Genomic DNA, 57,550 nt, shown 5'->3' with positions numbered 1-57,550 from the left:
TTACTTTCTGCTTGACTGTCTCTAGGTCTAGATGAGGACAGGCTTGCGTTACTTGACTCCTGTACATTTATCTTTGCCAAAGTTCTCTCTATTTAATACTCTACTACCTCTGACCACAACTTAGTATGAACCGAGAAAATGATTGATTTAGTCTACTTGAGTAGACTTTATTGATTAGCCTGGGGTTTTAACCCTAGGCGGGAATGAAAACCCAATCATAAAACATAGCTTTTGATTAAATACTCACTTCCCCTCAACGATCGCTTCTGCTTGATGAACAAGCGATCGCAATTTATCAACCATTTGAGCATCAACACTTTGCCACAAACCCCGTTGATGCGCCTCTAACAACCTTTCTGCCATATCTCGCAACGCCCAAGGGTTTTTATCTTGCACAAAATCTTGCACGGCGGGATCGAACAAATAAGCATCCGCCACACCTTGATACATATAGTCTTCAACGCAACGAGTTGTAGCATCGTAAGCAAATAGATAATCTACCGTCGCCGCCATTTCAAACGCTCCTTTGTAGCCGTGACGCATTACGCCGCTAATCCACTTAGGATTGACGACACGAGAACGATACACTCTAGCTATTTCTTCCTTTAACTGACGGACGCGAGGATTGGCTGCAATGGAATTATCGCCAAAATAAGTTTGGGGATTTTTGCCTGTTAGAACCCGCACCGCCGCCGTTAAACCGCCTTGAAACTGGTAATAATCATCAGAATCTAACAAATCGTGTTCGCGGTTATCTTGATTGTGCAATACAACTTGCATACTCTTAAGTCTTTGTTCAAAAGCTTCCGGCGCAGATCGACCTTCTTTTTTGCCGGAGTAGGCGTAACAACTCCAATTGATATATGCACGCGCTAAATCGCTGTCATCGTTCCAATTTTGCGCCTCAATCAAACCTTGCAAACCCGCCCCATAAGCCCCAGGTTTAGAACCAAAAACTCGGTACTGGGAGTTTATTTGCGCTTGCTCTAAACTCAAACCCGATGCTAACCATGTTTGCACTTCGCTTTTTACTTTCGCGGCTATTGGGTTTTGATCTTCCGCTTCTTCTAACGCCGCTACTGCAACTACCGCCGCATCAAATAAATCGATTAAATTGGGAAAAGCATCGCGGAAAAAGCCCGAAATCCTCAGAGTTACATCCATGCGGGGACGACCTAACATTGATAAAGGCAAAATTTCAAAGTCTACCACTCGCCGCGAAACTCCGTCCCATACAGGCTGTACTCCAAGTAAAGCCAAAGCTTCGGCAATATCATCGCCTCCTGTCCGCATAGTCGAAGTTCCCCATACAGATAAACCCAAAGTTTGGGGATACTCGCCGTTCTCTTGGGTATAGCGTTCAATTAATACCTCTGCCGCCTTTTTGCCAATATTCCAGGCTGTTTCCGTGGGAATACCGCGAATATCTACCGAATAAAAATTACGCCCCGTTGGTAAAACTTCTGGACGACCCCGCGTAGGCGCACCCGAAGCACCGCTAGGAATGTAGCCGCCATCAAGTCCGTGCAATAAGTTGATAATTTCTCGGTCTGTTTGTTGCAATGCTGGGATTAGGCGGAGTTTTATCCAGTCCATAAACGGTACATTTTCTACATTTGCGATCGCCCTTGGCGCTACCCCCTGGGTAATCGCACTTTCAACCAAAAAAGCTGCATATTCTTCGATAACTTCCACCGCATCCCCCACCGTCCGACAAGCATAGTTTTTATCAGTGAGGATTTGCTGACTAATAGCTGATAAGGGAAGTCCCAAGTCTGTAGTTAAAGGGGCAAAATCTAGCCCCCAATCTTCTGCAATTGCAGAAGTTAGCCCAATTCGTCCATTACTAGGCTGACGAGAAATTGCAACTATCAAGTCTATCAACTGTCTACCTTGGGGACATTGCCCAAAAATATGCAAACCATCCCGAATTTGGGCTTCTTTTAGTTCGCACAAATAGCTATCTAGATAAGTCAAAATTGAAGATATTTCTGTAGAAGTATCTACAGCTAAATTTTCTTGGGTAACTAATTGCATAATGCGATCGCGTAAAATTGGCACTCGCACCGGATCTAAACCTTGAGCTTCGTAATACTCATCAACCAAGCCCTCCAATTGCTGCAAACCCCCATAAAGTTCGGCGCGAGTCATGGGCGGCGTGAGATGGTCTAAAATTACCGCCTGAGCGCGACGTTTAGCCTGCGATCCCTCCCCCGGATCGTTGACAATAAACGGGTAAAAATGCGGCATTGCCCCAAAAGCAACTTCTGGATAACATTCGTTTGATAAAGCTACACTTTTACCAGGCAACCATTCCAAATTGCCATGTTTACCCACATGAACGATCGCATTAGCACCAAATACTTCTCGCACCCAATAGTAAAAAGCTAAATAATCGTGGGTAGGTTCCAAGTCTGGCGCATGATAATTCAAACTAGGATCGAGATCGTAGCCTCTAGATGGTTGAATGCCTACAAATACATTACCTAACTGCACCCCAGCAATTGCAAACTTATCTTTCAAGCCACCCCAGCGATCGCAAATTCCTTTTTTTACTACTTCCGGTAAACTTGCAAAATACTCCTCATACTCTGCGCCTCCTAGAGATTGCCTAACTTTTCTCAATTCCCGTCCTTCAGGATCGTTAGTTACTCCAGACACCAATAATTGCATCAATTCGTCGCTACTGGCGGGTAAATCTTCCACCCCATAACCAAACCCTTGCAAAGCCTTTAGAATCTCTATGCAACTAGCGGGAGTATCCAAACCGACTCCATTTGCCAACCTACCATCGCGGTTAGGATAATTTGCCAAAATTAGGGCAATTTTTCGCTCTTGAGGTGGTGTGTTACGCAGACTTACCCATTTTGATGCCAAATCTGCCACAAAATCAATGCGATCGCGTCTAGGTTGATAAACAACCACGTCTGTCTCCAAGTCTGGATTTTGCGCCTCCACTCCCTTAAAAGAAATTGCTCTACTAATAATTCTCCCGTCTACTTCTGGTAAAGCTACATTCATTGCCAAATCGCGCGGTGAAAGTCCATGCAATTGCGCTTCCCAACTTTCTGCCGTACCGCTACTAAAAATTGCTTGCAATACTGGGATATCCAGCTTTTCCCACAAATCTAGTTGCGGCGTTTCCGTCTCCAACCGCGCCAAAGAAAAGCTAGTTGTATTGAGAAGTAAATCAACGCCTTGTAAATATTCCAATAACTCCGCTTGCGCTTCCAAGTCGCGCAAAGAAAATACAAATATTGGGATTGCTTGCAAATTTCTAGCCGTTAAAGCCTGACAGAGTGCTTCAATCGGGAGAGTATTTCCAGCTAAATAATGAGCGCGGTAGAATAAAATGCCAACTCTCGGCGCGTTAGAGACAGAATTATAAGGATACAAACCCACACGGGGAACGTTTTGGGGCGGTGGTGGATTGAAAAACGTAGAATTTTTTAAAGTGCGATCGCAAACAAACTCCAAAGCGTGAATAATATTTTCAACGCCACCCTCAGTAAAATAGCGCCACAACTTATTGACAGTAAACAAAGCAACGGTAGAATGATTAATTAATTCTGGATCTAGGCGATCGTCTCCAGGAATAACAATTAGTGCTGCACCTGTTTTCTGTACAGTTTCCTGCACTACTTCCAAGCCGTAACTCCAATAAGAGCGTCCCCCCAATAGCCGCAAAATAATTACTTGAGCTTTTTCTAAAACTTCCTCAGCGTAAGTATCAATAGTTAGCTGTTGCTGCAATTGCAAGAGATTGGCAACCCGCAAGGCTGGAAAACCGACAGGTAACTTACTTACGGCGGCGGCAATTGTTTGAATATCTGTATCCGCCGCCGTCAGCAATACTATAGGAGCGGGAGTTTGTTCTAAAAAGATTACTCCCTCAGCTTGAGGGTTCCATCCTCCCGGTGTGGCGCTAATCCGATGCACGATGTTTTTTGTAATGAGGAGCTACAAAATAGTAGCAATTTCTTTGAGATAGACGCGAGAAAATGGCTCGCTTTCTCCAAGATCGTATTGTTCGATCAATCCTTGACGTTTAATTGAGATACTGTTATGCTCCTTTGTTACCAAAATAGAGTCTCCGCTAATGTCTCGCGCCAACATCCTTTCAGTGTCGGTAGGATTATCCAAAATTACTACATTGCTACCCGTGTAAAACATCCCCTCTCTTTCGAGAATATTTCCCTGGTATTCGGCAATTAATAAGTCAAGTTTAGGATTGCGTAACAAGTTCTGTACGTTGCTGTTGTAATCTTTATTTAGGTTTTTTTCCGAGCGATTGACAAATACTCCCTCCTTGCAAACCGCGCCAATTGTCCAATCTGGGTGTTGTAAAAGAATATAGTCAATAATTGCTTCTAATTCTTCTTTGCCAATAAGATTGAAAGTAATTAGGGGAATTTTGGCATCGCTATTATCAGCAAAAAAAGTTTCCAAAATTCGAGCCGGAACATCCACACTTTCCCCGGTAGCAGGGTTGAGGTGCATAAAAATACCCGGCGCTGAATTTATCTCCAAAATGCCAAAACCGCCAGCTTTCCATGATTTCGATAAGTCAAGTGCGATCGCATCTATTCCCAAACAAGTTAACCTAAAATGCTGGGCGATATCTTGCGCCAACACAATATTATCAGGGTGAACCGATGAGGTTGCATCAATACTTACCCCACCCGCCGATAAGTTGGCGACTTTACGCAGATATACAAGCCTTCCTTTCTCAATAACGCTATCTAAAGTCAATCCTTGTTCTTCTAAAAACAACTCCATCGCCTCATCGCGCTGAATTTTACTCAAAGCTGAAGTTGGCGTATCTCTACGGGCTTTGGTGCGATTTTCCCGCTCAATTAATTCGTCAATAGTTAGTTTTCCATCACCTTCAACCCAAGCAGGGCGGCGCTCAGTAGCGGCGACAAATCTACCATTGACACACAGCAAGCGAAAATCTGCCCCCGAAACACTTTTTTCGACAATTACTCGCGTCGGTTGATCTTCAGGAATCGCCTTCACAGCCCGTGAAAAAGCCGCTTTCAATTCGTCCACGTCTTGCACATCCGCCGTCACCCCAATGCCTTTATGACCGACTACAGGCTTTACTGCTACCGGATAGCCAATACTTCTAGCTATAGAGATTGCTTCCTCGCGAGTCAAGACAATATTCCCTGTAGGTACGGGGAAGCCCAGAGTATGTAAAAAAGCCTTGCAATCATCTTTACGAGTAGTAAAATCTGAATCTATATGACTATCGCTATCAAAAGTAGTCGCTATACCGCGAACTTGCTTTTTGCCATAGCCGTATTGCATTAGTCCTTCATCCCACAGGTAAAAAGTAGGAATATCTTTAACGGCGGCGGTGCGTAACAAAGCATAAACTGTCGGACCACCGTAAACAGAGCGCCTAAACATATCCTGAATTACTTTAATCTGCTCGTCAAACACAATAGATTGGTTTTGCGTCATCGCCTCAAACCAGTCCCAAACAAAGTAAACTACTGCTCTACTCGTCCGAGCGTGTAGCGATTGAACTCCAATGATTGCTTCATCTTCTCCAGGTTTGCAACTCCACTTATCTAAATGCAAGCCCATATCTAACTGTCCAACTTCTGCAACCGTGCGGGCAAATAAATGTGCGTAGGAGTTGTAACCACCTTCAACATTGAGCATTTGAGGATAAAGTTCGCCAATTATTTGTAAATACTCCTCAATTTCTAATGGTTCTTTGAACCCCGTCAGCGCGAAATTAAATACCAATGCTCCTGTCTCTAAGTAAGGGTTTGCTCCTTGGTAATGCTTAATATTAAAAATATCGAATGCGTCAGATTTTCTCGCATTGACGCGAACCGTCTCCGTGCTACGAGCTTGAACCATAAAAAATCTCCTTTTAGCTAAACGCCCTCTTTTGAAGATATAACTTTTGAAAGGTGTAGGTCATCACACTTTTGTTTAACAATACAAACAACACTTTAGAAAATCCATTTATGAGACAGCCAAATATATCTCCCCAAGAAGCTGAACTCAGAGATGAAATTAAAGAACTGGCTGAGAAAGCTTTTCACCTCAAGTTAATTGCTGGTTATGGAGCTGGACCAGATAACGATGAATACCAAATTGTATATGAAGGAAAACCAAGACATTTACCTTTAGAAAGGCTAGAGATTTTCTCAACGATTTGATTGCGCGGAGTCTTGCCGTCGAATAGTCTTTAATTACTGCACAATTTAAAATTCTTTTTAGTAAACTTGGGTACTATCCATCTTTTTTTTAATGGCAAAAACCTTAGTCTTTATTTTTGTAATTAAATACCTCGAAGGATTAAAAGTTTCTGTATAAATATCTACCAAATAGTAGTTTTATCTATCAATTTCCTCATGCTTTATTGAAATTACTAATAAACGCTTGTAAGGAACATCATTGTGAGTGAAAGCAGTGGGCAGCTACTAATTATTGGTGGTGCAGAAGACAAAGAAGGAGATTGCAAAATTCTCCGGGAATTTGTGCGTCGCGCTGGGGGTGTAAATGCGCGCATTGTAGTGATGACTGTAGCCACAGAAATGCCTAGAGAAGTAGGAGAAAACTACATTAAAGTATTCGAGCGCTTAGGAGCGGAAGATATTCGCATAGTAGATACTGTCCAGCGTGAAGATGCCAGTTCTTCTACTTACTTAGAAGCAGTGAATAAAGCGACGGGCGTATTTTTTACTGGCGGCGATCAATCTCGAATTACCAGCATACTTAAAGACACCGAAATCGATGCAGCGATTCACAAACGCTACCAAGAAGGAATAGTAGTTGCAGGTACAAGTGCGGGTGCAGCGATGATGCCTGACGTGATGATTGTTGAAGGAGATTCCGAGACAAATCCGCGCGTTAATATGGTAGAAATGGCTCCTGGTATGGGTTTTCTGCCCGGAATAGTAATAGATCAGCATTTCCTCCAGCGTGGGCGTTTGAGGCGCTTACTTTCGGCTCTAGTACAGCAACCCGCAGTCTTAGGGCTTGGGATTGATGAAAATACTTCTGTATTAGTGCAGAACAATAAGTTGCAAGTAGTCGGCGAAGGCGCTGTAACTGTTGTAGATGTAGCGGACGTAATGCACACAAATATCGATGAAATCCTCAAAGATGAGGCTTTAGCAATTTGTGGCGCTAAGTTGCATATTCTCCCTGATGGTTACAAGTTTGACTTAACTTCGCGTAAGCCTGTTGTTGAGGATCTTGTAGAAAGAGAAATAGCAGCAACAAGCGCTTAAGCTGCTGGGCGATAAATATATTTAACAAACGTTAGGGCTTAAAATGCTATTTTTAAGCCCTAACTACTTTTTATGCCCGTTGATTTTACTAAAGTTATTGAGCCTCTGCGTCATGGCTTAATTGTCTCTTGTCAAGCGCCTGCAAATTCCCCACTATACGAACCTAGCGTTATAGCCGCGATCGCCCAAGCCTCGATCAACCAAGGTGCAGTTGCAATCAGAATCGATACCCCCGCCCACATTCAATCAGTCAAACAACGCTGCAATGCGCCGATAATTGGGCTGTGGAAGCAAATAATATCCGGGTATGAAGTGTACATTACACCGCAATTTCATCACGCCGAAGTAATCGCTCAAGCGGGAGCAGATATCATTGCTATAGATGCCACAACTAGAGAGCGTCCCGGAGGGGAAACTATTACTAGCTTAATTACTCAGATTCACAAACTAGGTAAACCCGTAATGGCAGATGTAGATACTATAGAAAATGCGATCGCCGCTATAAACGCAGGTGCAGATATAGTAGGAACTACTTTGTACGGTTACACAAGTCAAACCCAAGGTTTAACACCTCCAGGCTTTGAATTACTAAGTCAAATAGTCAAGCTAAATATTCCCGCAATTTGTGAAGGTGGCGTTTCTTCCCCGCAAATGGCGCGTCAAGCTTTAGACTTAGGAGCTTACGCTGTGGTAGTGGGTACAGCAATTACCGGAATAGATTTGCAAGTTAAAGCCTATCAAAACGCGATCGCACATTAACTAGCTACCCGCTTAAACACAATCATATTCTTACCTATTACCGGGCTTCTCGCTAACAAAGTTCCTTGGGAGTCGGTAATTTCTAGGTGCGTGAAATCTAATTGTTGTGACTCATCGCGCAGCTTTCGGGCTAATTTATCTTGCTCCGATTGTCCGAGACTATACCAATCGTCTTTAACTTGAACAACTAAATTGCCACCCGCAAAATTAGCTCTAATTGATTGAATTAAACCATCAGAAATGCGATCGCCCTCTTTAGTTATTTGCTCCTGAATCGATGCAATCAAGCTTTGTTCTGGTGTCAGTTCTACCTTGGGTACAGGAGTCGGTTCGACTTCTTCGGGTGGCGGGGAAACTTCTATTTCGGGTGTGGGGATAACTTCTATAGGTTTACTTTCTTCTATTGGCGGTGTTAATTCTGGTTCAGGAGTTGTAGCTGGTTCTGGTTCAGGAGTAGTTACAACTGGTACAGGTTCATTCGGGATAGTAGCTACTTGCGGCGGTGAATTTGAAAATGAAGTAGTTATCCATACTACAACTACTAATAATCCAGCAATAATACCCGTTAAACCTAGATCGGATAACTTCGCTGACAGATTTCTTGGTAGCAAAAAGCGAATTGGTGCTAGTATCCTACTCCAAAATCGCTGAACTTGAACAAAAGTATTTGATGAATCTGGGGGGGATTCGGATTCAATTGCGGCGATCGCATTTTCCGATACCCGAATTATTCCCTGTAAAATTTTGACACTTTGCGCCTGCAAAATCGACGGACTTTGTTTTTTTGGCGGCGGTGAATTTGACCTGTTCTGTGACATTAAATTTTCCCATAACACAGCAAATAGGCTAAATTTTTACGAGTGCGGCGAAAGTTCTGGATACATAATACTGTTTTCCAGGCTTTAGCCCTAATTTATCATTCACTTGCAACGCCAGGTAATATATGCCCCTCAAACGCCGTCATTTCCTAGGTTTAAGTAGCTTTAGCGCCCTTGGTTTAGCTTTTTTGCTCGACAAACTCAAGAAATCGAACGCTTCTAGTAGTGTAAATGTAGAAGCAGCTAATTCTGTTAAGTATGCGTCCACCTCAGAAATTCCTTTGCGTTTTGTTTCTGTCGCCGACACGGGAACGGGGGATAAAGGGCAATATGCAGTAGCTGAAGCAATGACGCGCTATTACCAGCAAAAGCCTTACAAATTAGTAATTTTAGCTGGAGATAATATTTACAACAATGGTGAAATTGAAAAAATCAATGCTGTATTTGAGCGTCCTTATCAAAAATTACTTAAGCAAGGCGTAAAATTTCAAGCGTGTTTGGGAAATCACGACATCCGCACGGCTAACGGCGAACCTCAAGTACGCTATCCCAACTTCAATATGGCAGGGCGTTACTATACTTTTGGGCAAGATGCAGTTCAATTTTTTGCCTTAGACACCAACCATAACGCCGATTGGAAAACTCAACTATCCTGGCTAGACAAAGAACTTAGCCAAAGTATTGCACCTTGGAAAATAGTATTTGGACATCACCAAATTTATTCATCTGGTCATTATGGTTTAAATCAGCCTTTCGTCAAAACCCTAACGCCAATTTTTCAAAAGTACGGAGTCCAACTTTACATCAACGGACACGACCATCATTACGAACGTACCCGCACTATTAACGGTATTACCTACCTAACTTGTGGCGCAGGGGCGGGGACTCGCCCGATAGTTACTTCCGAGTGGACAGCACACGCCCAAAGCAAACTTAGTTTTGCCGCCTTTGATTTGTATAGCGATCGCTTAGAAATTAGCGGTATTAATACCAAGTCTGTCATTTTTGACAAAGGTATTATCCCTGTGAAAAATATTTAAGCAACTATTATGAGCGCTAGACAGTTCGATAATCTCTGCAAATACCTTTGCGAAAAGTATCCTAACAGTTTTGCTACTTGGTTACTAGGTAAACCTATTACGGTGGGAGAAATTATTAAAAGCGAACTAAGTATCGAACCAATCCGTGCCGATTCCGTAACTTTTCTTCGTACCCAAGAAAGAATTTTGCATATTGAATTTCAAGTTGAAGTTGATACCAACCCACCGCTACCCTTACGAATGCTAGATTATTGGGTAAGATTGCACCGTCGTTATCGCCTACCTATTACCCAAGTTGTAATTTTGCTCAAAAAACCTGCAAAAGCAACAGTTATCGAAACAGGGGTTAATTTAGAAAATACTAGCCACAGCTATCAAGTTGTGCGAATGTGGGAGCAAAATCCAGCATTATTTTTGGAAGACACTGCACTCCTTCCCTTAGCTACCTTAGCAGCTACCCAAGCGCCAGAGACATTATTAACCCAAATTTCTCAGCAAATTAGTAACATAGAATCATTAGAGGAGCGACAAGACGTAGCTATATGCACTCAGTTACTAGCAGGCTTGAAGTTTAAGAAACAATTGATTCGTCAATTCTTCAGAGAGGAAATTATGCAAGAATCAGTAATTTATCAAGAAATTCTCCAAAAAGGTTTACAACAAGGCGTACAGCAAGGTCTACAGCAAGGGGAATTAGCTGTAGTTGTGCGCCAACTTACACGCCGAATTGGGACGGTTCCCAAAGAAATGCGATCTCAAATTGAAGTTTTACCGCTCCCCCAGTTAGAAAATTTGGCTGAAGCTTTATTAGATTTTACCAACCTCAGTGACTTAGTAGCTTGGTTAGAAGCTAATACAGAAAGCTAAATGCGATCGCTTAAAAATTTAGCTGTATTGACATTAACAGTTGTGCTTTTGACGGGGTGCGATTAACTTGAAAGTAGTTTAGATAAAAAGTCCTAATGATTCTTGAAGCGGTAATGCTTAGTATCAAGCCTAGTCTAGAAAATGATTTTGAATCTGCTTTTCAACAAGCTTCAAGCATTGTCGCGTCTATGGACGGATACTTATCTCATGAACTTCATAGATGCTTAGAAGTACAAGGAAAATATCTACTGCTTATTAGATGGAGAACTTTAGAAGCTCATACTATTGGCTTTAGAAATTCTAATGAGTATCAACAATGGAAAAACTTACTACATCATTTTTATGAGCCATTCCCAACAGTTGAGCATTTCGATAAAATTGTTTCATCTTAATGACGATGAAACAATGCTTAAGTTATTTCGTAAAAGCGTTTTAGTATGATGTAATTAATATTTCGGTAATCTTACCTCGTTTTTCTGCCTTAGAATTAATAGCTCTTGATGCCAATATCTCGTAAATATTAAAATCATTATAAAGTTCCCGAATAAAGGCACAATCAGAGTTAGACAACATAACTTTTACTCCCCGATTGGCTAGTTTAGCAAACGTATTTCTCAGCTTAATTTGCTCTGTTTCCTTAAAAATATAGCGGCTGTAAGTTGTAAAGTTGCTAGTAGCACTTAGAGGATAATAAGGTGGATCGAAATATACAAAGTCTTGCTCATTTTTAGCGCTAACATCATCATACTGTTTTATCGAAACTGTTACAGATTGCAGAGCTACAGAAGCAGAATGAAGTAAATTCGCATTGCAAATTGTAGGATTTTTGTACTTACCCATTGGCACATTAAATTGACCTTTAGAGTTTTCTCTATATAGCCCGTTAAAGCAAGTTTTATTTAAATAAATAAATCGTGCGGCTCTTTCTATCTCTGAACCTTCCGACTGCGAACGCATTTGATAGTAATAATCTTTACTATGCTGCAACTGATGATTAATTAGTAACTTAATTAACGGCTCAACGTTGTTTTTTATACAACAGTAGGTGCTAATCAATTCAGGATTAATATCGGAAATAAACTTATTGGCATCAGGTCTAACACCGCAAAAGTAAAAAAATACCGCACCCCCACCCAAAAAAGGCTCATAGTAATTGGTAAAACTTTGAGGAAAATAGGGAATATATTGTTCAATTAGCTTACTTTTACCACCAGCCCATTTTAAAAAAGGACGACAAGGCGGGGAACTTACTTGCAGCATTTAAACCTACTAACAACCTTGATTATTGTTACTGAGCGAAGCAGAAGTATTGCTTAACCTCTCATTATCTTTATAGCTGGTGCGGTTCGTTGCCAAAACTAACAACACTAATGACCTGGAATTGCTATAGTAAAATATTGAAAAAACCCATATAGAAAGATATGTTTGACGGATTTTGGGACAACGTGTCGCGTTACCCGCGCTACCTAGTGACGATTATATTGGGAGTGGCTATCAACGCCTTTGCACCCCTAGCGCCTTTATTTAAACGCCCCGTAAGTGCGATCGCTCTTATTAGCCTACTATTTGGTGTAATTGTTTTTACCGTCTTTACCCTCCGCGCAATGTTGGGTTTGAGTACGGTATAGACTAGATTTGAATAATACAACATACCCCATCAGGAGCCGAAATAACTATGGCTACAAACCGTCGCGTTTCTCGCGTTGCCGAATTAATTAAACGCGAAGTTAGCCAAATGCTCATCCACGATATAAAAGATGACCGTGTAGGCTCAGGCATGGTCAGTGTAACCGATGTAGTAGTATCAGGCGACCTCCAACACGCCAAAATATTTGTCAGCGTCTATGGTAGTGAAGAAGCAAAAATAGAAACAATGGCAGGACTAAAATCTGCTACAGGCTTTGTGCGTACCGAATTAGGGCAAAGAGTATGCCTGCGTCGGACTCCAGAAGTCATATTTCAAGAAGATCCTTCCATCGAACGAGGTACTAAGGTACTTTCGTTACTTAACCAGCTAAACCACGATCGCCCCGCCGATCAAAACTTAGAGTCCGATGAGTATGACGACGAATATTTAGACGACGAAGACAAATAGGTTTTGCAGCAAAATATGCAGATAGAATACCTAAGTTTAAGTATTTAGGTAAGTTCCGATTATGACCGCATCTCTACCCGATCTAGACACGCTTACCCTAGCGCAGCAAGTAGCCCAAATGGTTGTAGTCCGTACCTGCGGCTACTTGTTCGATCATCAAATTCCTTACCCAGAATGGGAAGCAACTACTGCAACTATGCAGCACTTGGTGGAATTAGGAATTGGCGGCGTAATTTTTCTCGGAGGGAGTGCGGCGGAATTAGCCCTAAGAACGCAGCAAATGCAAAACTGGGCAAAAATTCCCTTACTAATTGCGGCGGATATAGAGGAAGGTGTTGGGCAAAGATTTCCTGGTGCTACTTGGTTTGCGCCACCGATGGCAATTAGTCAAATTGCCCGAACTAATCCCCAACTTGCAGCCCAATACGCCGAAAAAATGGGAGCGATTACCGCCGCCGAAGCTTTGGCAATTGGCATTAATTGGATACTTGCGCCAGTAGTAGATGTCAACAACAATCCCGATAACCCAGTAATTAATGTCCGCGCTTTTGGTGAAACTCCATCCGTTGTTAGCCCTTTAGCCAATGCTTTTATTGCAGGCGCGAAAGCTTACCCCGTACTCACCACCGCAAAGCATTTTCCCGGTCATGGCGATACTACCACCGATTCTCATGTCGATTTGCCCGTTTTAGCTCATTCTCCCAGCCGCTTAGCAGAGATTGAATTAGCGCCCTTTACAAGCGCGATCGCATCGGGGGTAGATGCGGTGATGAGCGCCCACCTACTTATTGAGTGTTGGGACTCACAGTATCCTGCAACCCTATCTAAGCCAATCTTAACCGGGCAACTGCGCGATCGCCTTGGTTTTACAGGCTTAATTGTCACCGATGCTTTAATGATGGATGCGATTTCTAAACGCTACGGAATTAATGAATCTCCCGTTTTAGCTGTAGAAGCTGGGGCAGATATTTTACTTATGCCCTCCGACCCCGAAGGCGCTATCAATGCGGTGTGTGAGGCGGTCAAGAGCGGTCGGATTTCGGCGCAAAGGATTCGCGACTCGGTAGAACGAATTTGGCACGCCAAGCGCCGGGTAGAAGGGATAAAAATAGAGCCAAGTAATATTGCTCTAGAACTAGCTAAACCGGAGGCGCTAGAAACGGTTAATCAAATCTTGCGTTGCTCGCAGGTAGTTAGCGGGAAAGTCCCTCTACTACCATCTCCCAACGAACGCAACTTGATTGTGGTAGACAATTTGCTCGGTAGCGGTAAGTTTTTAACTGAACAAAGCCCCGCGATCGCGTTGCCTAAATCTCTTGGCTATACTACGGTGTTATGCGATCGCCACACGCCTTTTGACCCTACGCCAGAAACTGACAACATACCTACTTTGCTGCAACTATTTATTCGCGGCAATCCTTTTCGCGGTAGTGCAGGTTTAACTCAAGTAGGCATTGATTGGTTTAAAAAATTATTAAACTCTAATACCCTACAAGCTTTAGTGATTTACGGTAGTCCTTATGTTCTCGAAAAGCTCACCCCAGCTATGAATTCTGAGATACCTTGTATTTTTTCCTACGGACAAATTCCTCAAGTACAAACTATTGCTTTGCACGCCTTATTTAAGAAATAACTCTAGTCTATCCAAAGACGTATTTTGTTTATTGGTTGCTAGGATAATAATCAAGTAGCAAGCTTATTAAAAGAGTTATATTTCTCCTAAAGCCCTGCAAAACAGCCAAAAAATAGATTTAGTTACAACTATAACCACAAATAATTTTTAGATTAATTTGTCAACATTTGCTGACTATTGCAACATATGTTAATATAATTTCTATAGCTATAGCGCCACAATAGAAATAATTCAGTATAACGAACTACAAAACTGTGGCTACTGAGGCTGATCTTAATAATGTTTGTTAGCCTGGTGAGCGTTCATCGCGATAAAACAAAATGAGTAATTAGGTTAAAACCATGAGTGTCAATACGTTGCCATCAATTCGATATTCTTTGAATGTAATTAAAGATGAAGCACGTCAATTAGTAGAAAAAGGTGTAATCAGTAGGCAGCAGCCAATCTACACTTTGTGCGAGTACATTCCACCACGGGAATGGGTTTGTGTAGAATGCGAGTTGGAACAATGTGACTTTTTGCTGCGCGATCGCATCGGCGACTTAATCGGTCGGGAACATTGGGACAACGACTAATTTTAGAGTTCTAGACAGCAACAAGTACTGTCAAATACCCAATGCTAACTGCGACCAGTTAACGGAGCTTGGGTAGATGGAGAGGAGACACCACAAAGAAGTTGCAAAGATTAATACAAAAATCGGTTAACCATAACAGTTAGAGTTTTGTAGAGGTTTAAAATAAATCACTACAACCTACTAACTGATAAATTTTTTAACTACTTAATGCTTTAACCCACCTGTTCTAAATATTGGTTAAGGTCTTCAATCAAGCGGGTTAATTCTGCTTCGGTAGTTAACCGGACGTTCTCATCGCGCAAAGTAATCAAGACTTTAGCCGCAAAAGGGGTAGCCCAAATATTGGGATTGCAGAAAATTTCGAGAAATACCTTCCCTGTGTAACGGTATTCTAGTGGCGGTTGGGGTTTGGACTTCGTGCCGGGAGTTTTTACCCCCGCCGCTTTAATATTAGTCATTAATTGCGCGATCGCATTTTGCATTTCTCGCGCGGATTCGGCAGAGAAGCTAAAAGACACCGAACCTTCAACTAAATTGAGGGTTAAATTATTTGCAGACATAAAGCCAGGTAACTATATTAGGTTTTCAACTTATGTTACCTGGCAAGCGACACTGGTATCGCCCATTTTTAACTATCTATCCTAGGGTAAAACTTGTTTTAAAGCAGCTATGAGTGTATCGACATTTTCCGTGCGGCTGTTGTAACCCATTAGTCCAATCCGCCAAACTTTCTGAGCCAATTCTCCCAAGCCGCCGCCAATTTCAATATTGTAGTCATTGAGTAACTGGCGGGAAATTGCTTTCCCGTCTACACCTTCAGGAATGCGGACAGTGGTTAGTGTTGGCAGTCTAAATTCTTGCTCTACGTGCAGTTTTAAACCCAAGTTTTCTAACTCCTGCCACAAATACTCTACCGTTTGTTGGTGGCGCTGCCAGGAATTTTCAACCCCTTCTTGTGCTAGTAGCCGCAAAGCCTCCCGCAGGGCGTAGTAGAGGTTAATCGGGGCGGTATGGTGATAGGTGCGCTCTTTGCCCCAATACTTGCTTAATAACTCCATATCCAAATACCAGTTGCTAACTTTTGTCTGGCGCTGTTGCAACTTTTCCACAGCGCGGGGACTCATAGTTAAAGGCGAAGCACCAGGGGGACAGCCCAAACCTTTTTGACTGCAACTATAGGCTAAATCTACTCCCCATTCATCCAAAAATAACGGTACTCCACCTAAACTTGTCACCGAATCTACCAATAGTAGACAGCCAAATTCGCGGCACAATTCTCCCACCCCCGTGAGCGGCTGACGCGCCCCGGTAGAAGTTTCGGCATGAACTAGCGCCAAAATAGCCGGACGATGAGCTTCTAGGGCGCTGCGGAGTTCTTGTAAGTTAAAAACTTGCCCCCAAGGTTTGGTTATAGTGCGTACTTCTGCGCCATAGCGCCCTGCCATATCTACTAACCGATTGCCAAAGTATCCAGCTACGCCAATCAGGACAGTATCGCCAGGTTCAATTGAATTTGCGATCGCGCCTTCCATAGCAGCGCTTCCCGTGCCGCTAATTGCAATAGTTAGGGGGTTTTCTGTTTGCCACACATACCGTAGCAACGACTGAATTTCATCCATCAGCGTCAAAAATGCCGGATCGAGATGTCCTACAGGAGGCGTATTCATTGCCTGGAGAACGTCAGGGTGAGCATTAGATGGTCCTGGTCCTAGCAGCAGACGCTCTGGCATCTCTAAAGGTGCAAGTTGCCGCCGTTGGCTGTTATTGATGGCTGGTGTTTGGGTAAGTTGCATAGTGATTAATCAGGAGGATAAATATAAGTTTAAAGGTTGGCATGGGCAAAATAATTTGCTCTTGACTGCTTTACAAGGTGATCGCAACTTTTATTGCTTCAAGGGAGTAACGTTACTAAATGTTATGCTCACGCCTAAAAAATTGCGCTCAAAATCTGAAATTGGGACTATATCTATATCTAGATTGTAGATACTCTTAGCTGTTGACCATTGAGCATTTTTAACTTTGACTCGACAACGATTGTGCAAACTCTGCTCGAACTTTGAGTACAATTCAACAAACTGAGCAATGAACTGCGACTTTTTCAAGGGATGCCCTAAATCGTTGGCTGACACATTCAATAAAGCCCTCGCACTTTCATTTGCCCCGATTATGATGCCGTCTTGAGACACAATTAACTGAGCAATAGGATGAGTTTCAAACGCTGATTGCCAAAGATTTTTGCAGTCTAACACCGCGTCTTTATTTGCTTGGGGATTTTTGTTGCTTAACATCAAGACATCGTTAGCACCTAAGTTAGCTCCTTTACTAAAAATACGGTGCTTGATATTAATAGGGGTAAACAGAAACGGGCGGCTGACTAAAGTTTCTGCTTTACCTAAAAAAATAAAGCCAAAGTTTTTTAGGGCAAAATGAAAGCGGATCAAAATTCTTACTTGCGCTTCGTGGTTGAAATACATAAGCGTATTACGGCACACTAATAAGTCAAGCTTAGAAATTGGCGCATCCTCAAGCAAATTGTGACGAGCAAAAATTACCCGGCGACGCAATGCAGGATTGAAAATATAGCCTTGGGGAGTTGACTCAAAATACTTGTTTAAAAGTGCTACGGGGACACCTGCTACCTCGGAGTTAGTATAACGATGCTGTCGTGCTTGTCTTAAAGCAGCTTCATCTACGTCAGTAGCGTAAATTTGGACTCGCTGTAAATACTGCTCCATTCCCAAAGCTTCAACAAAAAGAAGTGCCAAAGTGTATGCTTCTTCTCCTGACGCACAACTGGCGCTCCAGATCCGGATTGGCTCGTGAGCTTTTTTCTTACTAATAATTTTGGGGATAACTTCGTCAGCTAGGTACTTCCAAGCGTCTGGATCGCGAAAAAAAACTGTAAAGTTGATAAAAATAGCATCAAGTAAGCAGGAAATTTCTTCAGGATGTTGTTTGAGATAGTCTAAGTAGCTGCTATAACTCCCGACTCCAACCTGACGCATCCTTACTCCCAATCGACGTTGCAAGGTTGATTGCTTGTAAACAGTCAAGTCGCAGCCTTGGTTTTGCTTAAGGTATTCTAAGAAAGTATCTAGTTCGCGATCGCTCATCGTTTAGTAGTTATTCATATCTACCAGTAGCTGCGATATCGCTAATAATCTCAGCTTCTCCGGCTTCTTGAGTTTAAATACTTACTCTAGGCTAACGCGAACATTTAATTTTGGGATATTAAAAAACTATAAATTTTTTATTAATTAAGCTCGGCAAAAATTAAATTTATTTAGTAAAAACCTACAATTATTTCTATTTTTGTTGTAATGTTTTTGTTTAAAAACTCCACAACTTCCTTGACTTTTATTTCATCGACATAATCGCCATCGTGCATAAATAAATTTTGGAATTGTAAATTTTTACGCTCAAATTCTTTTTGTAAAGCACCCACAAACTGAACTACATCTAAAGACTCAAGAGCCAAGCCTTCCATTAACCTAGTTTCTGCATCAATTTAATTAATAGCATTCAATTTCAATCAGCAATCATGTCTTGAAATACAGACATTTCAATTAAGGGTAGTAAATTTCACCAAGCTTAAAAAAGTAAAAACATTTTTCTTTCAGCAGGTTCAAAGCTTACTTTAACTATTGCTACTCATCAATATCTACTCACTTTACTTTAGGCGTAAAGGACATAAGATTAGTTTTCCAACAATTAAATCATTTTAGTAATTGAATCGATTATGACACTTGCTTATTAATTTAGGCGCGATCGCTTTGCCATGAATGCAAGAGCAAAGCGATCGCCCGATTCGTTTACACAGTGCTAGGAGCAGTAACCAATACCTCACCTTTGAGCATCCTCTGGGCAGCATCTAACAAAGCTTCCTCAAGATACGGCTTGATAAAGTAACCACTTGCACCTAATTGAACTGCCATTTGGCGATGGCGATCAGAACCGCGAGAAGTGAGCATCGCAATGGGTAGATTCTGAAAATTTGGGCTTTTATGGATGCGAGACAGTAACTCTAATCCATCCATTCTGGGCATTTCAATATCGCAAAAGACGATATCGCAAGGTAGCCCATCATTTAATTTATCCCAAGCTTCTTGACCATCACGAGCTTGCTCGGTACGGTAGCCAGCGTTATTAAAGGTCATTGACAGCAGTTCTCGAACAGTAATCGAGTCATCCACAATCAATACCATTGGCTCGGTTTTGACCAAAGGTTTAGCAGGAATTCTGCCATTAGCAGAATCCGGCAGATTAAGCGGTGTTCGTTGCAGTCGTCCTGTTGCCAGTGCCATTAATTCTAGTACGTCAGCAATGGGCATAATTCGCCCATCTCCCATGACTGTAGCTCCAGAAACTCCCAAGGGTTTCGGTGCGGGAGCTTCAAACTGCTTAATAACAATTTCTTGCTCCCCTAACACTTGATCGACTTGCACTGCCATAAACGTGTTGCCACTGCGGAGGACAATCAGTGAAATTGTGTCTTCTGAGCGACCGCTACCGTAGATGCTGCCACGGCTGAGGTGGCGATTGTAGGTTAAAAGTTCTTTGAGGTGTTTAAATGGCAGCAAGGAGTTGTCCCGCCAAGCAAAGCAAGTTTGTCCTTGAGCGTTCGTAACTACATCTTTAACTGGAAGCTCGATCATTTGCTCCACACCATCCATGGGGAAGGCAATACGAGCTTTATCGCTCAAGCAGTATAGCGCCTTACAAATACTCAGAGTTAGAGGCAGACGAATAGTAAAAGTAGTTCCCGATCCTAAAATAGAATCCGTACTAATCGAGCCGCGCATCCCAGTTAAGCTAGTTTGCACGACATCCATCCCAATGCCTCGTCCAGCAAATTCATCAATGGTGTCTTTTATACTAAAACCAGGATGAAATAGCAGGTTATAAATATCTAAGCGCGCCATAGTTTGAGCTTTTTCTGGAGAAACTAGCCCTTTTTCAATAGCTTTAGCTAAAACTTTGTCAGTATCAATGCCAGCACCATCATCAGTTACAGAAATAACAGTTTGATTACCTTGGTAGAATGCCTGAATAGTTATTTTTCCCGTGGGTGATTTGCCATTGCTGATTCGCACATCTGGGGTTTCAATTCCATGAGCAATGGCGTTATTCACCAAATGACTCATGGGATCGTACAGTTGCTCTAATAGCACTTTATCGATTAAGGTGTCTTGACCATTAACGATCAGTTCAGCTTGCTTACCACTCTTGAGAGAAATATCTCTAACAGCACGGGGCAATCTACTCGCAATCTCGGCAAACGTGACCATGCGCGATTGGGTTACGCCTTCTTGCAATTGAGTTGTAACTTGGCGAAACTGACGAGCTACTTGATCGGTTTCATCGGTTACAAATTCGATGTCAGAAGAAGATTCGCGCACCCGGACAATTAGCTCAATCATCTGCTGCGTGAGGGTATGGAAGCCAGTGAAGCGATCCATTTCTAAAGCATCAAAATCAACACCTATAGCATGAGTATTGCTGTTGTCTGGGACAACGGATGGATTGGCTTCTTTTTTGCGATTGGTAAGAGAGCTTTGCAACAAACTCCGTTCGTACAATTCCTGCATTTTGAACCCTACTTCGCTTAGTTGTTGCACTTTACTAAGTAGGTTATCTAGAAATTGTCTGAGCCTTTGTTGATCTTGTTCTAAGCTATTGCGATAAACAACCAGTTCCCCAACCAAGTTACTAATGTTGTCTAAGTGCTTGACTGGCACGCGCATCATTTGCTCAAATACTGCCCGCTTGGGACTAGCTGCCAGACTCGGTTCTGGTGCTTCTATTGCTGGGGGGATACTCGGCGCGTTATTTGGCGTATCTAATTGGAGAGGAGAACCCAAAAATACGGGGGTTGGTTCTAGTAGCTCATCTAAATCGTCAAATTTATCTTCTGCTATGGGTTCGGTAGTTTCTAGCGATCGCTCGTTAGTGAATTGAACTTGACTATCATCCGCCGCTACTACTTGTAAGTCATCTTGGGCAGCAAACAGATTTGCTTCTACTTCGTCTGCGGCAGCAAATACTTCGTCGTCCCAGAAGTTTTCGCCTTCTTCATTATCGTTTTGGGCGGTATTGTCCTCAAACAGATCGGTAAAGTTAAATTGGGCAATGGGGAATTCTTGAAACGTAGTTTGATCCGTAAACAAGTTATCGAGTGCTAACATCTTGCTTTGAGACTCAGCATCTAGATAACCTGGGGTTAAGACTTCGTCAGCGTCTGTTTCTAGCTCGAACAAAGCGGCTATTTCCCGATCTTCAGATTCAAACTCAAATAAATCATCGGCGATCACACTAGATGTCGTGGTTTCAAAATTCAAGGATAGTTCTGGAGCTAGGGCTTGTAGTTGTTCGCAACTAACTATTTTCGCGCCACGTCCCGTCGCCACTAATTCTTGAGCTTGCTTGAGTTCTTTGATGACAACGGGCGCTAGAGTGCGGTAGGTGTTGTGGGGATTAGAAATCGCCTTTGCCGCCATTTGGCATAGATGGCTCCAATCAGGTAAGGCAAATTCTTCGCCTACCTTAATTAATTGCTGACAATATTCCTGGAGTTGTTGGACAGATTCTGGAGACTGAGCTTGCTTAAACAGTTCCAACATTTGCCGCAGTTGCAGAGGCACATGGGTTTGAAACACAGATATTACATCTGGATTATCTGAGTCGCACTTCGCCAAGTGTTGGTCGATTTCAGTAAAAACTGGCTCTATTTTGCTCATCAATGCACTGGCAGTTTCGTCGCTCAAGGTAGCACTTTCTAAATGCCCCACCGCCGCCCGCAAGGCATCAAACACTTGCAATAATAGTGATTCTAATTGGCGATCGACTTGAAGATTGTGAGATTCTTTCAAGATTTTGAAAAAGTCTTCAAAACGGTGAGATATCCGTAAAATGCTACTAATTCCTAGCATGGCGGCTCCACCTTTGACCGAGTGAGCGGCTCGAAACAGGTCGTTGACCATTTCTGAGTCTTTGAGCGTGGTTTGCAAGTTCAGCAATCCTTGCTCAATAGTAACTAGGTGGTCTTTAGCTTCTTCAATGAAGTAGCCCAAAATACGCTGTTGTTGTTCTGGCAGCATAGCAATAGTTGGATTTATAGGGATTGGGGAAAAGAGGCAAGCAATATCTGTGGATGGGAAGGTATGATTGAAGGTTTTGAAAAGCTCAAATACTTCAAATCAGTAGCATTACACCCGGAAGCGCTCAACAGAGGTCAGCAAGTCGCCGGCAACTCCTGCCAAACTTTGCAAGGAGCCAGAAACGCGCTGTGCTTCTTGAGAAGTTTCTTGAGCAGTTAATTCTACCGATTGCACTACGGAGGCAACTTGACGGGAAGTCTCAGTTTGCTGCACCGTATCTGCCGTAATTGAACGCACTAGGGTATCAATTCGATTTGATACTTGAACGATATCGTTGAGAGACTTCTTAGCTTGCTCGGCTAAGTTAGTTCCTTGAATAACTTGTTGAGTGCCTTCTTCCATCGCTGTCATTACTGAACCTGTTTCGCTTTGGATTTGTCTAACGATTTGCTCGATCTCTTTAAGTGCTTTGGCAACGCGATCGGCTAGTTGGCGGACTTCATCGGCGACGATCGCAAATCCTCGTCCAGCTTCTCCGGCTCTTGCTGCCTCAATACTGGCATTAAGGGCTAGTAAATTGGTTCTAGAGGCAATTTGCGAGATCAGGGCGACAATTTTTGATATTTCTTGCGATGATTCTGCAAGTCTCTTTACTTTGCGCGTTGTTTCTGCCACCGTTTGGCGGATTTCCATAATCCCCTCTACTGTCCGATCTACCGCTTCACCACCTTTTTGGGCAGTAGCGGAGGCAGAACGAGCAACGGTTTCTGCTTCTTTCGCGCTCTCTGCTACCCGTTGAATCGCGTCAGTTAGCACTTGTACCGAATTTAGGGTGACGGCTAATTGCTCGGCTTGGCGCAAGGCATCAGAAGATAAATCGCGGGCAAAAGATTCGCTATCTGTTGCACCTTTATTTACTTGCTGGGCGGCAGTTTTTACTTGTTGAATAATTTCGCGGAGATTATGAATTGTCAAGTTAAAGGAGTCGGCAACGGCTCCCAAGACATCAGCACTAACTTCTGCTTGGACGGTCAAGTCACCACGGGCGGCTCCTTCTACATCATCCAAAAGCCGAATTACTTGACGTTGTAATTCTTCTTTGGCTTGTTCTTGCTCTTGAGCTTTGCGTTGCGCTTCACCAGTGGTCTGCGATAGCCCTTTGACCATTTCGTTGAAGTTAGTAGCTAATAAACCAAATTCATCTTGGGAATAAATAGTAGCTTGGGCATTAAAATTACCCGTACGCAGCACTTCAAACTGGGCTTTTAGATCCTTGGTTGTCTGGCTGCGATGTTTTGCCGATTTACCTTCCATGACTTTAGTCGTCGCAAAACCAGCAAGTCCAGCCGCCGCCGCCATCGCTAAACCACTATTACGCACAGCAGCGCGACTATTAACTGGCGATAATAATTGCCCGCCGAGAGTAACAGCCGCAACTACTAAAGTGGAGACAAATCCTACAGTTAGAGCCGTTAAAAATGGTTTCTGCTCAGAATCAGCATTGTTCCAAAGATTTAACAAGCTGTCTTTTTCATTGGAGTTGCTTGGGCTGTTATCTGTCCCTGAAGTATCTTGCGAGTAGTTTGTGCTTACAGGGGAATTATTGATGCTAAATACTTCGTTTTCTTCCTCCGTTGTTGTTTCAGGCAGGAAAAAACCACTGCTTGATTCATCATCATCATCTGGAAGTAAAAGCGGACCTGACATATCTTCAAGAGAAGACGAATCTCCTGAATAGGAATCAATTTCGTCCACATCTCCATAGAGCGTATTCAACCCAGGAGCATTAGTTTGATTGACTTGACTCGCTTCTAAGTAATTAATATTCTCATCAAAACTTGCAGGATTTGCAGCCATGTCTGGTACTGTATGAGAACCGTTTTGGCTTAAAAATCCATTTTGGTTTGAATTGGTTGCTAAGTAGTCTTGGTCGTCACTTTCGGCAATATTCTCCCTTGCTTGGGAGTCGAGCAAATCAAACTGCTCGAAGGCGACTTCTTGAGATGAGGTATCTGGAGACGACTTGCCCGCAACTAAGAAAGCTTGGTCTTTACTACTATCGTCTGGCGATAATTCTAAGAAATTGTCCTTTGCGCCAATTCCAAAAGGCTCCTCGGTGGAGTTAGGAGCAGGCAAGTGGGAAGTGTCTTCATCTTCCGCTTGGGAGCTTTGCCAATCGAAGGGATTGGCAGAAGTTTGGAATTGGTTGCTGGCTAGATCAGCGTTATCCAAATTACTGAAAGGTTCCTCTAAAATACTGTCGTTGCCAAAGTCAAAGCTAGTAGGATTGGTAAAATCTGCGGCTAACGGTACTGGCTGTTGCGAGGATATACTTTGCGACTCTGAACCAAGAGTTAGAAAAGTATTTTCTAATTCTTGTTCTTGAGAAGCAAAACTGTTTGGCGAAGATTCTTGAATTTCGTACTGATTAACAGCTTCCAGACCGCTATTAGCGCAATCAACCAAGTCTTGGTCACCAGTTAAGTGCATGACTTCTTGATATTGTTCTCTAGCGACGTTGTACTGCTCTAAAATGCAGTAGATGTGACCCCGCAACAATCGGCTGCTAGGATCAGCTGGAAAATGCTCGACTAAACGGTCAACTAGGGTTGCCGCTTCTGGATAGTTGCCTTGAATATAAGCTTTTTGTGCTGCTTGATATTCTTGTTCGCGATCGTTGCTTGATGTCATTTGCCCCTCTGCTTGCTGAGATTTCATGCTAGCCATAGCTCGCTTTGTATGATTGCTTTTTGATCCAGCAGTTGCAGGTTTTTATTGGTAAGCTCATCTAGCATCCATTCACCCCGCACGAATAATTTCGCTGTACTGTCTGGAATATTTTTTTGTTTTACTTCTTCTACGTCTAACCATTCCATGCCGACGATGCGATCGACGGCTAATCCGACCATTGTGTCTTGGTCTTCAACGGCAATTACAGAAATTTCCGCTCGTTCTGTATTTAAAGCATTTGGCTCATTTAGGAAGTAACCAAGGTCCGCTACCCAAATTACTCTACCGCGTAAGTTTAGCGTCCCTAAAAGCGCATAAGGTGCGTTGGGAATGGGTGTAATTCGATCTAAAGGGGTGGAAATTACTTCGCGGACTACGGTTGCTGGCAGAGCAAATTCTCGCTCTGAAGCAACGTAAAAACGCAGGTATAGTTCGCCTTCTTTGCTTTCTAAGTCTTGAAACTCCGTTAGATGTTGCTTTGGGCTACTGGTTAAGGAATTAGCTTCCATCATGTACCTCGTTTTTAACCTCGGAGTAATTGTTTGACTGTTCCTACCAATTCTTTTGGTTGAAACGGTTTGACGATATAGGCATCTGCGCCTTGCTTCATCCCCCAGTAGCGATCGAATTCTTCGCCTTTAGAGGAACACATGACTACGGGTACGCCTTGGGTTTTGGGATCGGTTTTCAGCCGACGGCAAACTTCGTAGCCATTCATTCTGGGCATGACAATATCTAAAACTACTATATCTGGACGAAAAGTTTTGATTTGTTCCAAAGCTTCCATGCCATCGGTAGCGATCGCTACTATCAAACCACTACCTTTGAGCAGATCGGTAATCATCTCTCTTTGGGTAATACTATCTTCTACAACTAAAACTGTACTCATAATTGCTAATTTGCCTTTTGGTTCAAACGCCCTCGTCTGGGGACGAACTACCATGGTTTATCCTAATAACATTTAATCAATTTAAGTATCTGACGGCTTGAATGGTTACTTTTTGACTAAATAGTAACAATGAAATTGTGCAAGCTAATTTTTATATAGACTTTTATTTCATCGTATTTTCAAGTAATAATGCGGATGACGTGTAAATAAAGCATTTTAGAAAAGTTGAAAAACTACAAATTAAATACTTGAGGTTTAAAGCGAGTTCTCAGCTTTGATAAAGATTTAAGCTAGGGTCTTTGAATAAACTACAAAATAAACTTAACGCTACCGGGGCTATGTATCCAAGCGAAAATTCACGGAGAACTAGCTCGAAGTAGGTAAAACCAAGCTTTTGTATCGGTGAATGTACGGAGAGCATAACTAAGACTAGATATTTATTGTTCAAGTAATTTATTTAAGACCAATTGAGGAGTCAATAATGCTACGGAAATTTAGATATTTTTCTAGTAACGTCAATAATTTGTGTTCGGTAATCGGGGCAATTAAGTAGTCTGTAGCCTCCAGCATTCACGCTTCGATCCTTTGAATAAAGAGAGCGCGATCGCGCATTACCACGATCGGCGTGTGCCAAAAGATACTAAAGAGACGGAGCGCACTCAGCCTGTTTAGACGGATAAATTGGTTTAGTAACGGTTACAGGAGCGCGGTTGAGATAGGGGGCTAGTTGCCCTAATGAGGTTTTACTATCGGTACACTGTTGCAAATGATTGGAGGTAGAAGTAGGCAAGCATTGGTTCAACTTAATAGCGACGCAGGTAGTCACGCAGGCGAAATAAATTGGTACTGCGATTGCTGGCATATATAATTTGACCATTGAGGAAAAAGACAAACCAAGAGCAAGTTGGCAAAGATGGAGAACTGTGTAATCCTAAGCTTGGATCGATCCCTTGATTTGGAGTAGGGCTGCTGCTATACGCTTCGACAAACAATTCGCCAGTCCGCTAACCTAACTCAATCAACTGTAGGATACTGCGGATATCAATTTCATTTAGGTTGCCTTGCATTCAACTAATAAGTCTCATTACTTCAATCGCTGTTAGTGTCTGAGGTGATTCTGCCCCAGAATAGAGAAGAATGTCTCCATGCAAGTAAAAAATATTTAAGGTTTTATGTATTTAACGATTAGTATTGATACAAAGCAAAAAATCAGTAAGATCGGGCAACAGGAGCAACCGGAGAGACAATTAAATTGTTTCTCTATATAAGCACAGGGTCAGCTTAACTTAGGCTCAGTTACCTTACTCAGTTGCTTGGAGCTTACGGCGGGCTAATATGTAACAAATAATTCGCACGTTCAGTAGTTTTAGAGTTTATTTAGTAGCACTCCTTGTCTCAGTCAGTCCAAAATAGAAGCAAGACAGTTTTGCTTAAGTAGTCTGCAAGCCAAAATAGAAAGAGAAAAACTTCTTTGTTTTGTTTGTCAACTAAGTTTAATGCGGACGGATTAAACAATTTTTTAGGTAAGGTTTAGCCCCAAGATTGGGCAATAGGTATATTTAAGAGGGCGATTGGTGTGCTGTATTTAGCAGAAGTACAAAAGCAAAAAAGTAAAACTGGGTTCATGGGAGCCGCCAAGGCGGAATTAAAATTGCTTGCTTATCAACGGCCAGATCAAAGTTGGGCTGCCGTACAGGGAGAGGAAGCGATTTCAGCAGAGGAAGCCAATAACTTTAATGTTGGGGTGTTAGTCTTAGCTGACTTAAATGCTAATAGGCAAGCCCAGCAAATCCGCGAGGCTGGTCGCCCATTGGTGGGAATTTTGCAAAGTTTTTCCCGCCAGATGGAAAAAGCTAAAGGTCAAGAAGAAGAAATTGAGCAATGGAAGCAGTCTTTAACCTATCAAAGTGAGGAGTTAAATCGCCGCAACACGGAATTGGAGGGGCGGCTAGATGAGATCCAACATATAGAGGAAGACTTTGCGCGTCTAGAAGTCCAGAAACAAGCCTTTGCTACCGCTCAAAATAATGTCGAACAACTGCAAGCAGAAGTCGAGCGCAATCGCAGCGACCTAGAAGGTGCTTGGGAACAATTGCGGGGGGAACAGCGCCGCTTGGAAGAGCAGCAAGGTACGGTGTTAGACGATGGGACGAAGCAGCAGTTGCAACAATTGTTCTCTCTGCTAACGAGTAGTGTAGCTTCCAAAGCTGCTTTAAAAGAACAGCTAATTGTCTCTACGGAAACAGTCAATAATCAACAAAATATTTTGAGCTACCACTGGCAACAATTTGAGCAACAACTTGCAGATGCCGAACGCCAGCAGGGAGAAGTAGATAGTCTTAAGTCAATGTTGACTAGCCGTCAAGCAGAGTGGGAGCAAGCTCGAAAGTCTTTGGCAGAGGTACTAATAGAATCTCAAATCCAAAAATCTGCATTAAACAACAAACAAGAAGCCGCGCAAATTCTTGGCATCAAGTTACGCAAGCAAGAGGAAGTTTATCACCAACTCCAGAGGTTGGTCGAGCCTGCTGATTCCAGTAGCGCTCCAAATGTAAATTTGGAGGCGCTGGAGAATATGTCTTTAGACCAACTACAGCAAACAATCCAAGATTTGCAAAGAGATTTGGAAGGTGCTTCCCGTTTTGTTAACGATCAAGAGGAAGAACTCAGACTTTTACAGCAAATTATTGATGAGTTGCAAGGGAAGTTGAGCCAAGCTAGTGACAGTGATTTGTTTAACCTAGAAACGGAACTAGCTGACGAAAGGGATACTTACGAATTTTTGAATCAAACTTTAGTCGGTCAGCGCCAAAACTTGCAAGAGCGCAAACAAGTTTTAAATCAGCATCAGTCAGTATTGTGGCGGCGACAAGGAATCACTCCAGCCAATAGACAGGAAGATTATAAAATTGATTTGAGTCCGATTCTCGTGCAAATCGACGCACTAAAGCAGCAACAAGCAAAAGAACTGCAAAAGCTGGAAGATGAAATTACTCAGTTAGGGGCGCATAGGCAGCAATTGCAAGAGGATGTCCTCCGCCACACTAGCGCCGAGGAAACATCTCGTCACCAATTGCGAGAGTTGGAGGAAAACTTCCACTCTCAAGCGGCAGCTACAGCGCAGTGTTGGGGTAAAGTGAATCTTTACCAAGAAATGCTCCAACCTGTTCAAGATAATGTGGATGGATTGAAGCAGAAACTAGAGGCAATTTCTGCTAATATTGAGCATTTGCAAGTTCCTGACGAGCAAATTCAAGTAGAGCAAATTCGGGAGAAGTTATTAAGTAGTGTTGCTTAGGGTGGAATTAAGCAGAGCCAGCCATTTTCTACTCTAGCTAAGGCTCCTCCCGGAAAGGGATCGGTTTGGGTGCGATTGGGGGCAGAAATGAGCAAGACTAATTTCTCGATTTGCTCGAAGTTAGGACTGCGATCGCTAGATTGAATCAGAATTTGGCGCAAAACTCGACGTTGTAAAGCTAAAGGCGAAGCTTGCAATACTTGACAACTCAGTTTTAGTGGCTCTTGGGGGTGACGAGCTTGTTCGTGCAATTGCTGGGCGGCAAATTCTAAATACTCTACTTCAGCTTGCAAGAGTTCGGCGGTTTGGGCTAGGGCGATTTCTACTTGGGGGTTAAATTTGTGCAAGTACGGCAGTAATTCGTGGCGAATGCGGTTACGGGCGTATTGTAAGTTTTGATTGGTGCTATCTTCCCAAACTGGCAACTGCATAGTTTGGCAAAATTGAGCGGTGGCAGATCTTTGAATTTGAAGTAAGGGGCGGATTAGGTGTAGCCCACAATCGAGAGTGCGCTGCCACGAGAGCGCTTGCAAGCCATCGGCTCCGCTACCACGAATTAAGTTGTAGAGCAATGTCTCCGCCCGATCGCTGCTAGTATGCCCAGTAACAATGTAAGGATAATTGTGAGCTTTGGCGACTTCACTCAAAGCCGCGTAACGCCATTGTCTGGCGGCGGCTTCGCTAGGTAAGGAACGAGTCGCAGTAGTGCCGTAATAGGGGACTGCCCAAGTGCAAGCCAGATTTTCGACATGAAGGGCGTTGGCATGAGAATCGGTGCGCCAGAGATGGTTGCAGTGGGCGATCGCCAGCGTCCACCCCCATTTAGGTTGTAAGTCTAGTAAGAGTTTGATTAAACATAAAGAATCTTGTCCCCCAGAAACAGCAACTAGCAAACGTTGGTTTTTGGGTAAGAGATGGCGCGCTCTCAAGGTACGGTGCAAACTGGCATGGAGAGGTGTCCAAGGGGCGCGGCTCATGGTTTAAAACTGAACTGGTAACACTACACCGACCCCAATAGCTAGATCGTTATCTGCTCGGACTCGTAAAGTTTCAAAAGGTGACGAACCTACTCGGTTAGTTAAATACGCTTCTAGTTGGGGGGTATTGGCGGAAACACCAGGTTGCCAGCGCAAGCCCACAGTCCAAGGAATAGCATTTTCTAAGTTGTCCCCCGTAAAAGCATTACCGTCGCTAGTGAAATTGATTCCGGCTTCGGCGATCGCATCTAAGTCTCTATTTAACGCTAAGGAGCCACCAAAATTGAACCCAGCAATTTGTAAGCCATTGCGTTGAATAAATCCCAAGGTAGGAGTTAGCCAAACAGCGTTACCACTATTAAATTGATAATGTAGGGGTGCAGAAAGAGTAATAATAAATAACTCACCATCCCTTTCGTTGCTAAAAGCAAACCCGCCTTTATCTAAACCTCTTTGCTCGAATTCATTGCGATTGTCATTGATGAGGTTGACTAGCACGTTGTTCGAGCGGGCTAAAGTGGCTACACCGCTAAAAGTAAAAGGATCGCCATCGGCTTGATGGAGAAATCTAATTTTGCCACTAAACCCGAATTCCGATTCGTCGATGATGCCAGAAACGTAATTAAGAAAAACTCCAAATTCTAAGTCATCTAGAAGCCCGTAGCGCAAGGAAGTTAATATTCCTTGGTTTCCACCCGTGAGATTGAGGACAGCTTGCTGATTTGCCACCGTACCGCCGTCTAAAAAGGCAAATCCGGCGCTGCTGCTAGGTGGAGGCTCTTGGGTTGTGCCACTTTGAGCATAGCTGCGATTGGCACCTGTAACTCCTGGTAAAAATGTTACGCCCACACCCAAAGAAGTATAGGCGCGATCACCTACTAAGGACATTGCTCCGGTATTGCCTAAAGTATTAGAAACAAATAAATCGGTTGCTAAGCGAGGATTGACTAGGTAGCGCAAGCCCGCATTAAAAGCAACGGTACGAGCAGGTTGCCCAGTTTCGCGATTAATTGAGTTATTGCCTGTAAAAGGGACAAAAGCATCGCCCCAGAGTACAAGCCGGGGTAATACGCGATAAGTTACACCCCCAGCTACACCAAAAGTTGTGCCAAAGGAGCCAGGATCGCTAACAGGTGGAGTGCTGAAATAAAGGGCGTGGCTATTGGGTAAAAAAGCAAGTTTTGGAGATACTGTAAACTGCAAGCGATCGCTCGGAGAAATTGTATAAGGTAATTCCAGGGAAGTAACAAGTCCGCTATTTCTACCTTGGCTAGCGATTGCTCCCGTTGTGGCATCGGTAAATCGGTAAGGTCGTCCTTGCAACCCTGTAGAAAAAGAGATAGCTCCGCTCAATGATTGAGTCTCAGATTGATTTTCCCAGATTCTTTGCTTGCCTTGAAAAGTAATTTCTTGAAAGAAATTAGGGCTAGTGTCATCGGCGTTAATTCTTTTGACATCAAAGCTGCCTTGACGACCGGGACCTGAATTGTCAACAGTTTGAGCATCTACCGTTAGTTCTAAATTATCTGTTACGCCCCAAGTAATGCCAACAGTTGGCTGACCTGTTAAGCCCGTATCTGCTGCATTACCCGATGGAAAAGATTGGCGGTAACGTAAATTAACTAAAACTTCTCCTTGATTTAGCTGCTCGGCGGTGGTCAATACTGGATGACGAGTGGCTAAAGGCGACTGCTTTTGGGGTTTTGATGTTGATTGTGCTAATAATTGCTGGGGTGTTTTTAACCCTCCACTAGCGATCGCACTCAATGCTTTTGTACTGCTAGTTGGTGAAGCATTGGCGACTTCTTTTGCCATTACAACTAAGTTTAGCGGCGATGCTTGTTTAACCGTATAAACTTGCCCTTGTTGCTCCCACATGATTGACGAAAATTCGCGACTTGTTAGTAAATAACCGCGCAAATTCTTAGCTAAGGCAATGGGTGTAGCGGCTGATTGATATTTTTTTAATTCTGTTGTTTCCCTAACTAATTTGCGATCGCTTACAGCTACACTCGCTACTAAACAAGATTCTATTTGTTCAGGGCAGTTAAATATAGTGACAGTTAGACTACTAGACTGACTTGCGGGAGTAACTTGGATGTACCGACGATCGGGCTGACCGATACGAGCTATGAACCAATTTTGCGATGGTAAACGGATTGCCCGTCCAGGCGGCAAGCTGCGGCTAACAAGCTGCTGCCACGAGTTACTCACAGGCATAGCAGATACTTTAATATCCTTACCTAGTATGCTTAAAGCTAGTGCTATTAGTAGCAAGTGGCGCGAATCAGGTTTGTATTTCACTTTACTTAATGGTTCATGAATTAACGCTGGGAGTACGTGCTTTGTAGTAGTAGTAATTGTACGCATTACCACTATGTTTTTTCACACCATTAACTACTAGACCCAAGACATTGGCGCGAGAAAGTTTTAAGTCGTCAATTGCTTGTCTAACCACATTCCGGTCAGTTTTACCCATCCTGACTACCAGTACAATTCCGGCGGTGTGAGTTGCGACTATACTGCTATCGGCAAGTCCTAGAATCGGTGGGGTATCGTAAATAACCAAGTCAAATTCACTCCGTAATTCCGCCATAATATTCTGCATCTTTTTGGAGGAGAGCAGCTTAATTGGGTCGGGGGGAATTTGCCCTGAAGTGATTACAAACAAGTTTTCCCATAAAGGCGATCGCTGAATTGCCTCGTATACAGGTAAATTGGTGGAAATAATGTTGCTTAGTCCCTGTTCGTTGGGCAAACCTAAGCGCGAATGCACTTGAGGCAGGCGCATATCAGCGTCTACAAGTAGCACTCTTTGTCCCATGGCGGCGGCAGCTTGGGCTAGTTGTACCGATACTGTAGATTTGCCATCGCCTTTTTGAGCGGAGCTAACAACCAAAGAATTTATGGGTGTATCTGAACCCAAAAAGTTGATATTGGTATGTAGGGAGCGAAAAGACTCAACAAAAGGAAAGTAAGATTCATTTTGGGCGTTGTTCATAGTAGGCAACACCAATTTATAACCTTCTGCTTTCTTTTCAACCTTGGCTTGAGCTAAACTTGCGAGTTGCTTAAGACCTTTATTAAAAGGAATAATACCTAATAGCGGCAATTTTGTTAAGTCTTTGAGGTCTTCGGGAGTATGGAAGACGTTGTCTAGTCTTTCTGCCAACAGCGCCGCCGCCATTCCTGCCATAATTCCGGCGATCGCACCTAATACTAAATTGCGCTTAATATTAGGGGAAATTTGTTCTTGTTCTACTTTAGGAGCCGCGATTACTTGCCAGGGAATTTCATTTTGGGCATTTTCAATCTGCAAAGATTCGCGCTTTTCTAAAAATCGGTTTAAGCTTTCTGTTGCTACTTTCAATTCTCTTTGCAAGTCTGTATATTGACGAGCTAAGGTTGGCAATTGCTCGACCGATTGATTTAATTTATCTTCTGCTTGGCTAATTTCTGCTAAACGTACTTCTAATCCAGAAATTTTTGTTTCTAATTCTACTAATTTATTGCCTAATACCCGTTGCGCTTCTTCTCTTAATACTGGCAGCAGATTCTCTCGTTTAGCCCGGAGCGCCACCATACTTGGGCTGTCATCTTGAAATCTTGTTGAATCTGCTCCAATTTGACTTTCTATATCCCGCAGTTGACCTACTAATTTTTGATATACGGGAGCTTCTTTGAGTGCTTGAGCGGTATCCGAGCGTTCCTGGGAATTGGTAGCAGCGTAAAATGCTGGGTTATCAGCTAGAGCTTCCCCTGATTGAGCTTGAAAACTTGCGTATAGCGAGCGAGTTTCTGCTAGTTCTTTTTGCGTATCCAATCGCTGCAATTCAACATTGTCTACTTGCCTAGATAGTTGCTCAGCTTTTACTTCTGGGTCTATAAAGTTGTATTGCTGTCTAAATTGTTGCAATTGTTTTTGCAAGCTATTAACTCGCAATTGCAATTCGGGTAATTGCGAATCTACAAACTGAATTCCTTGCCGCAGATTTGTTTGCCGCTCTTGGAGAGAGTATTTCAAATAATCTTTAGCCAACTGCTGCAAGACAAACTGAATTTTTTCTTGTTCGGTATCTTGGTAGCTGACTTCTAAAATTTTTGTTTTTTCAAAGCGTTCAATTGTCATATTTTCCAGCATTGAATTGTAATCAATATCTGGATATTGCTGAGATAGTTGGCTAACAATTGGAGCCATCAATTCAGGACTTCCTAAAACCTGAATTTGCGTACTATAGTCTAAGCCTTCTTGCTGCAAATTAGGAGGTACACCAGGAATTTGCGTTAGTCCTTCTAATTTATTTTCTGAAGTTACAGGCTCAACTAAAAGTTTGAACGTGCCTCTATACTTTGGTTCTTGAGTAAAAGTCCAAAACCCAACGCTAGCCGCAATAGCGATCGCTACACTCCCAATTATCACCACCCGGCGGCGCACTATTGTTATTAGCTGCCGCAAATCTAAGTCGTCGTCGTCAGATTGATTAGGATTATTTGGTAAGGGGTTTGCATAAATTGGCAGCGATGGCTGGGAGGGTTTGCCATTTTTCTCAAAGTTGAACGGCTGCGTTCGTTGTTGATCTTCCATAAATTAGCCACTAATTAGCGATCCAGTGAAGGAAATTTTTTTTGGTGTATTTAATTGCAAATTTCAATTAGTTTAACGCTCAATGTCTTCTTTTTTATTAGTTTCTGGAATAAAACTAATATTAGCTATAAAATTTGCCTCCTTAGCTTCACTACTAGGTTGATTCGGTTCACCTACTGCTTTACGCAATAATTTTGAGTATTCAAGAGCAATTATTTTTGGGGTAAAATTAGACTCTAAATACCGTCGCCCAGCCGTACCCATATTAGTAGCTAGTTCGCGATCGCGCGCTAGGCGACGAATAAATTTTGCAAGTCCTGTTCCATCTCCGTTATTAAAGGTTGCGCCGCATTTAGCCTCTGATAGCAGCGAATTCAAGTAGGAATGAGGTTCGCAAATTGCTGCTACCGGACGACCTGCCGCTAAGATACCATAAAGTTTGCTAGGCGCAACTAATCCTTCCATCCCCGAACTAATGCTGACTAAAGATAAATCGCAAGCTGTCAGCGAATGAGGCAAAACGTGCTTTTCTTGATAGGGCAAAAATCGGCAATTAGGTAAATCTTGTTGGACGCAGATTTGATGTTTTGCCCCACCGCCAATAAATACAAATTGTATGCCCTCATTTTGGAGTTGTTTGGCGGCAGACATAATTGTATCCATTTCATGGCAGCGCCCCATGTTTCCTGAATACATGACAGTAAACTTATCTACTAAGTCGTGTTTTTGGGCAAACCAGTTGTCTTGTTTGGCAATTGGGATAATCCAATCTGGGTTAGCCCAGTTATGAATTATAGAAATTTTGTCTTTAACTTCTGGGCAATTGGCTTGCACTCGCTCTTTCATCGTGGAACTTAAAACCACAATACTTTGGGCTTGCTGCCAAATTTTTTTGTTTAACCAATTCCAGCTTTGCACTAACCAATTGTTAGCGGAAACAACTTTTAGTTCAACAGCGACATCGGGATACAAATCATAAATTAGACATATATAAGGCGTACCAAAGCAACGGTTGGCAAGGTAGCCCAAAACTTGGAGAAAGGGTGGCGCGGTAGTTATTAATAAAATATCTCCTCTTTCTGCCGCTTTAAGTAAATGCAACCCCGATCGCAGACAAAATAAAACTCCGTTGATGGCTTTACCGCGAATACGTGAATTCCAAAGTCTAGCTGTGCGGCTTCGCCTAATTAATAGTTTATCTATACGTTCTTTTAAGGGAGCAGAGTCTTTTTTGAAAGCATAGCCTGGTTGTCCTGTAAATACTTTTACATTTATTCCTAGCTCCCCTAATTGAACGGCTAATTCTTCAATTAGTTGACCTGTAGCTGCATAGTCTGGAGGATAAAATTGTGTAAAAATAGATAGTCTAAAACAATTACTTAGTTCTGTTCTATTATCATTTTTTTGCTTTACTAACTTTAGTTGAGTTTGAGCAGGTTTTGACAAATCTTTCTCTAACATCCGCAACTTCCCAGCCCTTGATTTTTTTAAATTATGTTCTCATGAACTGATAAATATTTACTACTACTTACTGCTTATTTTTTGACTTGCAGCAGTATTTTTACTAAATACTGCTTTTAATAGGAAGTTTATTATAAATTGTTTTGATATAGAAAAATCATAAAAAAGCAAAAAATGCAACTATAAACTCATAAAACTCAATAAATAGTAAAAAATTAAGAGTAAATTGGCATAATAAAAATTACACAAGGAATTTAGCTTACATTTTCTTTTGGGACAAGTGTAGTTTTACGGATAAAAGTATTTTTTTTGATACTAGACCCAAGTGAGATCGCGGTAGCATGAAGTCCATTTTTGTGCCTGTATTGTTGCGAGCGAACCTGGAATATAACTGCACATACATATTACTTTAGATAAATAAGCTCTATAGCTTGGAAGCTGATACTAAAATGCAATTAATCCTTATTTATTAGTTTGTAAATTGTTGAATGAAAAACATAGGTATTAAATTATACGTTGCTTGCAGGGTTGAGCAGGGTTGCCAGCGTAGATAGTCATAGGTTGGAGGCTGCGCCCAGTAACACTAGCCAAAGCTAAGACAGCACCTTTTCCTACGATAACGCCAGGACCTACGACCGCACGAGCCGCGATCCAGCTACCTTGTTCGATATAAATTGGAGCAGAAATAAGTTTAAAATTGCGATCGCTATAATCATGGTTTCCCGTACACAAATACACATCTTGAGATAGGCAAACATGACTTTCAATCGTAATTGGGGCAACATTATCTAGCCAAGCGTTTTCGCCAATCCACACGTAATCTCCTACAGTCAATCGCCAAGGAAATTTTACTTGTACGCCGGGTTTAATTGTTACTTGTTGTCCACTTTTTGCACCAAAGCAACGTAAAAGCCAAACTTTAAAGCTAGTTGTAGGTAGCCAATAACTGCGAAATAGAGGCAATCCAATAAAGTACCAGAGAAGTTGTTGTAACAGAGAAGCGCCAGGGGTGTAAGTGCCAACTGTATAATTATCTAGACGCATTAACCTATATCTGTGACCTTTATTAAACTGACCTTAGTATCGCTTGAAAATTCTTATCATTGAAGAAGTTGCCAAAATTATTTCTATGGCGAACTTTAGCAGACCAGAGGTCAATTATTTAATTAGATTTGCTTGTTTTGCTTGCATCATCATTTGCACTACATCAATGAGCTTATGTTTTGCTTTCCATCCTAGTTTTTCTCTAGCTTTAGCAGGGTTAGCTCTACCAACAGCAATATCGGTAGGACGAAATAAACTCGGATCGCTAACAACATACTTCCGCCAATCTAAGCCTACACAATCGAAAGCTGTGGCAATAAAATCTGCTAAGGAGCAGCTTTCACCCGTGGCAATTACATAATCCTCTGGCTGGTCTTGCTGCAACATTAGGTGCATAGCTTCTACATAATCCTCCGCCCACCCCCAATCCCGTTGAATAGAAATATTGCCTAAATGTAGTTTTTCTGGGCTTCCTTGAGCAATACGGCAAGCTGAGGAGACAATTTTTTGAGTAACAAAGCGTTCGGGACGCAGAGGAGAATCATGATTGTAGAGGATGCCAGAACAAGCAAATAAACCGTAAGCTTCGCGGTAGTTAGCAACTTGCCAAAAAGCGGCTGCTTTAGCCACAGCGTAGGGACTTCTAGGACGAAAAGGTGTAGTCTCATCGGCGGGTTTCTCGCTACTATCGCCAAAGCATTCACTAGAGCCAGCATTGTAAAATTTGATTGGTTTACCTAAAAAGCGAATCGCCTCTAGTAGGTTGAGAGTGCCAATCGAGATACTTTCCAATGTTTCTACGGGTTGCTCAAAGGAAAGACCAACAGAAGTTTGTCCAGCTAGATTATAAACTTCATCTGGTTGAATTTTTACAAGAACCTGCAATACGCTCCGAAAATCATTGAGAGCGACAGATTCTAACTTCAAGTGATCGCGAATCCCTAAGCGCGTAAGATTAGAAAAAGAAGATACCTGAGCATCGCGGGATGTTCCGCAAACGGTGTAGCCTTTATGGAGGAGTAGCTGTGCTAAGTACGCTCCATCTTGACCGGATACTCCACAAATTAATGCTATTTTCAAGGGTGTTAGTCTCCTCCTTAATTGTAGGCAAATAATTATCACTTTATAGTAAGCGGTACTATGTCAGGGCGATCGCACTTCCTATAGAGGACTACCGAAAATTTTTGGTATTGCGTCTAGAGACAAGCTAATCAAATTAATGATTTAAACTAGCTCCCGTACGCCTTATAAATATCCATAGTAAGGATCTAAAAACGTCACGCAGCAGGCGCAACAAGGGTTCGACAGGTTTATCGGTGGGAATTGAAACTGGGGTAAAGGCAATACCTTGACTGCCGAGTATGAGAATTGCGATCGCTTTGGCTCGTTGCATATGATAATCAGCAGTGATTAAATATAGATGTCGAATGCCCCGATTTTTAAAATCAGTAACTAGAGAAGTAAAGTTTGTAACTGTATCAACCGCACGGCGATCGAAGTGGACTCTTGTGAGGGGAATTTCTGCAACGTTAAAAGCCCAATTTGCCCCCTCAGTAGAAGTACCAGAGGAAACCCAAACTTCTAGATTGGGGTGCATTTTGGCAAATTGGGCAGTGAATATTTCTCGCTGTAAATCGCCGCCCAAGGTGAAAATAGCTTGGGGGTAAGGGGTACTTATTTGGGCGATCGCTAACCTAATAGGAATAAAACTGACCAGCGCTAAAACCATTACAGAGGCTGCCAAACACCAAAAATAGTTTTGCTTGCGCTTATAGTGAAACGTCATCAACTACTGTTTATTCATTAAATATTAATCTTTGTACAGCTTCTCAGTTTCTATCAGACGAATCGAAAGTAAAGTTTCAGCTAGCATTCGCTCAAAGGCATAGTACCAGCCAGCCCAGCCATCTAGTATGCCTTGTTTAAGTATCAAACAGTAAAATAAAATCAAGAAGGGGGCAATAATTTTCTGCTTACGGATGCGATCGCCAAAACTAAGTTCGCTCGTAGGAGTTTCTAGTAACTTCTTAGCTTCAATAATCATGTATCGATCTTGCGCCCATAGCCAACGACTCAGAGACTTGCGATCGTCGTGATGAATATAGGATGAAAGCTTACCAACATTACCATCTACCCGCAGTAACTGAGTATGTCCATCATCTATATAAATGGCTTTTGTTTTTCTAAATAAGGCTACACGAGGTGGAAGTAATGTACCTCGTAGTGGCTTGCCAAGAACACAATATTTAAAATTAATTAAGAAGCTATCTAATTTTAAATCTACTGGTAATTCTTTAATTTCAGCAAGCAATTCATCAGTTACTATATAGTCTGCATCTAATGAAAGCACCCACTCTGATTTCACCTGTTCTAGCCCATAGTTCCACTGAGTTGCATGAGTGTCGAATGAGCGTTGAAATAGTTGTACTTGGGGATAAGATTGTAATATTTCTAGAGTTCGATCTGTACTGTAGCTATCAATAACTACAATTTCTTTTGCCCACTTTAGATGCTGAATAGTGCGGTCGATATTGGATGCTTCGTTAAAAGTAAGAATGAGCGGGGTTACTTGTTCAAGCATTACTTAGGTTTTCTAGCTTCCATAATTATTGTGTGTGGATAGGCAAAATCTGACTCCCATTCTTTTGATAGAACCTCTGCCTCGACTCCTAGATCTACAAGACTTGTTTCCTTTGTAGGTATACAAAAGCTGATATTAACAAAGCCAGTTTCTTCTGCCAGTTCAGTGAGATAGCTTGCATCTAGAGCCGTTAAGTGTTCTCCTCGACAAAAAACAAAGTTAGTGAATCTTCCACCCATACTCTTTCTTTTATCAGGAAAATCATCAAACCAATCATAATCTTTCTCAAGGTATTTAAAACAAGCATTTCCTAAATTAGGTGCGCCTATACGTATCCCTCCACCAGGACGTAGGCATCTGAGCATTTCCGCAAAATGTTTAGGTAGATGTGAGTCAGGCAAGTGTTCTATTACATGATGGGAGTAAAATAAATCGATTGAACCGTCACGAAATGGTAGAGAGTTTAATAGATTAGCCCACACATCGACTTTTGTAGTAATAAAATTAGCATCTACATTTACCCATCCTTTTAGATAATTTTTCTGACCCGGACCAAGATGAACCTTTAATCCTTGCGTTGGACACTTAAAATTTTTGTAAACCCAACCATTTGCACGCATCGGATATTGAAGCAACACATAATAAGCTCGTTTTATTGTTGAAGGTATCATGATATTTCTCAAAGAACAAACTGTTGATTAACGATAGTAGTATAAAGCTCAACTATCTTAGTAGCAACCCGCTTCCAATCGTATTGTTCAAAGATAAGTTGACGAGCGCGATCGCCTGTTTCTCTGGCTGGCTGAGGATTTTTGAGACAATAAATCAGTTTTTGGGCAATCTCATCGGCATCAACTTTGACTATATAAGCTGCTTTTGCTTCCCCTGCTTCGGGAAAGTTGCAGCCCACCGTGATTACACATGGTAAACCTGCCGCCATACCTTCCAAAACCGACATACTAAATCCTTCAGAGTAAGATGGTGCGACATATATACTTGCCGCTGTTAGCGCCGCATGTTTAATCTTCCCTGTAAGCATTCCAGTAAAAGTAACGGCTTCCAAGCACCCAGCTTCGGCAAAGTAGTTTTGGACGGTAGGTAAAAAACCAGTATTATCAGGACCTGCAATGATCGCATGAGCCTGGGGAAACTGAGGGTATACTTGACTAAAAGCCTTAGCTAGCAAATCTAAGCCTTTCTTGGGGTCAATCCTAGCTAGAAAGATAATTAAGGTTTTGTTGCGAGTATGGGGAAACTCTCGATAAAACACCTCTGGATCTACTAGAGTTTCACAATCGTGGCGATGAATCCCATTTGCCACAAGAATCATTGGTGTCTCAATACCGTAAGACTTGATGCTACTAGCTTCAGGAGAGCCAGTTATCTGAATAGCCGCAGCTTTTTGAAGTGCTGGTTTTTCAAATAAATTGTAGTACAAACGCTTTTTTCGCGCTTTGTAAGCCATTGCCCAAGGCTCTAGCATCCCATGCGGAGTCATAATGTAAGGGATTTTGTGAAATTGACAAGCCCAGTAAGCGGGTAAAACTGGATAGGAAAACACGGCGTTAGTATGTACCAAGTCGTAGTCGGTTACGTGCTGAAATAACCATTTAGTTAAAGGCAAGCTAATTTTGTAATCGGCAATATCCCAGTAGGGAAAGTATTGAATGCGGTAAGTTTTCTCATCTATCCATTTATATAGGGGTACAGTCAAATTAGTCGAGCCATTTGCTGGAGTTGTGACAATATCAACGTTATGACCGAGATTGCCGACAGCTTGAGCTAATTCCAAAACAATTTTAGTAGTACCGCCATAAACATTTCCCACTGCCGGAATAACCATTAAAATTTTCATATAGCTTAGGGAAATATCATTTTTAGGTTATAAGTTTAAGCTGTTTTGATTAAAGATTGATAAAGTGCCAGCAATTCGTCCGTCATTCGCCCCCAAGAATAATGATTTACCAAAGCTGTAAGTTGTGCCTCAGTGTAAGTAAACTTTGTGGGATTAGATTGGATTTCAATTATTGCGTCTATTAGTGATGAGACTAATGGTTTGCTTAATACACCTTGCCCTCTACGGATAATTTCTGGAATTGCCCCTTCATTAGTTCCCACAATGGGCAATTGATAAAAGGCGGCTTCTAAAGCTGTAAAACAAAAACCTTCTTCTAAAGAAGGCTGGACATAAATATCGCTACTAGCATAGGCGGTGTCAATTTCTTGCCTAGAGACATCAGCTTTAATAATTATACGATCGGCTAAACCCAAGTCTAGTATACGTTTTTGCAAGTAGTCATAATATTTTTGGACGCGAATAGTTCCCATCATAGTCCAACAAAAGTCTAATTTGCGATCGCGCAATTGAGCGGCAGTTTCTATTATTAAATGTTGTCCTTTATGGGGAATGTAAGCACCTATAGTAAGTAAATGGCAGGCTTTATTAAAATTTTGGGGTGAAGAAAAAGCTCTAGATGAGGTAGGAAGCCCATGTTCAATAGGAACAATTCTTGCTTTAGGAAGTGTTTTAGATAGTTCATTACCAAATCTGTGGCTTACAGCAATGTATGCCTGATATTTATGGCGTAAAAGCCTACGATAGTTAATTACTTGAATAATCCTTAGTCTCAACTGCTCAATAGCATAGTCAAATAGCCGATCTCCATTCCAAGTTTTACTACATTCTCTTGGTGGTACGCTATGTATCGTGGCGCAATAAGGTACTTTTAAGCTTTCAATTTCTAATCCTGCAATTAGGTATATACCAAAAAGCACGTGAATGATATCTGGACAAATGTCAATAATAATTTGTTTTAAATAAGTATTGACCTTGGCAACAAAATCCAATCGCCATTTGCGTTTATTCCTATCTATAATTTGCGGGGAACCAAGGTAATGAATATGAAAGTTATCAGCTTTATCTACTATTTTCAAGTTAATACTTTTCTCATGGTTTGGTACAATTAAATCAACTTGTAATTCTTTAGAAGAATTAAGTGCATTACACACAGCTTGAACATAAGTTGCTGTACCACCAACAACCGATTCGTAATGTTCAGAAATCAATAAAATTTTCACTTACTGTAATTCCTTATCTTCCAGGTCAATTTCATTATCTTTTTTTAATCTCATAAATAGAAATTAATAAGCTTAGAACAGCCAAATTCTCTAAAAAAATGCTTATTATTTAAAACTTTGTGCTGAATAAAGTTAATTACTAAATGATGCTAAATCTTTCAACCACAAATCTACAAGATTCAATTCCTGTGGTGAGATAATTTCCGCTTCTACTAATTTTTCATAGCACATACGTAGGTTTTCTCCAACCATATCTGGCGAATCTGATAGTGGTAGGTCGCTTAAAATTTCCACAATCTTGACGTTATTTAGGTAGCCTGGCACTTCATCTTTAAAGTCGCGAATCAAAGAGTGAACATTCCTTTCTTGAAACACAGTAGGTTCACGGAAAGCAATGCTTTTACCAAGTTTATATAAGCAGATTTGAGCAATGAAAGAGCGCCATATGTCAGTCATACGGAAGCTCACAAAGCTGGGTAAGTACAATAGTGGGTAAGCTTCCGGCCAAAAAATCGTATTTTGAGAGTTGAAGGGACAAAATGTATCTTCTGAAAGAATAACCGTGTTCGCTCTAAACTTTGTTTCAGCTTGAGTTGTTAATCGATAAACAGCATCAACGTCTGGATCTCCATCAGCTAAGTATTGCTGAATTGGGCAATCAAATGTAGAGATTTCACTTAAGGAACTTCTACTTTTTAAGCTTTGGTTGATATATTCCAAGGGAAAACCTCGCGGCCAGATTTTAGTATCTATAAAGTGGGTATAAACGTTTTCCCAGCCGGATTTTTGTACTAATTGACCTTCAACAGACCTATCAACGGCATTTAAAAAGCCATCGTATGGGATATTGTCGTCGTCGGTTTCAGCAATAACTTCTGCACCGGATTGTATAGCTTGTAAATAACCGATATTTTTTCGAGCATAATGGTTGAAGGGACACTCTTGAGCAAAAGTGCTATCAAGCATTGTTTGAGCTTGTACAGACAAAAATTCTATTCCTTCCCAGTTCCAGTCAGATGGAGTTTTATTGTCACCAATAATCAGGATGTTCCAATTTTGACAGTTTGTAGCAATCTTTTTCACTCCCTCCGTTGGGTAGTTAATAGTTGTAATAATGATAAATTTTTTTTCCTTCATTACCTTATTTCCTTTAATCTAGAGTTTGCTTAATCTTACTGACCAGCGTTTTACTTCAAAACGAAGTCTCAAGCATGACGTTGGCGATTTTAGTAGCAACTTGCTCCCAGGTGAATGTCTCTAGGCAAAACTTCTGACCTGCTTCGCCCATATTCTTCAGTCTGTCTAAATCAGAGAAAGCGCTCAAAATTCCCTCAGCTATGCTGTTGGGTGTTGGTTCATTTACTAAAAATCCATACTTTCCATGATTAGTAATCTCTGGTAAGGCATTTCGATTTAGTCCAAGAATTGGGGTTTTACAGGCGAGAGCTTCGAGGTAAACTAGACCCCATGGCTCATTGAGTGCTGGCATCGCCAACAACGCTGCGGTATTGAACAAGTTTTGCAATTCTTCCCACGGAATGTATCCAGTAATACTTACATTATGCATAGAGCCAATTAAATCTCGATACTCATCTCGACCAACAATGACTAGCTTGAGAGATGGATTATCTTTCTGAGCAATTTTGAAGCCTTCAAGCAGGATAAGACCGCCTTTATCTGCAAAGCGTTCCTTGGCTACAAAGAGAATATGTCCTCCATAATCTTTTTCCCTCGTGAATGGTTCAATACCTCCTCTACCTGTACCCACAACTGTAATTTGTTTGGGATTAATTTTGTAATGAGTAATTAAGTTCTCTCGGACATAGCTAGAGATAGGAAAGAAATGCTTAATCTGGCTATAAGATTGCTGTTCAAGTTCCTCTGCAATCCGTAACATTTTTGGCGTATAATATTTGATATCCGTAGCATTTTGCGCCCATAAATTCCAAGTTGAGTCACAAAATAAATAATGTTCTATTTCTCGATCGAGTTTTGCTCCGGGTAAGTCTAAAGTACCTGTATGTAAAACTTTCTTACAAGCAAAAGCTTGACTTTGGGCTTGAACAATACTAGCGCTGTAGGTGCGAGTAAATCTTCCTCTACCATAGTCATAAGTTCCCAACCCAGACACTTTGTGAAGTAGCAAGTAAGCACGGCGTTGATATTTATTTTTAATACTTGAATCAATACCAAATACAGTCAGCCCTAAGCTTTCAAGTGCATCAGCGATATTTTTGGGAGTACCTGACCAAGTTTTTGTATGCTTCGGGTCGCCGAGGCTAGATATAGCTATAGGTTCAATTTTTGTCATTACTTAACCTACTTATTAAATAACGTTTAACGAGTTTTAGACAGATTATTTTCAAAGTTGTAACTTTTATTTTTTAAAGTGGATGTAAATTTATAATTTAATGCTTGCTACAAATACAAACACATTTTACTTGCTTTTATATTCTTATTTATATCTTTGTGTTGGCGATATTATATATGTCTTTAGCATAATTAAGACTACTCTCAATATAAAAATTTCTACCAAGCATCTTTAGGTATATATCTTGAATTAGCTGATTGGACATTTTTTTGAAAAGTAGCAGTAATTCAAACAATGCAGATTTTGGATTCAGCTTTAGTTCTTTTATTGTTGGTCTTGCATAGCGATATGCTAAAATTTCTCGATCGTATCTAGTAGCTAATGCTATAAAGTAATTGCCAACACTACCTAATTCTTTAGCAATTACTTCGCGATTTCTAAGATGAATTTTTTGCATAAAAATCCCATTTTCTTTTAATCTATTTTTGGCAGTTGCTTGTCCAAGATAAGAGCGATGACTAGCTTCGATGAAAGGATGATAGATGATATTTCCATATAATCCTATTCTTAAGTACCATTCATAATCTGCTATAACTCCTACATCTTCACTAAATTTTTCACCGTTTAATAGAATTTCTCGACGCATTAACAATGAGTGAACGCTAGTATATATCGAGCCTAAAAAATAATTAGCTACACAACTAAGACTTCCTTTTATTAATTTTGATTGTTGATAATCATTAATAAAAAGTTGTTCCCCTATTAAATTATGAATTGCTATTTCTAAACGTTGCCCTTTAGCATCGATTATTCTTGTTCTAGCTGCTGCACAAACTGCATCCAAATTATTCTCTAAACTGGAAACAGATACTTGCAGCCAGTTCTTGTCCCAGACATCATCGCTTGTAAGGATACAAAAATAGGGATTACTTACCTTTGATAAGCCAAAATTCCAGCTATTGTATAGACCATTTCTTGGTATTTGATGAACTTCAACTCTTGAATCTTTAGCAGCATATTCTTTAATAATTTCCCATGAACCATCATCAGAAAAGCCATCAACAATAATACAACGCCATCTATCAAACGTTTGCTCTAAAAGTGAGAGCAAACAATCTTTGATAAATTTCCCTTTATTGTAGTTAGGAATTACAACATCAATTAATGGGTAAGACTTCATTTTTTGGTTCAGTATTGCAAGTATTTTATACTAATTGAATTGCTTATTATATAAAAAATAATTATCATAAGAGTAGTAAAATTAGAAAACTCACTAAAAGGACCAAAGGCAGGGGTAAGAATAACAGATATAAGAATCACTGAGTGACCAGTAGCTTTGAGAATAGATCCGCTATTTGAAACTCTTTCATAAATCCACCCAATAATCCAGCCTGTGATGAAAGACGCTAGTGGTGAGCCAATGTAGCCAAAGTCAACAATTAGGTTAGCAGGATAGCCCCACCAACTGTATTCAATGGGAGGTAAAGAAGATGCAGCACTTGCCACTATACTCTGATAGTTTTTCCTAGAAAATGCTGAAAATCCTCCATCTAGTTTTAGCTGAGACAAAATTCTATGAATAGGGAAAAAATTTCTCAAGCCCCATGTTCTTAATCCATTGCTTATAGCGACTTCACTAACTAGACCTCCATGAGCAACAGTAGAACCAGCGTAAATAGAAAGCTCTGCAATAGGGCTTATAACTGCAACTGGTTGAGATTGAGCAAGTTCTTTAAACCACTGCTTGCGTTGCAAACTTGTAGTAGATTCAATATATTCGTAGGAAACAGTGTAGTCGGCGGCAACTATTGAAGAACGAGCGTTTGTAAGTATACCTATTACAAGTATTATTGCAATGGTAATTGGCACAGTGAATTTGAAATTCTTGGACCACTTCATTTTAGTGAAATCAATAACTTTTTGGTCTTTTAATACTGAGTAAATAGTAATAAGTATTGGTATTAAGCCGATTAAAAAATTTGTTCTAGAATTTGTAAAAATACTATTTAAAGTTAGCAGTATAACTAACAAGGCGATCTGCCAGTATTTTTTTCGTTGGTATACTGAGTACGCAGTAACTATTGCTGCGCCTAGGCGAACGAAACTAATTTCAATAATTGTTAAAATAAAAGTTGTCAGGCTCAGTTTTGATTGTATTTGCTCTAATTGTGCGATTCTATTATTTACTCCAGTTTCTAAATTAGCACCACTTCCTAAATTTAAACTGCTTAATCGTGCAAATAGTAAACTTATTAATATTGCATAAATGAGCCATAAATGCAAATAGCTTACTTTAATGTCTTTTACTATTTTTTTACGACCTTTGGCACCTCCCCAAATAATGCCAATAATGAACATAAAGCTAATTAATACATACATATAGTAGTAAGAAAAATCTAACTTAAAACCATAAGAATAAGGTCCAAAAGCAAAAACTATAAAAAGCCCACAATTTATCAAACAGTATATAAAACCTGGATGGAATACATCACCTTTTAACACCCATTTTCTAAGTGTAAAAAATAGTAATAAGGACGCAAGTATACCATTTAATAATATATGACCTTCCATTACTGCTCCTTACTATTTAAACTGAAACTTATAATTTTCTATTGATCAATAACTATTCAGGAAAGTCAAAATTGATTTTGACTATTATTAATGGCATCTATTGTCCGCTCTAGGTTCGCTACACCAATAAGGTAAATGAGCTTGATATGCTTTAATAATTTATACACTGCTATCAAATGAATAATAAATTATCGCTTCAAGCTTTTTGTAGAAATTGATTGCATCTCTGGGTACGTTGCCTTTGTAGTGTTAGAAGATACATAACTATGGATACCTGGTAGTGTTGACTCTTAATAAGCTTACTACTTGCTTTCTTCAAGCAAGAGAGCGATAAATATCCAGGGTCTGGGCCACAGTTTTATCCCAACTAAACATTCTCGCTCTTTGGTGTCCTTTAGCTATTAAGTGATCGCGTTCTAAAGAATTATCCAATAGAGAAAGCAGGATATCAGCTAAGTCAAGCGTGGCTTGAGGGTCGAATAATATACCTGCATCACCCACTACTTCAGGAATACTGGAAGAATCAGACGCAATAGTAACCGTACCGCAGGACATAGCTTCTAAAGGCGGAATGCCAAAGCCTTCGTATAAAGAGGGATAAACAAGGGCGATACTACAACGGTAGAGCTTTGCTAAATGACAATCGTTAGCATACCTGTAATGCTCAATATGATTAATGAGCTTAAACTTAGCAATCAATTTTTTTTCTGTTTGGTTTAGAGGTGAACCAACGACGCATAATACTAGATCGGTTTGTACGCTTGCTGCTTTAGCAAAAGCCAGTAATAAACCATCAAAGTTTTTATAATCACTATTACGACTGCCTACATAAAGATAGTAAGGTCGAGATGGTACAGGCTCAGAACCATAAGCCATACTTGCATTTATGCTAGAAGCTAAATGGGTAACTTTTACTTTATTTTCTGGTATTGAATATCTTTCTAACAAATCTTTTTTAGTATTTCCAGAAATACAAATAATCATTTGGGCTGCATGAATAGCTTTCCGCTTTTCTTCAATTTGCCAACCGCTAGGATCCATTTGATTGGAAAAAAGTTCATGGATCATGTCATAAACTGTTAGAACAACTGGACAATTGTATCGACTAATCTCTTGACGAGATAACAACCAATAGTAAGTAGGATGAGCGAGATCGAATTGAGTTGAATTACTAACAGAATTAAAATAATATTTTTCTAGCCAATAGGAAAGCCGACCTGGTCTAAAATTTTTGTACTTAAATAGTTGAAGATTTGGATGATATGGGTAATTTACTCCAGAAGCGTAAGTTGTTACCAAAGGTGTATAACTTTCTGGCAATCTACTAATTACATTGGCAAAGTACCTACTAATACCTTGATTAGGTGCTATTTTATACACTTGCCCATCATAGAAAATTCGCACTACTTATTCTCCTGTTTAGAACCCAAAAAAGAATATAGCCTACCTGGAGAATTACAATTTTGCGACAAATAATAACGGTAGATAGCCTCTATAAAAGGAAGTTTTGAAATAAATTTTGCTGGCAACTTTCCAACTTTTTTATTTAAGCTTTCAAATAAAGAATTCTTGAGCCCTGAGTTTGATAAAGGAAAATGATTAATCACCGTGTCAAAAGGAGCAAATATATTCAAAAGTTTGATGCCTGACTGCTCGATTGCCAGGTTATAATCTTTTAAAGGGAAAGCATTTTCACCATTATGTAGCTTATGTAATAGGTGTTCTTCAAGAAAAGTTTCTAGTTGTTCGCGATCGTTAACAATATGCTCTCTAGTTGCTAATAAAAATCCTTTAGGTTTCAATACTCGCGCACATTCAGCTAAACCTCTTTTTAAGTCTGTAAAGTGATGTAAAGCTTGTCGGGCATAAACAATATCAAAAATTCCATTCTCAAATGGTAAGGCTTCAGCAAAAGCTTGGTAAGTAAGTATGGAACCATTGTCAACCACTGCCGCTAATTTTTTAGTTGCACCTAGCCCTACATCTTCACTGGTATCAGGATCTACCGCAGAAATATCATGCCCAAGCGAGGCAAAAGCATAAGAGGCAATGCCGTTACCACAACCTAAATCGAGTATTTTTAGCTTGGTATGCGATCCTTTTATTTTCAAAATCTTCACGACTTCAACAAATTCTTCGCTTAATATAAACCGTTTGGCAGCAGCAAGGTTGTCTTGGTCGAGATAGCAAAATTTTACCAGTTGAGATAATTCTGGCTGGCAGCGCATCCAGCGTACAGATTCTTCGTAAGTATAACTAGACATATATGATGTTATGACTGTTGAAAGCTATTTTTAATGGATTTAATACTGTGTTTGGCTTTTGATATAAAGTGATTAGTTTGTTTTAACTTTTTGCCTCCATAATGATAATCAAATGTATAAATATCTGCAATTTTGTCTCTTAAAATAAAAGATGGATGCTTTATCTCCCAAATATCTTTAGTTGGTAATTGCGATAAAAAGTTTTCACCTTTAGTATGAGTAGCATCTGAACCAAAACCAATATTTGAAACAAGATTTGAGTTAGGTAAAACTGAAAGACCGCTCTGAAACCAGCAGGTATATAGCCATTGATAGTCCCAGGTATCTATACCATTGTTAAAAACATTTTCAAATATATCTGTCCAGTATTTTTGTTCGCAAGCTGACTCACATATTGAGCCAATCATAATAGGTTTTTTGTATTGCGGCCATGTTTTCAAAGTAACATCGTAATACTTCCATGCTCTGCGCCAAGAAGCCCATCCCCAAATATGGGTATATTTTGATAGATAATAACTAAAATCATTTCTGCTTTGACCATCTTGGAAGTTGTTACCGCTAATGTGCATGATGCGTTCGTCGTGTCGATAGCGTTCAAGTAGAGTTTGACAAAAATTGAAAAAAGATGGTGCTGGTAGACAATCGTCCTCTAAGATGATTGCTTCTTCCACTTCTGTAAATACCCAATCTAACCCACTTGATATCCGTTTTTTACAACCTAAATTGACCTCAGAGTAATTAGTCATTACCTGACAATCCCAATCAACACCATCGATAATGGCACGTGTAACCTGACATTTATCCGCCTCGCCTAAGCGTTCTGCACGAGGCCCATCGGCAACGACTAATAGCTTAGGCGGTTTAGCTTGACGAATTGCTGCAAATACCTTTTTAGTTGTATTAGGTCGATTGAAGATAAGAAAAGCAACAGGAGTTTTCATTATCATTTAATGTCTCCAGGTTTTTGAGCCTCCATATATAAAGTTTCCCATTGTCTATCCTTTCTATCTTTAAGTAGCATCGGATCTAACCCTTCCATAAAAGAAACTTCTTTGATGTTTATAAATCCTACTTCTTGCAATAAACGTCCTAGTAATTTACTATCCCAAACAGACAGATGTATATAGTTTTGTGTAAGAGAATGAATAGCTTCACATCCGGTTGACCATTGCAAAAAATTATCGTCCACTTTTTCACCGCAGTAGTAATTTACATATTTCTTTAGGTCAGGAACGGTTACTCTAATCCAAGCTTTAGGCTTCATTGTTCTGTATAATTCTTTGATCAAGTTCAAAGCATGAACAGGATACAGATGCTCAAGAGTATGTTCAGTAAATACTCCATCCCAACTATTATCCTTACACTTGAGAGAATACCTTAGATCAAGCGTCCAATCCGGTCCATTGGTATACTTTTTCCAAGGTTTTAGACCAGCAAAAAAATCTGCATTAATCCAACCCTCAAATTTATTCATTCCACAGCCTAGATGTAAGTAGTTTTGATTATTTTGATTTAATTTTGGACAGGTTGATAAAAATAATCTACCGTACAAGCTTCTCATCTCAAAAAGCAACAGACTTTTTAGATTAATTTGATACTCTGTATCATAAATACTACTTTCATTTTCAGGTATAGTATTAGACATCATTCAATTTTTTTTGAGACAAACAATATTCTGGTATCCAAAAATCTCATAAATTGTCGGATAATATATTCTTAATAAAACACCCTTAGAGGGCAACATTCTACAAAAATTAGATTTTCCTCTAGTATATTGAAGAAATCTTTCATAAATACTTTGGACGTTGAATTAATTTGCGTAGACTTAATTTGTACAGCATCAATAATTCCTCTGCTGGAAGATTTTCTCGCTTCTTTTAATACTTCTATTTCATAACCTTCGACATCAATTTTGAGTAAGGGGACAGCATTTCCAATATTGTTTTCTTGGATGAAATTATCTATTGTTGAAACGTCAATTTTAAAACTCATGCTTTTTCCTTTGTTAATTTGCTCAATAACATCTGAACATAAAGTTCATGAGAAGAGCTATCGTTTTGAATATGGTCACATAACAATACTTTGCCTTTAGAATCTGATAGTGCTTGATTGATCGGACTAACATCATAACCTCTAATTTCATTATTTAAAACAGTAAAAGTTCTAGGATATAGTTCAACCCAAAAAACTTTAGACCGAGTAATATCTTTATTTTGGCAAAAACCTTAGCATAGGTATCTAGTATATATTTGGAAGCTCTCATAGCATTATCTTCTGTGTTCAAAAAAATTAAGAGAATATTTTTTTAACATATCCTATATAAGTTAAATTCTGTCGCAGGCGAAATGGTATAAATAAAGCCTTGGTTAACATCCAGGCATTGTTAAACATAGTAGGGTAAAGTAGACAGCTAATATGAGAAGCAACTGCATAAGAGATCACCGTTGCTAAAGCGGCTCCACTACCTTTATAAGCTGGAATAAGCCACAAGTTTAACAAAATGTTAGTTACTGCACCTAATAATGTTGTCGCGAAACTGAAACTCGTAAGGTTTTCAGCTATCAACCATTGACTACCAGCCACACCCAGAAATACGAACGGTCCTGCCCAGATGTGTAAAGCCAAAATCTCTCCGGCTTGACTGTACTCTTTACCTAGCAAAGTATCGATCAAAGTACCTGATGCAAATGTCATGGGAATTGCGATCGCTAGGGAAATCCAAGCCACTAAGTCATATAGTTGTTGTAGCTTACTACAATATTCTTGCTCGCTCCTTTGTTTAGCACGAATAATTGCTGGAGATACAGAAGAGCAAATTATTATTGGCACAAAATACCAAATTTCTGAAAACCTTACTGCGGCTGCATAGTTACCAACAGTGACATTGTCTGTCATACTACCTAACATAACTTGGTCAATTTTTAAATAAATATTAACCATGACCGCAGATAAAATTAAAGGCCATGAGTCTTTGAGTAAGTATATAGATGTTGACCAATTGACCTTCCATAATAAAATTGACTGCTTGTGCTGAAAATAAATCCAAATTAAGCCAACTGAATTTAAAAATACATCTGCTAGTATCAAACAGATAAATGCCATTAAAGGCAGCTTAAGAGTAATAAACACGAGCTTGGCTGCGGAACTCAAAATTAATTGAATACTTCTAACTATTACAATCTTTCCTGCCAAGACTTTTGACTGAAACCAAAACTCAACTACTTCAAAAGAGCTAAATAATAATCCTAATGCAACAATTAACGTCATCCAGCGCATCTGGGGATCGTCTTCTAAAACCCACGTTGCATAACTGACTAAAGTAATAGTTAATAAACTACTAATAAACTTGAGAACAAAAGCTGTACCTAATATTTCCTGTGTAAAATTTTCGTTACGCACAATGTTACGGACTACAATTGCATCCAAGCCTAATTTAGCAAACGCTCCAAATAAACCAACAAAGCTTATGACATAGCTCAATTTGCCAAAATTTTCCGCGCCAAGATACCGAACTACGTAAATTCCTACAGATAAGGTTAGTACCATACTCAAACCACGTTCAGCAAATAGCCAACCCGCATTATGGATAATTTTGCCTAGCCCAGGACTCAGCTTTTGACTAACAGCAGTAAGTTTGTTTAGCACAATAAAATACTCATTTAGTTATGTAAATCTCCTTTTCTAAGTGAATTATAATTGGCTTTCTGCCATCAAAAGTTGCAATAACTATGCTTTATACATTTAGGTAAGTGCAAGCGGGTAAACCAATCTTTTTGCTTAAATTATTGTTTTCAATTCTGCTAACCACAACCCCGCACCCATTGAAGCTGCAAAAGCAATGATAATAAATGCTGGCAGTGTAAAAATTCGCCAACTAGGTACAAAGTTATACCATGCCATCAGCGCTAACAATATCATGCCGGAAATTAAAAAATCTACAAAACTAACTATTACCGAACTTGTGGGTACAATCAAGCGCGGGAAATACATTTTGGAAACTAAATTGGCATTATTAATTAAGCTATTGCTACACTCTGTTAGCGCATTAGAAAAAAATTGCCAAGGTAGCATGGCGGCAAATACTAAAATAGGATAAGGCGCACTAGAAGGTAACTTGGCTAAATTACCAAACACAATTGTAAACACTACCATTGTTAGAAATGGGCGGATTAATGCCCAAAATATGCCAATAGCTGTTTGCTTGTAACGAACCAAAATATCGCGCCACGCCAGGAAATAAAACAACTCCCGATACTTCCACAAATCTTGCCAATATTGTCTCTCTGTTCGTCCTGCTTCAATTATTAATTCGGCTTGGCTGCTATCTACCATAAGTTAAAATGATTAATCACACTTGTTGTAATAAACTTTTGGCAAGCAGTATTTTATACTTGTTACGCAATTATTAAATTAGGTCAATTCGATCTTTAATATCAACTAAAAAGTTACTTTGTCCATTTTTTTTTATTCGATATCGATCTATTCTCTGTACTCGTAACTCAAGTCAAACTAATTTAATAGGGTTATTAACCTAGCTTTACAAAAAACTCTTAAGAAATTTAACTCACTTATTTGGTAAATGCAATAGTATTTTTACTGGGGTTATTTAGAGCGTTGTGTACTTTAAGATACTGAAATTCTGTTGCATTAAGGGTGAATAGATATAAAAAGATTGAAAGTGCGATCGCGCCATCCGATTATGGAATTGGTCGTACAAGGGTTAAGCTGGATAGTGGTAGCACTAGCCAGCTATTTATCAATATATGAGTTTTGGGTTATAGAAATCGTTAATGCTTGACCAAATTTTAAATTCTCCTTACCATGCAGGAATAGAAGCTGCTTTTGTTTTAATTATCTTGTCGTTTCTAGAAGCAGTGCTATCGGCGGATAATGCGATCGCTCTAGCAGCGCTTGCCCAACGACTAGAAGATCCCAAACTTCAGCCTCAAGCCTTAAATATTGGCTTAGTAGTTGCCTACGTGCTGAGGATTAGCCTAATTTTGACTGCAACTTGGGTAACAAAGTTTTGGCAATTTGAATTACTAGGTTCGGCTTACTTATTGTGGCTGGCATGGCAGTATTTTAGTTCGTCAAAGGACGAAGACGGCAACGAGCATCATGCTCCAGGTTTTACATCTTTATGGCAAGCAATTCCGGTGATTGCCTTTACAGACTTGGCATTTTCCTTAGATAGCGTCACAACAGCGATCGCGATTTCTCAAGAAACTTGGTTAGTTTTGACGGGTGCAACCATTGGGATTATTACATTGCGCTTTATGGCGGGCTTGTTTATCCGTTGGCTCGATGAATTTGAGCATTTAGAGGATGCAGGCTACATTACAGTGGCGCTGGTAGGTCTGCGCTTGCTGCTGCGGGTGTTTGACTCGGCTTTGATCCCGCCAGAGTGGGTAATGATTAGCGCGATCGCAATTATTTTTGCTTGGGGTTTCTCAAAAAGGACGTTAACATCTTCTCCAACTCCAGAACCGGAGAAAAACCCCGTTTCTAAATAAAACTTGGTAATGTGAAGCCCGCCTAGGCGGGCTTTGTTTATTCTCGAATCCAACCGCTTACTGTCGGTTGCCAATTAACTAATTCATCTTCCTTAAACCACAAATCAATCTCGCGTAGCGCCGTTTCTACCGCATCAGAGCCGTGAATTAGGTTGCGCCCAATATTTATCCCAAAGTCACCTCTAATCGTCCCTGGCTCGGCTGTTAGAGGGTTGGTAGCACCAATCATTTTTCTAGCAGAAGCAACTACACCATCACCTTCCCAAACCATCGCAGCTACAGGGGCGGAGGTAATAAATTCAACTAAACCGCCAAAAAAGGGTTTTTCGCGGTGAACGTCATAATGCTGCTCTGCCAATTCGCGGCTGACTTTCATAAATTTCAAGCCAACTAAAGTAAAACCTTTGGCTTCAAAACGGCAAATAATCTCGCCCACTAACCCGCGTTGGACTCCATCCGGCTTAATAGCGATAAATGTCCTTTCCAAAACTATCTCTCCAAAACGTGCGAACTCATTACAAAAATCAGATTAGCCTAGAAAGTCTCCCTATTAGCTTAGATGCTCTTAATATAGATGCGTTAAACTGGCTATTCGTCAGGTGATAATTGAGGTCAGCAAAAAATGGGTGTTGAGTCAACCGCTACATCAGAAATTGAAAAAAAAGCCACCATCGAAACCCCTGAAAATAAAGCTGGAATATCGGCGAAGCAACAATCGGTAGCACTGGTTAGAACTGACGCGACGCACTCGTGGAAGATTGAAGATAGCGAAGACCTTTATCGAATTGAAGGTTGGGGTGAGCCTTACTTTTCAATTAATGCCGTAGGTAATATCACCGTTTCTCCCAAAGGCGATCGCGGTGGCTCGTTGGATCTGTTTGAATTAGTTAGCGCTCTCAAACAACGCAATTTGGGGCTACCGCTACTAATTCGCTTTTCTGATATTTTGGAAGATAGGATCGAGCGGTTGAATGCTTGCTTTGCTAAAGCGATCGCTAGATACAATTATCCTGGGGTTTATAAGGGCGTTTTCCCGGTTAAATGCAATCAGCAACGGCATTTGATTGAAGACTTGGTACGTTTTGGCAAACCTCACCAATTTGGCTTGGAAGCTGGCTCAAAACCCGAACTAATGATTGCGCTGGCGCTACTAGATACCCCCGAAGCGCTGCTAATTTGCAATGGTTATAAAGACCGAGAATACATTGAAACGGCGATGTTATCCCAAAGGCTAGGACAAACGGCAATTATTGTCCTAGAGCAGATAGAGGAAGTGGATTTAGTCATTGCAGCTAGCCGTCAGCTAGGAATTAAGCCAATTTTGGGCATTCGGGCGAAACTTAGCACTCAAGGGGTTGGCCGCTGGGGTGGTTCTAGTGGAGATCGGGCTAAGTTTGGGCTAACTATTCCTGAAATTATCCAAGCGGTGGAGAAACTAACCGCCGCTAATTTGCTAGATTCGTTGCAGTTGTTGCATTTCCACATTGGTTCGCAAATTTCCGCGATTAATGTTGTTAAAGACGCAATTCGCGAAGCCAGCCAGATTTATGTAGAATTGGCGACTTTGGGCGCAAATATGAAGTATCTGGATGTGGGTGGTGGCTTGGGGGTAGATTATGACGGTTCGCAAACCAATTTCTATGCCTCCAAAAACTACAATATGCAGAATTACGCTAACGATATTGTGGCAGAGTTGAAAGAGACTTGCGCCGAACGTCAATTGCCCGTACCAACTCTGATTAGTGAAAGTGGCAGAGCGATCGCCTCTCACCAATCGGTACTAATTTTTGACGTTTTGAGTACCTGCGATGTCCCATCAGGACAGCCGGAACCACCCAAAGAAGGGGAACCGCCGATTATTTGGAATTTGTGGGAAACTTATCAGTCGATTAATGTCGAAAACTTCCAAGAGACTTTTCACGACGTTACCCAGTTTAAAGAAGAAGCTATTAGTCGCTTTAATCTCGGAATTTTGCGCCTGACGGAGAGAGCAAGAGTAGAGCGGATTTATTGGGCGTGTTGCGAGAAAATTTTGGCAATTACTCGGCAACAAGACTATGTACCGGACGATTTGGAAGACTTGGAAAAAATCATGGCTTCCATCT

The 57,550-nt window shown here is 40.8% G+C and carries 47 protein-coding genes and 2 pseudogenes (1 of these 49 running past the window's edge); 13 read left to right on the top strand and 36 right to left on the bottom strand.

Annotation, left to right across the window (positions count from 1 at the left end; all coding sequences use genetic code 11):
• Nucleotides 1–243: 243 nt before the first annotated feature.
• Both cobN and AC2VE5_RS04290 read right to left on the bottom strand, forming a co-directional pair.
• Nucleotides 244–3,939 carry a cobaltochelatase subunit CobN gene (gene cobN / locus AC2VE5_RS04295; protein ID WP_486886538.1) on the bottom strand — a complete coding sequence of 1,232 codons (3,696 nt, stop codon included), beginning with the start codon at nt 3,937–3,939 and terminating at the stop codon, nt 244–246.
• Nucleotides 3,940–3,960: 21 nt separating this feature from the next.
• The gene (locus AC2VE5_RS04290; RefSeq protein WP_486886537.1) at nt 3,961–5,877 is read right to left on the bottom strand and encodes an ATP-binding protein; all 1,917 of its coding nucleotides are present in this window, start codon (nt 5,875–5,877) and stop codon (nt 3,961–3,963) included.
• A gap of 110 nt (nt 5,878–5,987) precedes the next feature.
• On the opposite strand from AC2VE5_RS04290, the gene AC2VE5_RS04285 reads away from it, so the two are divergent.
• From AC2VE5_RS04285 to AC2VE5_RS04275, 3 genes are all read left to right on the top strand, one after another.
• Nucleotides 5,988–6,182: a hypothetical protein gene (locus AC2VE5_RS04285; RefSeq protein WP_486886536.1), complete on the top strand. Its 195-nt coding sequence runs from the start codon at nt 5,988–5,990 to the stop codon at nt 6,180–6,182.
• A gap of 234 nt (nt 6,183–6,416) precedes the next feature.
• Nucleotides 6,417–7,259 (top strand): cyanophycinase, encoded by an 843-nt coding sequence (locus AC2VE5_RS04280; RefSeq protein ID WP_486886546.1) that lies wholly within the window; start codon nt 6,417–6,419, stop codon nt 7,257–7,259.
• Nucleotides 7,260–7,331: 72 nt separating this feature from the next.
• Nucleotides 7,332–8,018 carry an N-acetylmannosamine-6-phosphate 2-epimerase gene (locus tag AC2VE5_RS04275; protein ID WP_486886535.1) on the top strand — a complete coding sequence of 229 codons (687 nt, stop codon included), beginning with the start codon at nt 7,332–7,334 and terminating at the stop codon, nt 8,016–8,018.
• Here AC2VE5_RS04275 and AC2VE5_RS04270 read toward each other — a convergent pair.
• Complete coding sequence (locus AC2VE5_RS04270) at nt 8,015–8,836, bottom strand: hypothetical protein (protein WP_486886534.1); 822 nt, start codon at nt 8,834–8,836, stop codon at nt 8,015–8,017. The genes AC2VE5_RS04275 and AC2VE5_RS04270 overlap by 4 nt on opposite strands.
• 125 nt (nt 8,837–8,961) lie before the next feature.
• On the opposite strand from AC2VE5_RS04270, the gene AC2VE5_RS04265 reads away from it, so the two are divergent.
• From AC2VE5_RS04265 to AC2VE5_RS04255, 3 genes are all read left to right on the top strand, one after another.
• Nucleotides 8,962–9,876 (top strand): metallophosphoesterase, encoded by a 915-nt coding sequence (locus AC2VE5_RS04265; protein WP_486886533.1) that lies wholly within the window; start codon nt 8,962–8,964, stop codon nt 9,874–9,876.
• Between the two features lie 9 nt (nt 9,877–9,885).
• A complete protein-coding gene (locus tag AC2VE5_RS04260; RefSeq protein WP_486886532.1) occupies nt 9,886–10,743 on the top strand; it encodes an Rpn family recombination-promoting nuclease/putative transposase in 858 nt (285 codons plus the stop codon).
• Between the two features lie 95 nt (nt 10,744–10,838).
• Nucleotides 10,839–11,135 (top strand): antibiotic biosynthesis monooxygenase family protein, encoded by a 297-nt coding sequence (locus AC2VE5_RS04255; protein ID WP_486886531.1) that lies wholly within the window; start codon nt 10,839–10,841, stop codon nt 11,133–11,135.
• Nucleotides 11,136–11,175: 40 nt separating this feature from the next.
• Here the strand turns inward: AC2VE5_RS04255 and AC2VE5_RS04250 are convergent, their stop codons facing one another.
• Nucleotides 11,176–12,003 carry a DNA adenine methylase gene (locus AC2VE5_RS04250; RefSeq protein ID WP_486886530.1) on the bottom strand — a complete coding sequence of 276 codons (828 nt, stop codon included), beginning with the start codon at nt 12,001–12,003 and terminating at the stop codon, nt 11,176–11,178.
• A 161-nt stretch (nt 12,004–12,164) separates the two neighbouring features.
• On the opposite strand from AC2VE5_RS04250, the gene AC2VE5_RS04245 reads away from it, so the two are divergent.
• The 4 genes from AC2VE5_RS04245 to AC2VE5_RS04230 all read left to right on the top strand — a co-directional run bounded on the left by AC2VE5_RS04245 (nt 12,165) and on the right by AC2VE5_RS04230 (nt 15,046).
• Nucleotides 12,165–12,371, top strand: a complete 207-nt coding sequence (locus AC2VE5_RS04245) for a DUF751 domain-containing protein (RefSeq protein WP_486886529.1) — start codon at nt 12,165–12,167, stop codon at nt 12,369–12,371.
• Between the two features lie 47 nt (nt 12,372–12,418).
• Complete coding sequence (gene rbfA / locus AC2VE5_RS04240) at nt 12,419–12,838, top strand: 30S ribosome-binding factor RbfA (RefSeq protein ID WP_486886528.1); 420 nt, start codon at nt 12,419–12,421, stop codon at nt 12,836–12,838.
• Nucleotides 12,839–12,899: 61 nt separating this feature from the next.
• Nucleotides 12,900–14,471 carry a glycoside hydrolase family 3 protein gene (locus AC2VE5_RS04235; protein ID WP_486886527.1) on the top strand — a complete coding sequence of 524 codons (1,572 nt, stop codon included), beginning with the start codon at nt 12,900–12,902 and terminating at the stop codon, nt 14,469–14,471.
• Nucleotides 14,472–14,812: 341 nt separating this feature from the next.
• Nucleotides 14,813–15,046 (top strand): DUF4327 family protein, encoded by a 234-nt coding sequence (locus AC2VE5_RS04230; RefSeq protein ID WP_486886526.1) that lies wholly within the window; start codon nt 14,813–14,815, stop codon nt 15,044–15,046.
• Nucleotides 15,047–15,258: 212 nt separating this feature from the next.
• Here the strand turns inward: AC2VE5_RS04230 and AC2VE5_RS04225 are convergent, their stop codons facing one another.
• The 9 genes and pseudogenes from AC2VE5_RS04225 to AC2VE5_RS04185 all read right to left on the bottom strand — a co-directional run.
• Nucleotides 15,259–15,606: a hypothetical protein gene (locus AC2VE5_RS04225; RefSeq protein ID WP_486886525.1), complete on the bottom strand. Its 348-nt coding sequence runs from the start codon at nt 15,604–15,606 to the stop codon at nt 15,259–15,261.
• A gap of 81 nt (nt 15,607–15,687) precedes the next feature.
• Nucleotides 15,688–16,839 (bottom strand): alanine--glyoxylate aminotransferase family protein, encoded by a 1,152-nt coding sequence (locus tag AC2VE5_RS04220; protein ID WP_486886524.1) that lies wholly within the window; start codon nt 16,837–16,839, stop codon nt 15,688–15,690.
• Between the two features lie 90 nt (nt 16,840–16,929).
• A complete protein-coding gene (locus AC2VE5_RS04215) occupies nt 16,930–18,159 on the bottom strand; it encodes a CheR family methyltransferase (RefSeq protein ID WP_486886523.1) in 1,230 nt (409 codons plus the stop codon).
• A gap of 170 nt (nt 18,160–18,329) precedes the next feature.
• Nucleotides 18,330–18,533, bottom strand: coding sequence for a hypothetical protein (locus AC2VE5_RS04210; RefSeq protein ID WP_486886522.1), 204 nt, complete (start codon nt 18,531–18,533; stop codon nt 18,330–18,332).
• Nucleotides 18,534–18,858: 325 nt separating this feature from the next.
• Complete coding sequence (locus tag AC2VE5_RS04205) at nt 18,859–22,143, bottom strand: hybrid sensor histidine kinase/response regulator (protein WP_486886521.1); 3,285 nt, start codon at nt 22,141–22,143, stop codon at nt 18,859–18,861.
• A 108-nt stretch (nt 22,144–22,251) separates the two neighbouring features.
• On the bottom strand, nt 22,252–24,861 hold the full coding sequence (locus tag AC2VE5_RS04200) for a methyl-accepting chemotaxis protein (RefSeq protein ID WP_486886545.1): 2,610 nt from the start codon (nt 24,859–24,861) through the stop codon (nt 22,252–22,254).
• The gene (locus AC2VE5_RS04195; protein WP_486886544.1) at nt 24,858–25,382 is read right to left on the bottom strand and encodes a chemotaxis protein CheW; all 525 of its coding nucleotides are present in this window, start codon (nt 25,380–25,382) and stop codon (nt 24,858–24,860) included. The genes AC2VE5_RS04200 and AC2VE5_RS04195 overlap by 4 nt, the downstream gene beginning before the upstream one ends.
• Nucleotides 25,383–25,396: 14 nt before the next feature.
• Nucleotides 25,397–25,762, bottom strand: a complete 366-nt coding sequence (locus AC2VE5_RS04190) for a response regulator transcription factor (protein WP_486886543.1) — start codon at nt 25,760–25,762, stop codon at nt 25,397–25,399.
• Between the two features lie 806 nt (nt 25,763–26,568).
• Nucleotides 26,569–26,829, bottom strand: a pseudogene (locus AC2VE5_RS04185) (DUF4388 domain-containing protein); the annotation flags it as partial.
• Between the two features lie 509 nt (nt 26,830–27,338).
• On the opposite strand from AC2VE5_RS04185, the gene hmpF reads away from it, so the two are divergent.
• Nucleotides 27,339–29,060, top strand: coding sequence for a pilus motility taxis protein HmpF (hmpF, locus tag AC2VE5_RS04180; protein ID WP_486886520.1), 1,722 nt, complete (start codon nt 27,339–27,341; stop codon nt 29,058–29,060).
• Here the strand turns inward: hmpF and tilS are convergent.
• The 22 genes and pseudogenes from tilS to AC2VE5_RS04070 form a co-directional block, all read right to left on the bottom strand.
• The gene (gene tilS, locus AC2VE5_RS04175; RefSeq protein WP_486886519.1) at nt 29,057–30,037 is read right to left on the bottom strand and encodes a tRNA lysidine(34) synthetase TilS; all 981 of its coding nucleotides are present in this window, start codon (nt 30,035–30,037) and stop codon (nt 29,057–29,059) included. The genes hmpF and tilS overlap by 4 nt on opposite strands.
• 3 nt (nt 30,038–30,040) lie before the next feature.
• Nucleotides 30,041–32,407, bottom strand: coding sequence for a hypothetical protein (locus tag AC2VE5_RS04170; protein ID WP_486886518.1), 2,367 nt, complete (start codon nt 32,405–32,407; stop codon nt 30,041–30,043).
• On the bottom strand, nt 32,355–34,622 hold the full coding sequence (locus tag AC2VE5_RS04165; RefSeq protein ID WP_486886517.1) for a GumC family protein: 2,268 nt from the start codon (nt 34,620–34,622) through the stop codon (nt 32,355–32,357). The genes AC2VE5_RS04170 and AC2VE5_RS04165 overlap by 53 nt, the downstream gene beginning before the upstream one ends.
• A 72-nt stretch (nt 34,623–34,694) precedes the next feature.
• Complete coding sequence (locus AC2VE5_RS04160) at nt 34,695–36,083, bottom strand: glycosyltransferase family 4 protein (RefSeq protein ID WP_486886516.1); 1,389 nt, start codon at nt 36,081–36,083, stop codon at nt 34,695–34,697.
• A 504-nt stretch (nt 36,084–36,587) separates the two neighbouring features.
• Nucleotides 36,588–37,127 (bottom strand): WcaF family extracellular polysaccharide biosynthesis acetyltransferase, encoded by a 540-nt coding sequence (locus AC2VE5_RS04155; protein WP_486886515.1) that lies wholly within the window; start codon nt 37,125–37,127, stop codon nt 36,588–36,590.
• Between the two features lie 114 nt (nt 37,128–37,241).
• On the bottom strand, nt 37,242–38,207 hold the full coding sequence (locus AC2VE5_RS04150) for a GDP-mannose 4,6-dehydratase (RefSeq protein ID WP_486886514.1): 966 nt from the start codon (nt 38,205–38,207) through the stop codon (nt 37,242–37,244).
• 136 nt (nt 38,208–38,343) lie between these two features.
• The gene (locus AC2VE5_RS04145) at nt 38,344–38,913 is read right to left on the bottom strand and encodes a YdcF family protein (protein ID WP_486886513.1); all 570 of its coding nucleotides are present in this window, start codon (nt 38,911–38,913) and stop codon (nt 38,344–38,346) included.
• A gap of 24 nt (nt 38,914–38,937) precedes the next feature.
• Entirely contained in the window at nt 38,938–39,708 is a 771-nt protein-coding gene (locus AC2VE5_RS04140) for a glycosyltransferase family 2 protein (protein ID WP_486886512.1), read from the bottom strand.
• Nucleotides 39,708–40,379: a class I SAM-dependent methyltransferase gene (locus AC2VE5_RS04135; protein WP_486886511.1), complete on the bottom strand. Its 672-nt coding sequence runs from the start codon at nt 40,377–40,379 to the stop codon at nt 39,708–39,710. The genes AC2VE5_RS04140 and AC2VE5_RS04135 overlap by 1 nt, the downstream gene beginning before the upstream one ends.
• An 8-nt stretch (nt 40,380–40,387) precedes the next feature.
• A complete protein-coding gene (locus tag AC2VE5_RS04130) occupies nt 40,388–41,563 on the bottom strand; it encodes a glycosyltransferase (protein WP_486886510.1) in 1,176 nt (391 codons plus the stop codon).
• A 35-nt stretch (nt 41,564–41,598) separates the two neighbouring features.
• Complete coding sequence (locus tag AC2VE5_RS04125) at nt 41,599–42,786, bottom strand: glycosyltransferase family 4 protein (RefSeq protein WP_486886509.1); 1,188 nt, start codon at nt 42,784–42,786, stop codon at nt 41,599–41,601.
• 132 nt (nt 42,787–42,918) lie between these two features.
• Nucleotides 42,919–43,923, bottom strand: a complete 1,005-nt coding sequence (locus tag AC2VE5_RS04120; RefSeq protein ID WP_486886508.1) for an STELLO glycosyltransferase family protein — start codon at nt 43,921–43,923, stop codon at nt 42,919–42,921.
• A 55-nt stretch (nt 43,924–43,978) separates the two neighbouring features.
• Nucleotides 43,979–45,097, bottom strand: a complete 1,119-nt coding sequence (locus AC2VE5_RS04115; protein WP_486886507.1) for a glycosyltransferase family 4 protein — start codon at nt 45,095–45,097, stop codon at nt 43,979–43,981.
• Between the two features lie 148 nt (nt 45,098–45,245).
• On the bottom strand, nt 45,246–46,277 hold the full coding sequence (locus AC2VE5_RS04110) for a glycosyltransferase family 2 protein (protein ID WP_486886506.1): 1,032 nt from the start codon (nt 46,275–46,277) through the stop codon (nt 45,246–45,248).
• 8 nt (nt 46,278–46,285) lie between these two features.
• Nucleotides 46,286–47,668 carry an O-antigen polymerase gene (locus tag AC2VE5_RS04105; RefSeq protein ID WP_486886505.1) on the bottom strand — a complete coding sequence of 461 codons (1,383 nt, stop codon included), beginning with the start codon at nt 47,666–47,668 and terminating at the stop codon, nt 46,286–46,288.
• A gap of 315 nt (nt 47,669–47,983) precedes the next feature.
• Nucleotides 47,984–49,072, bottom strand: a complete 1,089-nt coding sequence (locus AC2VE5_RS04100; RefSeq protein WP_486886504.1) for a glycosyltransferase family 4 protein — start codon at nt 49,070–49,072, stop codon at nt 47,984–47,986.
• On the bottom strand, nt 49,072–49,932 hold the full coding sequence (locus AC2VE5_RS04095; protein WP_486886503.1) for a class I SAM-dependent methyltransferase: 861 nt from the start codon (nt 49,930–49,932) through the stop codon (nt 49,072–49,074). Before AC2VE5_RS04095 ends, AC2VE5_RS04100 begins: the two co-directional genes overlap by 1 nt.
• A gap of 8 nt (nt 49,933–49,940) precedes the next feature.
• Nucleotides 49,941–50,879, bottom strand: coding sequence for a glycosyltransferase family 2 protein (locus AC2VE5_RS04090; RefSeq protein WP_486886502.1), 939 nt, complete (start codon nt 50,877–50,879; stop codon nt 49,941–49,943).
• Entirely contained in the window at nt 50,876–51,580 is a 705-nt protein-coding gene (locus AC2VE5_RS04085) for a class I SAM-dependent methyltransferase (RefSeq protein WP_486886501.1), read from the bottom strand. The genes AC2VE5_RS04090 and AC2VE5_RS04085 overlap by 4 nt, the downstream gene beginning before the upstream one ends.
• Before the next feature lie 68 nt (nt 51,581–51,648).
• Nucleotides 51,649–51,924, bottom strand: coding sequence for an FkbM family methyltransferase (locus AC2VE5_RS04080; RefSeq protein ID WP_486886500.1), 276 nt, complete (start codon nt 51,922–51,924; stop codon nt 51,649–51,651).
• 297 nt (nt 51,925–52,221) lie between these two features.
• Nucleotides 52,222–53,577, bottom strand: coding sequence for a flippase (locus AC2VE5_RS04075; protein ID WP_486886499.1), 1,356 nt, complete (start codon nt 53,575–53,577; stop codon nt 52,222–52,224).
• A 147-nt stretch (nt 53,578–53,724) separates the two neighbouring features.
• Nucleotides 53,725–54,264, bottom strand: a pseudogene (locus tag AC2VE5_RS04070) (ABC transporter permease); the annotation flags it as partial.
• A 458-nt stretch (nt 54,265–54,722) separates the two neighbouring features.
• Between AC2VE5_RS04070 and AC2VE5_RS04065 the strand changes: the two are divergent.
• The gene (locus AC2VE5_RS04065) at nt 54,723–55,445 is read left to right on the top strand and encodes a TerC family protein (protein WP_486886498.1); all 723 of its coding nucleotides are present in this window, start codon (nt 54,723–54,725) and stop codon (nt 55,443–55,445) included.
• Nucleotides 55,446–55,482: 37 nt separating this feature from the next.
• On the opposite strand, the gene ndk is transcribed toward AC2VE5_RS04065, so the two are convergent.
• A complete protein-coding gene (ndk, locus tag AC2VE5_RS04060) occupies nt 55,483–55,932 on the bottom strand; it encodes a nucleoside-diphosphate kinase (protein ID WP_486886497.1) in 450 nt (149 codons plus the stop codon).
• Between the two features lie 135 nt (nt 55,933–56,067).
• Between ndk and speA the strand changes: the two genes are divergently transcribed.
• Nucleotides 56,068–57,550: the 5' portion of a biosynthetic arginine decarboxylase gene (speA, locus tag AC2VE5_RS04055; RefSeq protein WP_486886496.1), read on the top strand. The gene runs 530 nt beyond the window's last position; 1,483 of the gene's 2,013 nt are visible here — the first part of the coding sequence; it begins with the start codon at nt 56,068–56,070; its stop codon lies beyond the right edge, outside the window.

It is taken from the genome of Aliterella sp. E5.1, assembly GCF_057473825.1.
This window is presented reverse-complemented; position numbering and strand designations above follow the sequence as displayed.

What these genes read in the sequence shown, in the direction of transcription:
- AC2VE5_RS04290 (WP_486886537.1), bottom strand. Translation starts at nt 5,877, where the DNA reads ATGGTTCAAGCTCGTAGCACGGAGACGGTTCGCGTCAATGCGAGAAAA.
- AC2VE5_RS04285 (WP_486886536.1), top strand. Translation starts at nt 5,988, where the DNA reads ATGAGACAGCCAAATATATCTCCCCAAGAAGCTGAACTCAGAGATGAA.
- AC2VE5_RS04275 (WP_486886535.1), top strand. Translation starts at nt 7,332, where the DNA reads ATGCCCGTTGATTTTACTAAAGTTATTGAGCCTCTGCGTCATGGCTTA.
- AC2VE5_RS04270 (WP_486886534.1), bottom strand. Translation starts at nt 8,836, where the DNA reads ATGTCACAGAACAGGTCAAATTCACCGCCGCCAAAAAAACAAAGTCCG.
- AC2VE5_RS04265 (WP_486886533.1), top strand. Translation starts at nt 8,962, where the DNA reads ATGCCCCTCAAACGCCGTCATTTCCTAGGTTTAAGTAGCTTTAGCGCC.
- AC2VE5_RS04260 (WP_486886532.1), top strand. Translation starts at nt 9,886, where the DNA reads ATGAGCGCTAGACAGTTCGATAATCTCTGCAAATACCTTTGCGAAAAG.
- AC2VE5_RS04255 (WP_486886531.1), top strand. Translation starts at nt 10,839, where the DNA reads ATGATTCTTGAAGCGGTAATGCTTAGTATCAAGCCTAGTCTAGAAAAT.
- AC2VE5_RS04250 (WP_486886530.1), bottom strand. Translation starts at nt 12,003, where the DNA reads ATGCTGCAAGTAAGTTCCCCGCCTTGTCGTCCTTTTTTAAAATGGGCT.
- AC2VE5_RS04245 (WP_486886529.1), top strand. Translation starts at nt 12,165, where the DNA reads ATGTTTGACGGATTTTGGGACAACGTGTCGCGTTACCCGCGCTACCTA.
- rbfA (WP_486886528.1), top strand. Translation starts at nt 12,419, where the DNA reads ATGGCTACAAACCGTCGCGTTTCTCGCGTTGCCGAATTAATTAAACGC.
- AC2VE5_RS04235 (WP_486886527.1), top strand. Translation starts at nt 12,900, where the DNA reads ATGACCGCATCTCTACCCGATCTAGACACGCTTACCCTAGCGCAGCAA.
- AC2VE5_RS04230 (WP_486886526.1), top strand. Translation starts at nt 14,813, where the DNA reads ATGAGTGTCAATACGTTGCCATCAATTCGATATTCTTTGAATGTAATT.
- AC2VE5_RS04225 (WP_486886525.1), bottom strand. Translation starts at nt 15,606, where the DNA reads ATGTCTGCAAATAATTTAACCCTCAATTTAGTTGAAGGTTCGGTGTCT.
- AC2VE5_RS04220 (WP_486886524.1), bottom strand. Translation starts at nt 16,839, where the DNA reads ATGCAACTTACCCAAACACCAGCCATCAATAACAGCCAACGGCGGCAA.
- AC2VE5_RS04215 (WP_486886523.1), bottom strand. Translation starts at nt 18,159, where the DNA reads ATGAGCGATCGCGAACTAGATACTTTCTTAGAATACCTTAAGCAAAAC.
- AC2VE5_RS04210 (WP_486886522.1), bottom strand. Translation starts at nt 18,533, where the DNA reads ATGGAAGGCTTGGCTCTTGAGTCTTTAGATGTAGTTCAGTTTGTGGGT.
- AC2VE5_RS04205 (WP_486886521.1), bottom strand. Translation starts at nt 22,143, where the DNA reads ATGCTGCCAGAACAACAACAGCGTATTTTGGGCTACTTCATTGAAGAA.
- AC2VE5_RS04200 (WP_486886545.1), bottom strand. Translation starts at nt 24,861, where the DNA reads ATGAAATCTCAGCAAGCAGAGGGGCAAATGACATCAAGCAACGATCGC.
- AC2VE5_RS04195 (WP_486886544.1), bottom strand. Translation starts at nt 25,382, where the DNA reads ATGGAAGCTAATTCCTTAACCAGTAGCCCAAAGCAACATCTAACGGAG.
- AC2VE5_RS04190 (WP_486886543.1), bottom strand. Translation starts at nt 25,762, where the DNA reads ATGAGTACAGTTTTAGTTGTAGAAGATAGTATTACCCAAAGAGAGATG.
- tilS (WP_486886519.1), bottom strand. Translation starts at nt 30,037, where the DNA reads ATGAGCCGCGCCCCTTGGACACCTCTCCATGCCAGTTTGCACCGTACC.
- AC2VE5_RS04170 (WP_486886518.1), bottom strand. Translation starts at nt 32,407, where the DNA reads ATGCGTACAATTACTACTACTACAAAGCACGTACTCCCAGCGTTAATT.
- AC2VE5_RS04165 (WP_486886517.1), bottom strand. Translation starts at nt 34,622, where the DNA reads ATGGAAGATCAACAACGAACGCAGCCGTTCAACTTTGAGAAAAATGGC.
- AC2VE5_RS04160 (WP_486886516.1), bottom strand. Translation starts at nt 36,083, where the DNA reads ATGTTAGAGAAAGATTTGTCAAAACCTGCTCAAACTCAACTAAAGTTA.
- AC2VE5_RS04155 (WP_486886515.1), bottom strand. Translation starts at nt 37,127, where the DNA reads ATGCGTCTAGATAATTATACAGTTGGCACTTACACCCCTGGCGCTTCT.
- AC2VE5_RS04145 (WP_486886513.1), bottom strand. Translation starts at nt 38,913, where the DNA reads ATGACGTTTCACTATAAGCGCAAGCAAAACTATTTTTGGTGTTTGGCA.
- AC2VE5_RS04140 (WP_486886512.1), bottom strand. Translation starts at nt 39,708, where the DNA reads ATGCTTGAACAAGTAACCCCGCTCATTCTTACTTTTAACGAAGCATCC.
- AC2VE5_RS04135 (WP_486886511.1), bottom strand. Translation starts at nt 40,379, where the DNA reads ATGATACCTTCAACAATAAAACGAGCTTATTATGTGTTGCTTCAATAT.
- AC2VE5_RS04130 (WP_486886510.1), bottom strand. Translation starts at nt 41,563, where the DNA reads ATGAAAATTTTAATGGTTATTCCGGCAGTGGGAAATGTTTATGGCGGT.
- AC2VE5_RS04120 (WP_486886508.1), bottom strand. Translation starts at nt 43,923, where the DNA reads ATGAAGGAAAAAAAATTTATCATTATTACAACTATTAACTACCCAACG.
- AC2VE5_RS04115 (WP_486886507.1), bottom strand. Translation starts at nt 45,097, where the DNA reads ATGACAAAAATTGAACCTATAGCTATATCTAGCCTCGGCGACCCGAAG.
- AC2VE5_RS04110 (WP_486886506.1), bottom strand. Translation starts at nt 46,277, where the DNA reads ATGAAGTCTTACCCATTAATTGATGTTGTAATTCCTAACTACAATAAA.
- AC2VE5_RS04105 (WP_486886505.1), bottom strand. Translation starts at nt 47,668, where the DNA reads ATGGAAGGTCATATATTATTAAATGGTATACTTGCGTCCTTATTACTA.
- AC2VE5_RS04095 (WP_486886503.1), bottom strand. Translation starts at nt 49,932, where the DNA reads ATGTCTAGTTATACTTACGAAGAATCTGTACGCTGGATGCGCTGCCAG.
- AC2VE5_RS04090 (WP_486886502.1), bottom strand. Translation starts at nt 50,879, where the DNA reads ATGATAATGAAAACTCCTGTTGCTTTTCTTATCTTCAATCGACCTAAT.
- AC2VE5_RS04085 (WP_486886501.1), bottom strand. Translation starts at nt 51,580, where the DNA reads ATGATGTCTAATACTATACCTGAAAATGAAAGTAGTATTTATGATACA.
- AC2VE5_RS04080 (WP_486886500.1), bottom strand. Translation starts at nt 51,924, where the DNA reads ATGAGTTTTAAAATTGACGTTTCAACAATAGATAATTTCATCCAAGAA.
- AC2VE5_RS04065 (WP_486886498.1), top strand. Translation starts at nt 54,723, where the DNA reads ATGCTTGACCAAATTTTAAATTCTCCTTACCATGCAGGAATAGAAGCT.